41 protein-coding genes (1 of these 41 cut by a window edge) are annotated in these 44184 nt (G+C 76.3%); 24 read left to right on the top strand and 17 right to left on the bottom strand.

Going from position 1 to position 44184, the window contains the following annotated elements; all coding sequences use genetic code 11:
• The 3 genes in view from ACYVO2_RS24155 to ACYVO2_RS24165 are tightly spaced (at most 1 nt apart) and all read right to left on the bottom strand, a layout consistent with a single transcriptional unit that may run on beyond the window.
• Positions 1 to 198 carry the 5' portion of a glycosyltransferase family 2 protein gene (locus tag ACYVO2_RS24155; protein WP_461010057.1) on the bottom strand. It extends 963 nt beyond the left edge of the window, so only the first 198 of its 1161 coding nucleotides appear in the window; it begins with the start codon at positions 196 to 198; the stop codon falls past the left edge of the window.
• Positions 195 to 1274, bottom strand: a complete 1080-nt coding sequence (locus tag ACYVO2_RS24160; RefSeq protein ID WP_461010058.1) for a zinc-dependent alcohol dehydrogenase — start codon at positions 1272 to 1274, stop codon at positions 195 to 197. The genes ACYVO2_RS24155 and ACYVO2_RS24160 overlap by 4 nt, the downstream gene beginning before the upstream one ends.
• 1 nt (position 1275) lies before the next feature.
• Positions 1276 to 2460: an aspartate aminotransferase family protein gene (locus ACYVO2_RS24165; protein WP_461010059.1), complete on the bottom strand. Its 1185-nt coding sequence runs from the start codon at positions 2458 to 2460 to the stop codon at positions 1276 to 1278.
• 480 nt (positions 2461 to 2940) lie between these two features.
• On the opposite strand from ACYVO2_RS24165, the gene ACYVO2_RS24170 reads away from it, so the two are divergent.
• Together ACYVO2_RS24170 and ACYVO2_RS24175 are read left to right on the top strand one after the other, a co-directional pair.
• The gene (locus tag ACYVO2_RS24170) at positions 2941 to 3813 is read left to right on the top strand and encodes an LLM class flavin-dependent oxidoreductase (RefSeq protein WP_461010094.1); all 873 of its coding nucleotides are present in this window, start codon (positions 2941 to 2943) and stop codon (positions 3811 to 3813) included.
• A 196-nt stretch (positions 3814 to 4009) separates the two neighbouring features.
• On the top strand, positions 4010 to 4846 hold the full coding sequence (locus ACYVO2_RS24175) for a hypothetical protein (protein WP_461010060.1): 837 nt from the start codon (positions 4010 to 4012) through the stop codon (positions 4844 to 4846).
• Positions 4847 to 4973: 127 nt separating this feature from the next.
• Here the strand turns inward: ACYVO2_RS24175 and ACYVO2_RS24180 are convergent, their stop codons facing one another.
• The 4 genes from ACYVO2_RS24180 to ACYVO2_RS24195 all read right to left on the bottom strand — a co-directional run bounded on the left by ACYVO2_RS24180 (position 4974) and on the right by ACYVO2_RS24195 (position 8485).
• Entirely contained in the window at positions 4974 to 6542 is a 1569-nt protein-coding gene (locus ACYVO2_RS24180; protein ID WP_461010061.1) for a polyamine aminopropyltransferase, read from the bottom strand.
• 105 nt (positions 6543 to 6647) lie between these two features.
• Positions 6648 to 7064: a DUF4247 domain-containing protein gene (locus ACYVO2_RS24185; protein WP_461010062.1), complete on the bottom strand. Its 417-nt coding sequence runs from the start codon at positions 7062 to 7064 to the stop codon at positions 6648 to 6650.
• Complete coding sequence (locus ACYVO2_RS24190) at positions 7061 to 7552, bottom strand: DUF2617 family protein (protein ID WP_461010063.1); 492 nt, start codon at positions 7550 to 7552, stop codon at positions 7061 to 7063. Before ACYVO2_RS24190 ends, ACYVO2_RS24185 begins: the two co-directional genes overlap by 4 nt.
• 207 nt (positions 7553 to 7759) lie before the next feature.
• Complete coding sequence (locus ACYVO2_RS24195; RefSeq protein ID WP_461010064.1) at positions 7760 to 8485, bottom strand: TetR/AcrR family transcriptional regulator; 726 nt, start codon at positions 8483 to 8485, stop codon at positions 7760 to 7762.
• A gap of 156 nt (positions 8486 to 8641) precedes the next feature.
• Here ACYVO2_RS24195 and ACYVO2_RS24200 point away from each other — a divergent pair, with 156 nt between their 5' ends.
• Together ACYVO2_RS24200 and ACYVO2_RS24205 are read left to right on the top strand one after the other, a co-directional pair.
• Complete coding sequence (locus tag ACYVO2_RS24200) at positions 8642 to 9343, top strand: NAD(P)-dependent oxidoreductase (protein WP_461010065.1); 702 nt, start codon at positions 8642 to 8644, stop codon at positions 9341 to 9343.
• 185 nt (positions 9344 to 9528) lie between these two features.
• The gene (locus ACYVO2_RS24205; protein ID WP_461010066.1) at positions 9529 to 10872 is read left to right on the top strand and encodes an SGNH/GDSL hydrolase family protein; all 1344 of its coding nucleotides are present in this window, start codon (positions 9529 to 9531) and stop codon (positions 10870 to 10872) included.
• Positions 10873 to 10965: 93 nt separating this feature from the next.
• On the opposite strand, the gene ACYVO2_RS24210 is transcribed toward ACYVO2_RS24205, so the two are convergent.
• Positions 10966 to 12804, bottom strand: coding sequence for an alpha-keto acid decarboxylase family protein (locus ACYVO2_RS24210; RefSeq protein WP_461010067.1), 1839 nt, complete (start codon positions 12802 to 12804; stop codon positions 10966 to 10968).
• Positions 12805 to 13312: 508 nt separating this feature from the next.
• Between ACYVO2_RS24210 and ACYVO2_RS24215 the strand changes: the two genes are divergently transcribed.
• Positions 13313 to 13561, top strand: coding sequence for an SCO4226 family nickel-binding protein (locus ACYVO2_RS24215; protein ID WP_461010068.1), 249 nt, complete (start codon positions 13313 to 13315; stop codon positions 13559 to 13561).
• Between the two features lie 69 nt (positions 13562 to 13630).
• On the opposite strand, the gene ACYVO2_RS24220 is transcribed toward ACYVO2_RS24215, so the two are convergent.
• Positions 13631 to 14281 (bottom strand): TetR/AcrR family transcriptional regulator, encoded by a 651-nt coding sequence (locus tag ACYVO2_RS24220; protein ID WP_461010069.1) that lies wholly within the window; start codon positions 14279 to 14281, stop codon positions 13631 to 13633.
• Positions 14282 to 14374: 93 nt separating this feature from the next.
• Here ACYVO2_RS24220 and ACYVO2_RS24225 point away from each other — a divergent pair, with 93 nt between their 5' ends.
• The gene (locus ACYVO2_RS24225; protein ID WP_461010070.1) at positions 14375 to 14953 is read left to right on the top strand and encodes a dihydrofolate reductase family protein; all 579 of its coding nucleotides are present in this window, start codon (positions 14375 to 14377) and stop codon (positions 14951 to 14953) included.
• Between the two features lie 22 nt (positions 14954 to 14975).
• Here the strand turns inward: ACYVO2_RS24225 and ACYVO2_RS24230 are convergent, their stop codons facing one another.
• Together ACYVO2_RS24230 and ACYVO2_RS24235 are read right to left on the bottom strand one after the other, a co-directional pair.
• Entirely contained in the window at positions 14976 to 16508 is a 1533-nt protein-coding gene (locus ACYVO2_RS24230) for an amidohydrolase (RefSeq protein WP_461010071.1), read from the bottom strand.
• 243 nt (positions 16509 to 16751) lie between these two features.
• Complete coding sequence (locus ACYVO2_RS24235; RefSeq protein WP_461010072.1) at positions 16752 to 17219, bottom strand: hypothetical protein; 468 nt, start codon at positions 17217 to 17219, stop codon at positions 16752 to 16754.
• Positions 17220 to 17762: 543 nt separating this feature from the next.
• On the opposite strand from ACYVO2_RS24235, the gene solA reads away from it, so the two are divergent.
• The 6 genes from solA to ACYVO2_RS24265 all read left to right on the top strand — a co-directional run bounded on the left by solA (position 17763) and on the right by ACYVO2_RS24265 (position 25632).
• A complete protein-coding gene (gene solA / locus ACYVO2_RS24240; RefSeq protein ID WP_461010073.1) occupies positions 17763 to 18923 on the top strand; it encodes an N-methyl-L-tryptophan oxidase in 1161 nt (386 codons plus the stop codon).
• Between the two features lie 194 nt (positions 18924 to 19117).
• On the top strand, positions 19118 to 20587 hold the full coding sequence (locus ACYVO2_RS24245; RefSeq protein ID WP_461010074.1) for an aldehyde dehydrogenase family protein: 1470 nt from the start codon (positions 19118 to 19120) through the stop codon (positions 20585 to 20587).
• Positions 20588 to 20972: 385 nt separating this feature from the next.
• Entirely contained in the window at positions 20973 to 22559 is a 1587-nt protein-coding gene (locus tag ACYVO2_RS24250) for an APC family permease (protein ID WP_461010075.1), read from the top strand.
• A gap of 46 nt (positions 22560 to 22605) precedes the next feature.
• Positions 22606 to 24159, top strand: a complete 1554-nt coding sequence (locus ACYVO2_RS24255; RefSeq protein WP_461010076.1) for a GMC family oxidoreductase — start codon at positions 22606 to 22608, stop codon at positions 24157 to 24159.
• A gap of 123 nt (positions 24160 to 24282) precedes the next feature.
• Positions 24283 to 24855: a PadR family transcriptional regulator gene (locus ACYVO2_RS24260; protein ID WP_461010077.1), complete on the top strand. Its 573-nt coding sequence runs from the start codon at positions 24283 to 24285 to the stop codon at positions 24853 to 24855.
• 348 nt (positions 24856 to 25203) lie between these two features.
• Positions 25204 to 25632, top strand: a complete 429-nt coding sequence (locus ACYVO2_RS24265; protein WP_461010078.1) for an SSI family serine proteinase inhibitor — start codon at positions 25204 to 25206, stop codon at positions 25630 to 25632.
• A 151-nt stretch (positions 25633 to 25783) separates the two neighbouring features.
• Here ACYVO2_RS24265 and ACYVO2_RS24270 read toward each other — a convergent pair whose 3' ends face one another.
• The gene (locus tag ACYVO2_RS24270) at positions 25784 to 26440 is read right to left on the bottom strand and encodes a CGNR zinc finger domain-containing protein (RefSeq protein ID WP_461010079.1); all 657 of its coding nucleotides are present in this window, start codon (positions 26438 to 26440) and stop codon (positions 25784 to 25786) included.
• A gap of 46 nt (positions 26441 to 26486) precedes the next feature.
• Between ACYVO2_RS24270 and ACYVO2_RS24275 the strand changes: the two genes are divergently transcribed.
• Positions 26487 to 27140 (top strand): pyridoxine/pyridoxamine 5'-phosphate oxidase, encoded by a 654-nt coding sequence (locus ACYVO2_RS24275; protein ID WP_461010080.1) that lies wholly within the window; start codon positions 26487 to 26489, stop codon positions 27138 to 27140.
• Complete coding sequence (locus ACYVO2_RS24280) at positions 27131 to 27901, top strand: maleylpyruvate isomerase family mycothiol-dependent enzyme (RefSeq protein WP_461010081.1); 771 nt, start codon at positions 27131 to 27133, stop codon at positions 27899 to 27901. The genes ACYVO2_RS24275 and ACYVO2_RS24280 overlap by 10 nt, the downstream gene beginning before the upstream one ends.
• A 34-nt stretch (positions 27902 to 27935) precedes the next feature.
• Here the strand turns inward: ACYVO2_RS24280 and ACYVO2_RS24285 are convergent, their stop codons facing one another.
• The 4 genes from ACYVO2_RS24285 to ACYVO2_RS24300 all read right to left on the bottom strand — a co-directional run bounded on the left by ACYVO2_RS24285 (position 27936) and on the right by ACYVO2_RS24300 (position 31687).
• Positions 27936 to 28592, bottom strand: a complete 657-nt coding sequence (locus ACYVO2_RS24285) for a helix-turn-helix domain-containing protein (RefSeq protein ID WP_461010082.1) — start codon at positions 28590 to 28592, stop codon at positions 27936 to 27938.
• A 157-nt stretch (positions 28593 to 28749) separates the two neighbouring features.
• Positions 28750 to 30162, bottom strand: coding sequence for an NAD(P)(+) transhydrogenase (Re/Si-specific) subunit beta (locus tag ACYVO2_RS24290; RefSeq protein ID WP_461010083.1), 1413 nt, complete (start codon positions 30160 to 30162; stop codon positions 28750 to 28752).
• Positions 30159 to 30503 carry an NAD(P) transhydrogenase subunit alpha part 2 gene (locus ACYVO2_RS24295; protein ID WP_461010084.1) on the bottom strand — a complete coding sequence of 115 codons (345 nt, stop codon included), beginning with the start codon at positions 30501 to 30503 and terminating at the stop codon, positions 30159 to 30161. The genes ACYVO2_RS24290 and ACYVO2_RS24295 overlap by 4 nt, the downstream gene beginning before the upstream one ends.
• A gap of 2 nt (positions 30504 to 30505) precedes the next feature.
• The gene (locus tag ACYVO2_RS24300; protein ID WP_461010085.1) at positions 30506 to 31687 is read right to left on the bottom strand and encodes an NAD(P) transhydrogenase subunit alpha; all 1182 of its coding nucleotides are present in this window, start codon (positions 31685 to 31687) and stop codon (positions 30506 to 30508) included.
• 713 nt (positions 31688 to 32400) lie between these two features.
• On the opposite strand from ACYVO2_RS24300, the gene ACYVO2_RS24305 reads away from it, so the two are divergent.
• The gene (locus tag ACYVO2_RS24305) at positions 32401 to 33411 is read left to right on the top strand and encodes a PP2C family protein-serine/threonine phosphatase (RefSeq protein WP_461010095.1); all 1011 of its coding nucleotides are present in this window, start codon (positions 32401 to 32403) and stop codon (positions 33409 to 33411) included.
• Positions 33412 to 33424: 13 nt separating this feature from the next.
• On the opposite strand, the gene ACYVO2_RS24310 is transcribed toward ACYVO2_RS24305, so the two are convergent.
• A complete protein-coding gene (locus ACYVO2_RS24310; protein WP_461010086.1) occupies positions 33425 to 34762 on the bottom strand; it encodes a hypothetical protein in 1338 nt (445 codons plus the stop codon).
• Positions 34763 to 34861: 99 nt separating this feature from the next.
• On the opposite strand from ACYVO2_RS24310, the gene ACYVO2_RS24315 reads away from it, so the two are divergent.
• The 9 genes from ACYVO2_RS24315 to ACYVO2_RS24355 all read left to right on the top strand — a co-directional run.
• Positions 34862 to 35854 (top strand): ABC transporter substrate-binding protein, encoded by a 993-nt coding sequence (locus ACYVO2_RS24315; RefSeq protein WP_461010087.1) that lies wholly within the window; start codon positions 34862 to 34864, stop codon positions 35852 to 35854.
• Positions 35851 to 36888, top strand: a complete 1038-nt coding sequence (locus tag ACYVO2_RS24320; protein ID WP_461010088.1) for a FecCD family ABC transporter permease — start codon at positions 35851 to 35853, stop codon at positions 36886 to 36888. Before ACYVO2_RS24315 ends, ACYVO2_RS24320 begins: the two co-directional genes overlap by 4 nt.
• Complete coding sequence (locus ACYVO2_RS24325) at positions 36885 to 37961, top strand: FecCD family ABC transporter permease (protein WP_461010089.1); 1077 nt, start codon at positions 36885 to 36887, stop codon at positions 37959 to 37961. The genes ACYVO2_RS24320 and ACYVO2_RS24325 overlap by 4 nt, the downstream gene beginning before the upstream one ends.
• Positions 37962 to 38184: 223 nt before the next feature.
• Positions 38185 to 38985, top strand: coding sequence for an ABC transporter ATP-binding protein (locus tag ACYVO2_RS24330; protein WP_461010096.1), 801 nt, complete (start codon positions 38185 to 38187; stop codon positions 38983 to 38985).
• A gap of 54 nt (positions 38986 to 39039) precedes the next feature.
• The gene (amiA, locus tag ACYVO2_RS24335; protein ID WP_461010090.1) at positions 39040 to 39156 is read left to right on the top strand and encodes a streptamidine family RiPP; all 117 of its coding nucleotides are present in this window, start codon (positions 39040 to 39042) and stop codon (positions 39154 to 39156) included.
• Positions 39157 to 39283: 127 nt separating this feature from the next.
• Positions 39284 to 40189: a hypothetical protein gene (locus tag ACYVO2_RS24340; protein WP_461010091.1), complete on the top strand. Its 906-nt coding sequence runs from the start codon at positions 39284 to 39286 to the stop codon at positions 40187 to 40189.
• 80 nt (positions 40190 to 40269) lie between these two features.
• Complete coding sequence (locus ACYVO2_RS24345; RefSeq protein ID WP_461010097.1) at positions 40270 to 41781, top strand: CocE/NonD family hydrolase; 1512 nt, start codon at positions 40270 to 40272, stop codon at positions 41779 to 41781.
• Positions 41778 to 43187 carry a YcaO-like family protein gene (locus ACYVO2_RS24350; RefSeq protein ID WP_461010092.1) on the top strand — a complete coding sequence of 470 codons (1410 nt, stop codon included), beginning with the start codon at positions 41778 to 41780 and terminating at the stop codon, positions 43185 to 43187. Before ACYVO2_RS24345 ends, ACYVO2_RS24350 begins: the two co-directional genes overlap by 4 nt.
• 11 nt (positions 43188 to 43198) lie before the next feature.
• The coding region (locus ACYVO2_RS24355; protein ID WP_461010093.1) for a nitroreductase family protein at positions 43199 to 44184 on the top strand (986 nt) is incomplete at its 3' end.

Genomic DNA, 44184 nt, shown 5'->3' on the forward strand with positions numbered 1-44184 from the left:
CAGTCGGCCGGTGAACTCGCGGCACGCCTCGACGAACTCCGGCGCGTACTCCATGGCGCCGATCACGACCTCGAACTCCGCGGGGTCCATGGTCTGCTCGGCGAGGGAGGCGAGGGCGAGCCGGATGTTCTCCAGGCGCTGCCGGTAGGGGATGACGACGCTGATCCTCGGTCGCGGCACGGCGGTGGCGGCGCTCACTTCTCGTCGTCCTCGTCGGCGGGCGGGTTGGCCGCGATGAGGACCTTGCAGCTCTCGGTGCTCGCGCCCGTCGCCGTCCGGGTGGCGATGTCGCAGCCGAGGGCCGCGAAGCCGTCCCGGTGGTCCTCCAGCGGCACCACGTGGCTGACCAGGCGGCCGGCCGGGACGCGCCCGCTGGTGACGAGGTGGAACGCCTCGTCGAACGAGCCGTGCAGCGAGTCGATGGAGCCGATCACCGACAGGCTGCGGTCGGCCAGGTGCATGGCGTCGATGGTCACCTCCTTGCGCTTGAGCCCGATCGACATGAAGGTGCCGCCGCAGGCCAGCAGGGGGTACAGCTCCTCGAGCAGCCCGGAGGTGGTGTCCACGACGACGTCCAGCGGGGCCCGCGGGTCGCCGAAGTGCTCGGTGCGGGCCTCCTCCAGCGAGCCGTAGGCGCGTATCCCGTCCGGGAGGACCTTGCCCGCGAAGGCCAGCCGGGCCGGTGAGGTCTCCACGACCACCGGCGCCAGGCCCTTGAGGGTCAGCGCCCAGGCGTACAGCAGGCCGAGCGGGCCCGCGCCGAAGACGTAGGTGTGGGCGTCCAGCGACGGCGGCTGGATCTTGCGCACCCCGCTGACCACGCAACTGAGCGGTTCGGTCAGGGCGGCCGCCCGCAGCGACACCCCGTCGGGGACGCGGCGGACGAAGCCGGAGGTGGTCAGGTAGCGGTCGGCGTAGGTGCCGTCGTAGCTGACGCCGCTCTCGGTGCCCATCTTGTTCACGCAGTGGTTGATCCGCTGGGAACGGCACATGCGGCACACCCCGCAGTAGGGCGTGGGGTTGATCACGACGCGGTCCCCGACGGCGACCGAGGTGACCTCGGGGCCGACCTCGGCGACCACGCCGGTGGACTCGTGGCCAAGGGTGACGCCCGGGACGGCCACCGGGTAGGAGCCGGAGACGATGCCCAGGTCCGTGCCGCAGATGCCGGTGTAGGCGATGTCCACCACGACGTCGTCGGGTCCGGTGGCGCGCAGGTCGGCGACCTCCTCGATCGCGACGTCCCACGGACCGCGGTACTTCAGCGCCCTCATGTCACTCCCCCTTCTCGAACTCGGCCAGCGCGCAGCCCAGGCCGTGGATGATGTCGTGCGCCTCGTCCTCGGAGACGACCAGCGGCGGGCGGACCTTGACCGCGGTGCCGAAGCCGTAGCGGCTGCCCCGCAGGATCAGCCCGTGCCGTCTGGCGACGGCGATGAACCGGGCCACGTCCGCGCTGCTCGGCAGGTCGAAGGCGAGCATCAGCCCGACGCCGCGGACGTCATTGACACAGGAGAAACGTTCCTCCAGCTCGCGCAGGCCGCGCAGCAGCACCGGGGAGACCGCCCGGACGTTGCCCAGGACGTCGTGGTCCCTGATGTACTTGACCGTCTCCTCCATGGCCACCAGCGCGAGCGGGTTGGCCCCCGAGGTGGAGGAGTGCTCCCACGGTTCGAGCACGTCGAGTTCGGCGCGCATCACCACGCCGGCCACGGGAATACCCACACCGCCCGCACCCTTGGCGAAGGTGATGATGTCGGGGCGCAGTTCCCGGGCCACGCCGGTGGAGGCGAAGAACGTCCCGGTGCGGCCGAAGCCGGTCTGCACCTCGTCGGCGATGACGAGGATGCCGTGCCGGTCGCAGACCTCGCGCAGGACCGGGTAGTACTCGGCGGGCGGCACGATGTTTCCGCCGTTGCCCAGAACCGGTTCCACGATCAGCGCTGCCACCTGACCGCTCGAGGCGTACTCGAGAAAATCGTCGAGACGCCGGGCGCAGAGCATCCCGCAGGAATCCGGGGTCTGCCCGTAGAAGCAGTTCGAGCAGTTCGGGGCCGGAATCTTGAGGGAGCCCACGAACGGGAGTGAGAAATTGCGTTGCCGGAAGGCGTTTCCGGAGACTCCGGTGGCCGCCGCGCTCTGCCCGTGGTGGGACAGGAAAAGCGAGACCACTTCGCTGCGCCCGGTTGCCTTCTGGGCGATTCGGATGGCGCACTCATTGGCCGCGGAGCCGGTGATGTCGCGGAACCAGAAACGTTCGATGTGGTCGGGAAGGAACTCCCGCAGGAGCGAGAACACCTGGGCCGACTTCGGCCGGGTGAACTCGGACGAGAGGTGGGCCGTTCTCTCCAACTGGGCGTGCAGGGCGTCGATGACCTGCCGATTCGAGTAGCCGAGCGAGAGGTTGAAGGTGCCGGAGGCACAGTCGATGTACGTTCTTCCGCCGATGTCGAGATGCACCCCCCTGCCGGTGGCCTGCGCCGGTCGGGCAGTGGGCTGCGCTAACTCCAAGGCTGCCAAGCTGAATTCTCCCCTGGTCGTGCGAAGGGCACGCAGAACATGGTGGAAGCGGTGCGCGAAACACCGCTGAAACAAAGGCGCCGCCGTGGGGGGAATGCGGCGCGGCGCCCGCGGTTCGATCCTAGATCATCACCGGTAGGTCACTGCCACCCGCTGTGGGCAGCGTCACAGGGGAAGAGTCCCCGTCGCCGCCCGGGCGGACTTTCCGGCAGGAGTCCACTGTAGCTCTTCCGGGTTGCCGGGAAACGACGGCGGCGTAACGGCGCGGCCCGCCGGAGTTTTGCGGGTCATGACCGCGACAAAAAGACGGCGGCGAGAGTGTCTCGCGCCCGCGGGAAAAGCGGTTGTCGAGAACCCCGCCGAACCCCATAGGGTGACGGTGTGACGAATGAGAACTCGCCTCGCCCGCGCATCGGCGTGATGTTCGACAGGGACCAGCGGCCGGAGGACCTCACGGCCTACGCCACCGCCGTGGAGCAGGCCGGGGCCGACGACCTGTGGGTGGTGGAGGACCTCGGCTGGGCCGGCGGCGTCTCCTCGGCCGCGCTGGCGCTCGCGGCCACACAGCGGCTGCGGGTCGGCATAGGCATCACCCCGGCGCCGCTGCGGAACCCGGCGCTGCTCGGCATGGAGCTGGCCACGCTGGCCCGGGTGTTCCCCGGGCGGCTGGTCGCCGGGGTGGGCCACGGGGTGCCGGAGTGGATGGCCCAGGTGGGCGCCGCCACCCCGGCCAAGCTGGCGCTGCTGGAGGAGACCATCCAGGTGGTGCGGACCCTGCTCGCCGGGGGGACCGCGCAGGTGGACGGCCGCGTGGTGCACATCGACGGCGTGCGCCTGGTGCACCCGCCGGCGCAGCCGCCGCCGGTGGTCGCCGGGGTGGTGCGGCCGCGCTCCCTGGAGCTGTCCGGCCGGGTCGCCGACGGGACGATCCTCGCCGAGGGCCGGGGCCCGAAGTCGGTGGCCGGGGCGCTGGAGCACATCGAGCGGGGGCGCGAGGCCGCGGGGGAAGCGCGGCCGCACGAGCTGATCACGCTGGCGTACCTGTGCGTGTCGGACGACGCGGAGCGGGTGGCGCGGGCGATCGCGCCGATCGTCGAGGAGACCGCGCGCTGGCTCGGCGTCCCGCCCGACGAGGTGTTCATGGTGGCCGGTGGCGCCGCCACGGCCGCGGGCCGGGTGCGGGAGCTGTGGGAGGCGGGCGTCACCACGGTGGCGCTGCGCCCGGTGGGCGAGCAGCCGCTGGACCAGGTGCGCGCGGTGCTCGCCGAGCTGGGCACGGACCGCGGCGTCTGACGGGGTGTCAACGGGCGGGGCGGGCGGATCGCCGCGCGCCCCGCCGTCACCGCGAGCCGCTCCCCGATCGCCGCGCGTGGCGCCCCCTGCGCCGCGCCGCCGTCCCCCACTCGGCGCAGCCCGAATGGCCGAGCCTCCGGGACGGACCCAGGATCGGTCATGTCCGCGCAACGGCGCGGAGGAGCGGAGTAACCCCATGCGCATACGCGTCCTCACCACTCTTGGCCTGACCGCGGCGCTGACGGTGTCGCCGGCCACCGCGATGGCCGTCGACGCCCACCACGACCGCAACCAGCGGGACGGGCGCCACGAGAGCCGGTACCAGCAGGACGGGTCCCGGCAGGACGGGTCCCGGCAGGACCGGTCCGGGAACGACGGGTCCCGGCAGGACGGGTACCAGCGGAACCGTTCCGGGAACGACCGGAACCAGCAGGACGGACGGCGGCAGGACACGTCGGGGAACGACAGGTCCCGGCACGACGGGTACCAGCAGGACCGGTCCCGGCAGGACGGGAACCGGCAGGGCCGGTCCCACCACGACAAGTACCGGCAGGACAAGTTCCGGCACGACCGGTCCCACCAGAACCCGGCCCACAAGACCCCGTCCCACCAGAGCCCGGCCCACCGGAGCGCGCCGAACACCAAGACCTCCTTCCAGGAGAAGCTGAACGAGCTGGCGCGGGCCACGGCCAAGTACCAGCGGCTCGACCGGGCGCTGGCCGACGGCTACCGGCAGGTCTCCGGCTGCGTCCCCGGGATGGGCTACCACTACGGCAAGGCCCCGGCGCAGGGGCAGAAGGACCTGGTCGTGCTCCGCCCCAACGCGCTGGTGTACGCGCCGCAGGGGCAGGGCGGGCGCCAGTTCGTCGCGGTCGAGTACGTGTCGCGGACCCCCGCGACGCTGTTCGGCCGGGCGTTCGACCCCCCGGCGCCGGGTGTCCCCTACTACACGCTGCACGTGTGGCTGTGGAAGTACAACCCGCACGGTGTGCTCAACCCGACGAACCCGCGGGTGGTGTGCAACACCCGCTGACCGCCCGCTCGGTCACCGCGGACCGGGCCCGGACCGCGCCCCCGCGGACGGGCCCGGTCCGGCGTGGCGGCCCCGGCCGCTCGTGGGCGCGGCCGGGGCCGCCGTGACCGGTGCGGGCCGTGGTGCCTCAGTAGGCGTCCCACTCCCCCGTGCTGTACTCGAGCACGGTCGGCTTCATCAGGGTGCTCGCCCGCACGTCGCGGGCGCGGCGGTCGACGGGGAAGACGGCCGCGGCCTTCAGCACCGCGTCGTCGAGGAAGCGCAGTCGCGGCGCGTCCGGCGCCAGGCGCAGCCTCGCCTCCGCCCCGCCGCGGGTGGCCAGCACGAAGCCCCAGTTGCCGAAGCTGGGCACGTCCACCTGGTACGGCCTGGTGGTGAGGCCGCCCTCCCGTATCCCCGCCTCGATGGCCCAGTACGTCTTGGGCGCGAAGAACGGCGAGCCCGCCTGGACGACCGCGCGGGCGCCGGGGGCGAGGAGGCGGGAGAGCATGCCGTAGAACTCGACGGAGTACAGCTTGGCCGTGGCGACGCTGTCCGGGTCGGGGAAGTCGACGAGGACGGCGTCGTAGCGCTGCCGGGCCTGGCGCACCCAGGTGAAGGCGTCGGCGTGGACGACGGTGACCCGCGGGTCGGCCAGCGCGTCGCCGTTGAGGTCGCGCAGCGGGCCGTAGGAGCGGGCGAGCGCGGTGACGGCCGGGTCCAGCTCGACGAGGGTGACCCGCTCGACGTCGTCGTAGCGCAGCACCTCGCGCAGCGCCAGCGCGTCGCCGCCGCCGAGCACCAGCACCGAGGAGCGCCGCCCCGCGAGCGCGGGATGGACCAGGGCCTCGTGGTAGCGGTACTCGTCCACCGAGGAGAACTGGAGGTCGCCGTTGAGGAACAGCCGCGTGTCGTCGGTGCCGGTGAAGGCGACGGACCTGGTGACCACGATCTCCTGGTAGGGGCTGCGCTCGGCGTGCACGATCGGGTCCCGGTACAGCCGCTGGCGCGCGGTGACCTCCAGGTCGTCGGCCAGCGCGTAGGTGCCGCCGAGCAGCGCCAGCACCGCCGCCATCCCGGCCAGCAGCAGGCCCCGCACGGCGCGGCGGGTCTGCTTGCGGAAGATCCACAGCACCACGCCCACCCCGGCGGTGGCGTTCACCGCGCCCACCACCAGCGCGCCCTTCAGTTGTCCGAAGGTCGGCAGGAGCAGCAGCGGGAAGCAAAGCCCGCCGATGAGCGCGCCCACGTAGTCGGCGGCGAACAGGTCGGCGACGGCGCCGCCCGCGTCCTGCCGCTGGATGCGCTGGAGCATCGTCATCAGCAGCGGGATCTCCGCGCCGATCAGCACCCCGACGACGAAGGCGATCACCACCATCGCCGGGGTGTAGACGCCGAGCCAGGCGAACGCCATGTACAGCATGAGCACGGACAGGCCGCCGACGAGCGCGAGCAGCCCCTCCACCAGCGCGAACGCGCCGACCGCGCGGTGGCGCAGCGGTTTGGCGGCCAGCGAGCCCACGCCCATCGCGAAGACCATCACGGCCAGCACGATCGAGGTCTGGGTGACCGTGTCGCCGACCAGGTAGCTGCCGAGCGCGGTCAGCGCCAGCTCGTAGACCAGTCCGCAGGCGGCGCACAGGAACACCGTGAACAGCAGCAGGAACCGCGAGATCCGGGCCCGCACGGCGAGCCGGGGGGCGGGGCCCGGCGTCACGACGGCGCGGCGCCGGCCGGGCGCCGGGCGTGGTGGCCCGTTGGTATCACTGGGTGCCTTTCCTCCTCGGGGCCGCGCGGCGTGCCGCGGCCGGTTCCACGGCGGCTACTTGCCGGAGCCGGAGCCGCCGCCGCGGAAGCCGCCGCCGGTCGTGCCCGGGTCGGGCCAGTGGGAGCCGATGTCGCTGCGCCAGCGCCGGTAGCCCCGGGCGTAGTCGTCGATCTCGATCTTGCTGCCGGAGCCGAGCGGGGTGATGGCGACGATGTCGTCCTTGTACCGCAGATACTCCCTGCCGCCCCTGGTCACGCGGTCCTTGGCCTTGCGGTGGCCGTGGATCGCCCGGGCCACCGCGGCGGGCCTGTCGTCCGGGTCGCGGTAGCCGCCCGCGGTGGTCCGGTACTGGTCGGCGATCCACTGCTCGGGCACCTTGCCCCCTCCGCCGCCACCGCCCCCGCCGCCGCAGCCGGTCAGCAGGACCGCGACGGCCAGCAGCGGGACGAGGAACAGCCGGTAGCGCCTCACCGTGCCTCCAAGCGGGTGTGGGTGGCGACGATCTGACGGGTCCGCGGATATGTGTGCCAGGTCCGCCAGGCGACCCCGCCCTCCCGCGGCCGCACCAGCAGGGCGGTGAGCGCGTCGGGGGCGCCGGGGAAGACCCCGCACAGCGCCTCGGGCCGCCCGTGCAGCTCGCGCAGCAGCCCGGCGCGCGCCGCGAACTCCCGCGGCCCGTGCCGGTGGATGCGGGCGGTGAAGCGGTACGTCCAACCGTCGATCTCCTCGGTCACCGAGCCGGGCAGCAGTCCCGGCTCTCCGGGCAGACACGCCACGGTTTCCCGCACCGGCCCGGCGAACACCTGGTGCGAGGCGCCGAGCAGCCGCAATTCGACGGTGATCCCGCCGACGGCGACCTCGGCCACCGCGAGCGCGTCGCGCGGGGGCAGGCCGAGGGTGAAGCGGAGCTGATCGGCCGCGGTGTCCAGGTAGGGCGCGGCCAACTGCACACCGCTCACCGCGGGGCGCCCCGCCGGGCCGCGGGCCGCCGCAGCGGCGGCGTGTGAGCCGTCCCCACTCTGTCAGCCCCCCGTTGCACGCGCATTCGAGTTCACGCGCCGTCAGTATGTCACGGGCTCGGCGCTGGTCAGCGGCGGACTCGGCGTGCGGGAGCGGCCGGCGCGGGGCGGGGCGCCGGGTGGGGACGGTGCGGCGCCAGCGACGTGTCACTCCCCCGCGGGCAGGCCCAGGGAGCGCACGAGGTGGGTCAGTTCCGCCTGGAAGAGCTTGTCCGGGCTGAGGGTCTGGGCGCGCAGATGGCCGTAGATCTCCAGGGAGACCAGGCCGTGCAGGCGGGCCCACAGGCGCAGGGCCAGGGCCAGGGCAGCGGGGGGCAGGCCGGGGAAGGCGGGGCGGACCTTGTCGAGCAGGGCGGGGTCGAAGTCGGACCAGGTGAAGCAGGTGTCGGCGAGGTCCGGGTCGAGGTGCGGCCAGGCGGCGGCGGCCAGCGCGGTCAGGCCGGTGCAGACGCGGTGCGCGGCGTCGGGGGCGGGGCCGCCCTCGGGGGCCCGGTAGCCGGGGACCGGGTCGCCGTACACCAGCCGGAAGCCCTCGGGGTTGGCCAGGGCCCAGGCCCGGAAGGCGCATGCCCAGGCCCTGATGCGGCGGGCCGGGTCGTCGGCGGGGGCGGCGTGCCAGGCGGCGTCCACCGTGTCGGCCAGCGCGGTGTACACGTCGTTGACGAGCGCGGTGACCAGGTCGTCGCGGGTGGCGAAGTAACCGTAGATGGCGTTGGCGGTCATGCCCATCTCGCGGGCGATGGCCCGCAGGGTGATGGCGTCCGGCCCGCCCGAGGCCATCAGCCCGAGCGCCGTCCTCTTGATCTCGGCGGTGGTCTCGGCCCGCAGCCGCTCGCGCCGCCCCGTCGTGCCCGCCGCCCTCGCGCTTCCCACGGTGAGCACTGTACAGCGTCCCTTGAATGAGTGGCGTGCAGTTACTTCACACCGTATAGTTTGCGCACGCCGTCACTCACCGACGGTTCGTCAACCGGTGTCCCCGCGGGGGACTCCACCGCCGACGGCCGCGCCGTCACGAGCAGAGGAACAGCCATGCGCATCGGGGTCATCGGCGCCACGGGAACCATCGGCAGCCGCGTCGTCACCGAAGCCCTCGACCGGGGGCACCATGTCGTCGCGTTCAGCCGGGACGCCTCACAGGTCGCCGACGGGCGCCGCGACGTCGAATGGCGCAGCCTCGACGTGCTGGACGCCGCCGCGGTCGCCGCGGCCCTGCCCGGACTCGACGTGCTGATCAGCGCCTACCAGCCGGGCAACGCCGCCAGGGACCTGGCGGACACCCTGGAGCGGTCCATCGCCGACCCCACCGTGTACGCCACCGCGGCGCGGGCGCTGCTGAAGGCGCTGGAGAGCCACCCGAGGACCCGGCTCATCGTGATCGGCGGCGCGGGCAGCCTGGAGATCGAGCCCGGGCTCGTCCTGGCCGACTCCGAGGAGCACCTGCACGCCGCGCTGGACGGGATCGGGCTGCCCCGGGGCTACGCGGCGGCCGTGCGCGGGCACCGGGACGCCCTGAACGTCCTGCGCACCTCGAACCGGCTGTGGACCTACTTCAGCCCCGCGGAGGACATCGCGCCCGGCCCGCGCACCGGCCGGTTCCGCGTCGGCGGCGACCAGCCGGTGCGGGACGCGGACGGGCGCAGCCGCGTCTCCGCCGAGGACGCCGCCGTGGCCCTGCTCGACGAGGCGGAGTTGCCACGCTTCGTCCAGCGCCGCTTCACGGTCGGTTACTGACCGGCGCCCGGCCGCCCCGAACCTCACTCGAACGGCGCACATCGGACCGGTGTTGTCGGTTTTGGTCCGATGACTTGCGGGGGGCGGCGTGGGACGGTGCTGGCGTCGCGTGCGCGCCCGGGGCGGTGGAGCGCCGTTGCGGGCGTGGCAGGCGGAGTTCACCGTCTCGACGTTCAGGAGAACGCATGGAGCACTTGACCGCACCGTCCGGCGTCCTGCGCCGGGCGCGGGGCAGGCTGGCGGGGCTGCTCGCCGGTGTCCTCGTGCTGGCCGCGGCGCAGGCCGCACCCGCGGCGACGGCCGCGGACCACGCACCGCCGCAGGGCGGCGCGGACCGGGCCTGGGTCGGCACCTGGGCGGCGTCGCCCACCGCGGTGCCTCCGGGGAACACCACCTCCTTCCGGGACCAGACGCTGCGCCAGGTCGTGCACGCCAGCGTCGGCGGCGACGCCGTGCGGGTGCGGCTGACCAACGAGTTCGGCAGCGCCCCGCTGGTCATCGGGGAGGCCCGGGTGGCCAGGCCGGACGACCCCTCGGGGCAGAGCATCGACCCGGCGACCGACCGCGCGCTGACGTTCGGCGGCCGGACGTCGGTGACCGTGCCCCCGGGGTCGCCCGTGGTCAGCGACCCGGTGAGGCTGCGCCTGCCCGCGGGCGGCAACCTGGTGGTGAGCGTCCACCTGCCCCGGCCCACCCCGGCCTCGACCGTGCACGGCTCCGCCTTCCAGCGCAGCTTCGTCGCGGAGGGCAATGTCACCGGGGCCGCCGACATCGAGCCGACGGCCATCGTCACCCAGTGGCACTTCCTGTCCGGGGTGAGCGTGCGGGCCGCGGGCGACCCGCCGGGTGGCCCGGCCGCCGTGGTGGCGCTGGGCGACTCGATCACCGACGGGGCGATCACCGAGGAGAACGCCAACCACCGGTGGCCCGACCTCTTCGCCGAGCGGCTGCGGGCCACGCCGGGGCTGCGGGACCTGGGCGTGCTGAACGCGGGCATCGGCGGCAACCGCCTGCTGCACGACCCCAACCCCCCGGCGGGCTCCCCCGCCGAGGAGTACGCGGCCTACTTCGGCCAGAGCGCCCTGAAGCGGTTCGACCGGGACGTGGCCGCGCAGCCGGGCGCCCGCCACCTGGTGGTGCTGCTCGGCGTGAACGACCTGGGCCACCCGGGCACGGTCGCCCCCGAGTCGGAGCGGGTGAGCGCGGCCGACCTGATCGCCGGGCACCGGGAGCTGATCGCCCGCGCCCACGCGCGGGGAATGAAGGTCTACGGGGCGACGATCACCCCGTTCCGCGGTGACACACTGGGCTTCTTCAGCCCGAGCAACGAGGCGGCCCGGCAGGCGGTGAACCGCTGGATCCGCACCGGCGGGGAGTACGACGGCGTGATCGACTTCGACGCGGCCGTGCGGGACCCGCAGCGGCCCGACACGCTGCTCGCCGCCTACGACAGCGGCGACCACCTGCACCCCAACGACGCGGGGATGGCGGCGATGGCGAGGGCCGTGCCGCTGCGGCTGTTCCGCTGACGCGGCCCCGGGCCGCGGCGGGAAGCGCCCCGCCGCGGCCCGGGGAGTCCGCCGCCGCGGCCGGGGCGTGCGCGCCCCGGCCGCGGCGGCGCCTCAGGCGGTCCCCGGCACCTTGTACGCCATGGCCCGCGGGTAGTCGTGGCGGTCGAGGCGGACGCGGACCAGCAGCGGCCCGGCGTTGACCGGGTCGGTGGGGTCGGTGAGCCGCGCGAGCAGCCCCTCGAGCTGCCCGGTCAGGGCGATGCTCAGCCCGGTCGCGGGAGTCTTCTCACCGGAGAAGACGTCGGCGAGCCGGTCGTAGTGCCACGGGTGGAGGACGTTGTAGAAGTCCGCGCGGTCCGGCTCCGAGGGGCGCCGGTCCGCGTAGTAGGCCGGGTTCACGAGCATCTGCTCGATGCCGTAGAAGTTCTGGTTGTCCAGGACGAACACCACCGACGGCAACCCGAGCCTGGTGTGGGTGGAGATCTCCTGGCAGGTCTCCTGGAACGAGCCGTCGCCGACGAACACCATCGGGCGGGCGTGGCTGCGCTCGGGCGCGAGCGCGGCGCCGGTGGCCGCGCCGACCGACCAGCCGATGGACAGCCAACTGTTCTGCGCCAGGTAGCCGCCCTCGGGCAGGGTCAGGTTCATCGAGCCGATCAGGGAGAACGCGGCGTCGGAGACCACTGTCCAGGTGTGCGGCGTCTCCCGCGCCAGGAACTGGTTGATCCGGCGGAACAGGCCGTCGTAGGTGAGCCGCTCCGTGGGCGAGGACGGCGAGCCGCCCATGCGCAGCGTCGCGCGCAGCTCCCGCAGGTTGGCCGGGCGCCCGGCGGTGTCCTCCGCCAGCGCGGCGGCCTCGGCGTAGTAGTCGGCGGTCAGGCCCTCGCGCCCGTAGCGGGCGACCAGCGCGTCCCGCAGGGCGGGCAGCAGCCGGGCGAGCTGGACGTCGGGGAAGTAGGAGGTGCCGACGCTGACGCCGCCGTCGGCGGCCATCACCCAGTCCGTGCCGATGCACTGCTCGCCGCCGAGGTTCTTGGAGGTGGCCCAGGCGCCGAGGCCGATCCGGCAGGTGGCCCACCCCTTGAACATCTCGCGCACGCGCGGGTCGCTGGCGTGGCCGTTGTAGACGCCGTGGAACTGGGGCAGGTCCTCGTCGAGGACCGCCTTGGCGCCGATGGTGGTGCAGAACGGCACGCCGGTTCCGGCCACCAGCTCGGTGAGCGGCCCGCCGAGGCGGAACCGGTCGATCTCCTCGCCCGCCCACAGGATCGGCCGGGGCCTGCCGTCCGGGCCGGGGTGCGCGGCCACCAGGTCGAGGACGGCGTTGACCGCCGCGTCCAGCATGGTGCGGTTGCGGGCGGTGAACGGGCGCTCGCGCCGGACGAGCGGGACGGCGGGCCCGGGGCAGGGCTCGTCCCACAGGTCCTCCATGACCTCCAGGTAGACGGGCCTGCGCTCGGACAGGCACGCGGTGAGCGCGGCGTCGATCTGGCCGGGGGCGAGGCCGGGGTTGGTGATGGCCTGGGCGTCCACGGTGACCTGCCGGTACACCTCCAGGTTGCTCTCCCTGCGGGGGCTCATGTGGGAGGTGAGCAGGCCCAGGGCGCGCTGGTTCTGCCACTGCTCGTAGGGCGGGGAGGCGTTGACCGCGACGAGCGGGACGCGCTCGACGTACGCGCCGCCGCAGGCGTTGAGCAGGTTGAAGGCGCCGACGCCGTAGGTGCAGGCGGCGGCGCCGATGCCGTGGACGCGCGCGTAGGCGTCGGCGGCCTGGCCCGCGCCGCCCTCGGTGGGGGTGCCCACCCAGGCGATGTCGCCCTCGGAGCGCAGGGCGGTCAGGAACGGGCCGAGGTGGTTGCCGGGGACGCCGAACAGGTGGGTGATGCCCAGCTCGGCCAGGCGGCGGGCCAGGTAGCGGGCGACGGTGCACTCGGGGGTGTTCTCGCTCACGAGCGGATCTCCTCGTTGTCCGGGCCCTCGGGACCGGTCTGCCGGTGCGCACGGGTGGCGGGGTGGTCACGCCGTGTGTCCATCATGCCGACGATGGTAGATATGGAGAAACGATTCCCGGATTTGCCAACAGGTAATGTCTGGGCAAAGTACGAGATTTTCGATCTTGTTTGCGCGAGGGCCTTCCGGCCGGAATTGCTCGGCTTGGCGTTCGACGTGCCGAGGTGGCGGCGAGACCGACGGAAAGGGCTGTGACGTGCGGCGCGGCGTGCGGCGTGAGATGCGGGAAGCCGCTCGGAACGGCGTTCGAGAGGGAATTCGAATGGGGTGCGGAAAGGCGAAATTCCTTCCGGGTCCCTTTCGGTGTTCCTTCCGCCCGCGGCGGCGGGGAGGCACCCCCGCGCGCCGTCGGATCGCGCCTCCGGCGGGCCGCTGTGGCGTGCGGCCCGCGCCGGGGGGAGGCTGGGAGGAGCAGGCGGGGGCCGGCGAGTACCGGAGGTACCAGGCGATGGCCACCTACATCGACATCCACCGCGGAATGCAAGGGATCACGGCCGAGCAGCTCAGGGAGGCGCACCGCGCCGACCTCGCGATCGAGGGCGAGGAGGGCGTGCGCTTCCGGCACGCGTGGGCGGACCCGGAGTCGGGCACGGTGTACTGCCTGTCCGACGGCCCCTCCGCCGAGGCGGTCCAGCGCGTGCACCAGCGCACCGGCCACCCGGCCGACGAGATCCACCACGTGCCGCTCAGCGTCTGAGCCCCACCGCGGGCGCCCCGGGGCCCGCCGTCGCGCGTCCGGGTGCCGGGGCCGCCGCGGTGCCGCCCGTCAGGAGGCGCCGGCGACCGCCCCCGGGGCGTCCTCGCCCGCCGGAGTGCCGGGCGGCTGGGCCGCGCCGTCCGGCTGCCCGGCCAGGAGGCGGTCGACCAGCGCGGTGACCAGGTCGCGCCGCCGCTCCGGCGGGAACAGGTCGGGCAGGGTGAGGCGCTCGACTATCAGCCAGTTCAGGGCCAGGTACAGCAGCACCACCGTGGTCGCGTCGCCGGGCAGCCCGGACTTCAGGTGGTGGGCGACGTTGAAGTCCACGTCGGCGCGGATGCGCCGGGTGAGCACCTCGCGCAGCTCCGGGCGGCGGTTGGCCTCCAGGCGCAGTTCGAGCAGGGCCAGGAAGCCCGTGGGGAACGCGGCCACCCGCTCCACCACCTCGTGTATCAACTCGATGACCCGGGCGCGGTCGCGCGGGCCCGTCAGGGACGAGGCGAGGACGGCCTCGTCCGGTTCGAGGCGCTCGTAGACGCGCTCGCCCGCCTGGGTGAGGAGCTGGTCGCGGTTGGCGAAGTAGTTGGAGGCCGTGCCCGTCGGCACGCCCGCCCGCTGATCGACCGCGCGGAACGTCAGACCGCGCGCGCCCTCGTCGGCCAGCACCTCGATCGCGGCGTCCAGCAGCGCCGCCCTTCTCTCCGGATTGCGTCGCACCATGATTGACACCACTCCAAGCGTAGTACTACCTTTCCAACACTACATGGAAAGTACTACATCCGGAGTCGCTCCGGGGGAATCCGAGGTCCCAGGATGCGCAAGCTCGTGTACGTCGTCGCGCTGTCCGTCGACGGCGTCATCGCCGGCCCGGGCCACGAGGTGGACTTCTACCCGCAGTCGCCGGACATGGTGGAGCACCTGCGCGCCGAGTACCCCGAGACCATGCCGACCCACATCCGCCCGCACATCGGTCTCCAGGGGGCGCCCAACCGGCGCTTCGACACCGTGGTGATGGGGCGCGGCACCTACCAGCCCGCGCTGGACATCGGCGTCACCAGCCCCTACGCCCACCTGCGCCAGTACGTCGTCTCCCGCTCCCTCCCGGAGATCGCCGACCCGGCCGTGGAGCTGGTGCCCGGCGACCCGGTCGGCCTGGTGCGGCGGCTGAAGGCGGAGGACGCGGACCCGGACGTCTGGCTGTGCGGCGGAGGGGTGCTGGCCGGGCAGCTCCTGCCCGAGATCGACGAGCTGGTGGTCAAGCAGTACCCGGTGGTCGCGGGCGGCGGGCTGCCCGCCTTCGCCGGCGGGTTCGCCCCCCGCCCGTTCACCCCGGTGGAGCAGCTCACCTTCGGCAACGGCGGGACCGTCACCACCTACCGCCCGGCCCCGTGAGCCGGTCCGCCGGGCGGGCGGCTCACCCGGCCCGGTACGTCCAGCGGCCGCCCAGCATCGTGGCGTGGACGGGCATCCGGCGCAGGGTCGCCACGTCCGCGGTCAGCGGGTCGGTGTCGACGAGGACCAGGTCGGCCGCGTCGCCCACCCGGATCAGCCGCCTGCCCCTGGCCGCGCCGGCCAGCGCGGCGCGCAGCGGCAGGGCCTGCTCGGGGTGCCAGGAGGGGCGGTCGTCGCGGGTGCGGGAGACCGCGGAGGCGATGGTCAGCCACGGGTCGAGCGGCGCCACCGGCGCGTCGGAGCCCAGCTCCAGGCGGGCGCCCGCGGCCAGCAGGTCGGCGTAGGCGAAGGCGCGGTCGGTGCGGCCCGCCCAGTGCCGCTCGGCCACGTCGCGGTCGTCGGGGGCGTGGGTGGGCTGCACGCCGACGGTCACGTCCAGCGCGGCGAAGCGCGGCACGTCGGCGGCGGTGAGCAACTGGGCGTGCTCGATGCGCCCGCGGCAGCGCACCGCCTCGAACGCGTCCAGGGCGAGGGAGTTGGCGCGGTCGCCGATCGCGTGGACGGCGGGTTCGATGCCGTGCGCGGCGGCCCGCCGCATCAGCGGGACGAGCTCCTCCGGCGGCGTCTGGAGCAGGCCGTGCGACTCGGCGGTGTGCTCCAGGCCCGGGTACGGGTCGTGGCACAGGGCGGTGCGGGTGTTGAGGGAACCGTCCACGAACAGCTTCAGCGGCCCCGCCTCGACCGGTCCCGGGCAGCCCGGCAGCGCCTCGCCGGTGCGCAGGCCCCGGTCGATCGCCGCGTCCAGGTACTCGGGGTAGATGCCCGCGGCGACGCGGACCGCGGCCTGTCCGGCGGCCGTGCGGCGGGTCCAGTCGGTGACGTTGTCGGCGTACTCCAGGTCAAGGAAGCCGGTGACGCCGCGGGCGGCGGCGGCCCGGCACGCCTCGGCCACCCACTGGTCGAGGACGTGCGCGGGCACGGCGGGCAGGTCGGCCGCGGCCTGGAGCGCCTCGTGCTCGCGGAGCAGCCCGGTGGGGTGCTCGGGCCTGCCGAGCAGGGCGAGCCCGGCGGAGTTGGTCCACACGCAGTGCAGGTCGGCGCTGACCAGGACGGCGGGCCGGTCCGGCAGCGCGGCGTCGAGCAGGTCGCGGTGCGGGGCGTCGGGCCACAGGCCGTCGCGGAAGCCGTGGCCGGTCAGCATCTCCCCCGGCGGCAGGCCCGCGGCGTGGGCGCGGACGGCGTCGGCCGCGGCGCGGGCGGACGCCGGCCCCGACAGGTCCAGGCGGCGGCGGACGCTCGCCCACTGGGTGGCGTGCACATGGGCGTCCCACAGGCCGGGGAGCAGGGTGCGGCCCGCGCAGTCGAAGGTGTCCTCGCCTCGGTCCGCGGCACCGGCGTCCGCACCGGGGTGGATGGTGACGATCCGTCCGTGCTCGACGCGGACGCAGGCGAGCGGGCCGCCGGGGCCCAGACGCGCCCGCAGCAGGGTGAGGGGCGGGGCCGGGTCCCCGCCCGGTCCTGCGGCGGCGGGCGGCTCGTGCGGGGTGCTGGTCACGTCGGGCTCCAGGTCTGTCGCGGGGCTCGGGCGAGCCGGGGTCGGCGTGCGGCTGGTCGGATTCCAGCACACACCGGCGGCGGGCGCCCCCGCCCCGGCCCGCTCCCGCCGTGGAGCCGCGGCGCTGCGGCGCTGCGGCGGGCGCACGGCGCGGCAGCCCGCCGCTCGGGGGGAGCGGCGGGCTGCGGTCGGTCCGGGTGCCGCCGGCCCGGCGCGGGGCGCGGGGCGCGGCGGCGACGCGGGTCAGAAGACGAACGGCCCCGGGGACTGCGGGGTGGTGGCCGTGCAGTTGATGGTGATCAGGCCGAACACCACGAGCTTGAGCGACTTGGCCTCCAGCTTGTCCCCGGAGGCGACCGTGCCCTTCAGCGGGCCGGTGGAGACGGGGCCGTTGGCCGGGATGGCCGGGTTGGCGCTGCCGGTGAACGTGGTGGTGCCGGTGCCGTTCTTCGACAGGGTCAGGGTGGAGGTGATGGACCCGGCGGACACGGCGACGGGCGACTTGACGGCGGAGGACGTCAGGGTGATGGTCGCGGCCGTCCCGCTCTGGGTGGCGGTGAGGGTCGCCAGGCCGGAGCCGTAGGTGCCGCAGCTCGCCGTGAGGGTGGCGGTGGTGGGGGTGACGGCGCCGGCCGTCGGTGCCAGCACCAGCGCGCCCGTGGCCAGTGCCGCCGCGCCCAGGGCCGTACCGATGCCGAGCTTGTGCTTCATGGCGGTGCCTTCCGGTATGGGGGAGTCTGCCTGACTGCCGCACGGATGGGTCGGGTCCGGCGCGCACGGGCACGGCGGACTGCACACCGCCGGTGCGGCGTGGGCAGGGGATCCTCCGTGTGCGTGCGCACCGGGACGGTCGGTGACGGGGTCGGTGACGGTCCGTCAGTTTCCACCGCCATTGACGCGCGCATGACTAAAGAAGGCAAGAGCGATCCCGTGATTTTTCCGGCGTGGGGATAGGGGGCCGGAGGGGCCCCGGACGGGGGCGCTCGGGGGGCGGGGCGCTGGTGGGCGGATCGGGCGGAGGAGGGCCGGGGCCCCGGGCGGGGGGGACGTGGGCGGGCCGATGGAGGCGGGACACCGGTGGGAGCCGGTTGGGTGGCTGGGTGGGGGCCGTCGGTGGTGCGGGGCGCGCGTCCTTGGAAGGGGAGGGGGACCCCGGCCGCGGGGGCGGTGGGCGGGCCGGGTAGAAGGCAGTGTCCGCCGCCCGCCGGCGGACCGCGGCTCGACCGCGCAGAACCCGCTTCCCGGAGGTCAAGCGTGTCCCCCACCTACGACGTGATCGTCCTCGGCCTCGGCGGCATGGGCAGCGCCGCCGCCCACCACCTGGCCGCGCGCGGCGCGCGCGTCCTCGGCCTGGAGCGGTTCGGCCCGGTGCACAGCCGCGGCTCCAGCCACGGCGGCTCCCGCATCACCCGGCAGTCGTACTTCGAGGGGCCCGAGTACGTGCCGCTGCTGCTGCGCGCCTACGAGCTGTACGAGCGCCTGGCGCGGGACTCGGGCCGCGAGGTCGCGATCCTCTGCGGCGGCCTGATGGTGGGCCGGCCGGACAGCCGCACGGTCGCCGGCTCGCTGCGGTCCGCGCGGACGTGGGACCTGCCGCACGAGGTGCTGGACGCGGCCGGGATCCGCCGCCGCTTCCCGACGCTCGCCCCGCGCGACGACGAGGTGGCGCTGTACGAGCCCCGCGCCGGGCTGCTGCGCCCGGAGCACACCGTCGCCGCCCACCTCGCGCTCGCCGCCAGGGACGGCGCCGAGCTGCGGTTCGAGGAACCCGTCACCCGCTGGGAGGCGCTGCCGCTCGGCGCCGGGGTGCGGGTGCACACCTCGGAGGACACCTTCACCGCGGGCCACCTCGTGGTGTGCCCGGGCGCGTGGGCGCCGGAGCTGCTGGCGGACCTCGGCGTGCCGTTCACCGTGGAGCGGCAGGTCATGTACTGGTTCCAGCCACGCGGCGGGGTGGCGCCGTACCTGCCGGACCGGCACCCGATCTACATCTGGGAGGACCCCGACGGCACCCAGGTGTACGGGTTCCCGGCCATCGACGGCCCGCGCGGCGGCGCCAAGGTGGCGTTCTTCCACGGCGGCTCCGCCTGCACCCCGCGGACCGTCGACCGCACCGTGCACGACCACGAGGTGGCGGCGATGGAGCGGCACCTGTCCGCGACCCTGCCGTCCCTGCCCGGCGCCTTCCTCAAGGCGTCCACCTGCATGTACACCAACACCCCGGACGAGCACTTCGTCATCGCCCGGCACCCGGCGCACCCGGACGCCGTGACCGTGGCGTGCGGGTTCTCCGGACACGGCTTCAAGTTCACGCCGGTCGTCGGGGAGATCCTCGCCGACCTGGCGCTCACCGGCGCGACCGCCCACCCCGTCGGCCTGTTCGACCCCCGCCGCCCCGGCGCGCGACCCGCCTGAGGAGGGCCCCGGGCGGCGGGCGGACGGGCGGGCCGGCGCGGCGGCGGCGCGGGGCGGAGGCGTGTGCCGGTCGTCACACTTCCGCATGGAACCGGCCATGGCCGGAAAGGCGCGCCGCCACCGCCGTGACCTCCCCCGTGCCCCGGGCGGGGGGACGGCCCGGCCGTGCCCGGCCCGACCTGGAGGAAGACCCGATGCCCGAACTGTTCATCGGCGGCGTGTGGACCGCCGCAGGCGACGAAAGGACCCGCGAGATCCGCTGCCCCGCCGACGGCAGCCTCGTCGCGGTGGTGGACGAGGGCGGAGCCGAGGACACCGCGGAGGCGATCGCCGCCGCGCGCCGCGCCTTCGACGAGGGGCCCTGGCCGCGCACCTCCCCGGCCGAGCGCGGCGACCTGCTGCTGCGCGTCGCCGACCTGCTGGTCCGCGACCGGGCGGCGCTCGCCCGCGCCGAGTCGCTGGACACCGGCAAGCGCCTGGTGGAGAGCGAGTACGACATCGACGACGTCACCGCCTGCTTCCGGTACTTCGGCCGTCTGATCGGCACCGAGACCGGCCGGGTGGTGGACACCGGCACCCCGGACGCCGAGAGCCGGGTGGTGTACGAGCCCGTCGGCGTGTGCGGCCTGATCACGCCGTGGAACTACCCGCTGCTCCAGACCGCGTGGAAGGTCGCCCCGGCGCTGGCCGCGGGCAACACCGTGGTGCTCAAGCCCAGCGAGCTGACCCCGCACACGGCGATCCACCTGATGCGGCTGCTCCAGGAGGCCGGGCTGCCCGAAGGGGCGGCCAACCTGGTGCTGGGCGCCGGCCCCGGGGCGGGCGCGCCGCTGGCCGAGCACCCCGGGGTGGACATGGTCTCCTTCACCGGCGGCCTGGCCACCGGGCGGCGGATCATGGCGGCGGCCGCGGGCACCGTCAAGAAGATCGCCCTGGAGCTGGGCGGCAAGAACCCCAACGTGGTGTTCGCCGACGCCGACTTCGAGGCCGCCGTGGACTTCGCGCTGACCGCGGTGTTCCTGCACTCGGGGCAGGTGTGCTCGGCCGGGGCGCGGCTGCTGGTGGAGGACGCGCTGCACGACCGGTTCGTGGACGAGGTGGTGCGGCGCGCCGGGCGCATCCGGCTCGGCGGCCCCTTCGACGAGCGGGCGCAGGCCGGGCCGCTGATCTCGGCCCAGCACCGGGCGAAGGTCGAGGCGTACGTCGCCGCGGGCCTCGCCGAGGGCGCGGTGCTGCGCTGCGGCGGCGCCCGCCCCGGCGACCCGGCGCTGGAGGGCGGCTTCTACTACCTGCCGACGGTGCTGGACGAGTGCCGCTCGGGCATGTCGGTGGTCCGCGAGGAGTCGTTCGGCCCGGTGCTGACCGTGGAGCGGTTCCGCTCCGAGGAGGAGGCCGTCCGGCTCGCCAACGACACGGTGTACGGCCTGGCCGGGGCGGTGTGGACCGGCGACGAGGCCAGGGCGCGCCGGGTCGCGTCGGCGCTGCGCCTGGGCACGGTGTGGATCAACGACTACCACCCGTACCTGCCGCAGGCGGAGTGGGGCGGATTCAAGCAGTCCGGGGTCGGCCGGGAGCTGGGGCCCGCCGGGCTCGCGGAGTACCGGGAGCCCAAGCACATCTGGCGCAACACCGCGCCCAAGCCGCAGCACTGGTTCGCTTCCTAGGCGCTCGCGGGCCGCGGCGCACCGCCGGGGCGGCGGGCGGGGCCGTCAGGAGGCCGGGCGGCCGCACCCGCTGACGCGCCGCCGGGGCGCGGGGCCCGTCGGGAAGGGCCGGGGCGAGGCGGGTCGGGACCCTGCGCGGAGGCGGGCCGGGAACCCCCGGCCGTGCCCCGGGCGGGCGTCGGCCCACAGCCGTTCCGCCGCCCCGCGCCACCGTCGCCGCCACCACCGCGCCGTCGCCGTCACCCTCCCGGTCCGCGTACCCGGCGCGGCACCACCCACACCCCCCCCCGTCCGCTCCCCACCCCCCTCCCGACCGCCCCCCCGAGGCCCGCCCCGGGGCCCGCCGTCCGCCGGAGAAGTCCCCCCACCCCACAGGAGTCCGCTGATGGCCACCACCCACAAGCCCGCGCCGCCGGGCACCAGCCACGACGACGACGGCCTGGCCGAGTTCGGCTACCGCCCGGAGCTCAAACGCACCCTGGGCACCTTCCACACCTTCGCCGCGGGAATCAGCTACATCTCGATCCTCACCGGCACCTTCCAGTTGTTCTACCTCGGCTACGGCCTCGGCGGGCCCGCCTACTGGTGGTCCTGGCCGATGGTGTTCGCCGGGCAGCTCATGGTGGCGCTGTGCTTCGCCGAGCTGGCGGCCCGCCACCCCATCGCCGGATCGGTCTACAACTGGTCGAAGAAGCTCGGCAACCGGCACGTCGGCTGGCTGGCCGGGTGGATGATGCTGGTGGCCTCGATCGTGTCGCTGGCCGCCGTCGCGCTCGCCTACCAGTTGACGCTGCCGCAGATCTCGGACGTCTTCCAGGTCGTCGGCGACGGCACGGGCACCTACGACGTGGCGACCAACGCCGTCCTGCTGGCGGGCGTGCTCATCCTGTTCACCACCCTCGTCAACGCCTTCGGCGTCAAGCTGATGGCCCGCATCAACACCGCGGGCGTGTTCATCGAGCTGATCGCCGCCGTCGTGCTGATCGTGCTGCTCGCCGTGCACGTGGTGCGCGGCCCGGACGTGGTGCTGGAGACGCACGGCACCGGCGCCGGGCACGGCGCCGGTTACCTCGGCGCGTTCCTCGCCGCCTCCCTCGCGTCCGCGTACGTGATGTACGGCTTCGACACCGCCGCCTCCCTCGGCGAGGAGTCCCTCGACCCGTCGCGCAACGCGCCCCGGGCGATCCTGCGGGCGCTGCTCGCCTCCTTCCTGCTGGGCGGCCTGATCCTGCTGCTGGCGCTGATGAGCGTGCGCGACATGGGCGGCGAGGGCCTGTCCACCGACGGCCTCCAGTACGTGGTGCTGGACGTGCTCGGCGGCACGGTCGGCAAGGCCATGCTGTGGTGCGTGCTCATCGCGGTCACCGTGTGCGCGCTCGCCGTGCACACCGCCGCGATACGGCTGGCGTTCGCCATGTCCCGCGACAACAACCTGCCCGCCGCGTCGCTGATGGCCCGGGTCAGCCCGCGCTTCAGGACGCCGGTGCTGCCCGCGGTGATCATCGGCGCGCTCGCGCTCGGTGTGCTGCTGCTCAACATCCGCCAGCCGCAGATCTTCTCCGTCGTCACCAGCATCGGCATCATCATGATCTACCTGGCCTATCTGCTGGTGACCGGGCCGATGCTGGTCGCCAGGGTGCGCGGGCGGTGGGCGTGCCGCGGCGACGGCAAGTTCTCCCTCGGCCGCCTGGGCCTGCCCGTCAACGTCCTGGCCGTGCTGTGGGGCGCCGGGATGACGGTGAACCTGGCGTGGCCGCGCTCCGCCGTGTACAACGCGACCCCGCCCCACCACTGGTACCTGCGCTGGGGCGCCTTCCTGTTCGTGGGGACCGTGGCGGTCGGCGGCTTCGCCTACTACTGGTTCGTCCAGCGGCACCGCACCGGGGTGCTCGCCGAGCACGCCGCGACCGCCGGGAGGACCGGCAGGCGCGCCCCCGCCCCCGGCGCCGCGGCGGCGGCCCGCGCCGAGTGACGGCCCCGACCCGGACCACCGAGACGACAACAGGTGAGGAGACCCCATGACGGACCGGTTCGACTACGTGATCGTCGGCGGCGGCACCGCGGGCAACGTGGTGGCGGCGCGGCTGAGCGAGGACCCCTCGGTGTCCGTGTGCGTGCTGGAGGCCGGGCCCTCCGACGTCGGTGACGACGCGATCCTGCGCCTGGAGCGCTGGATGGCGCTGCTGGAGTCCGGCTACGACTGGGACTACCCGGTCGAGGCGCAGGAGAACGGCAACAGCTTCATGCGGCACGCCCGCGCCAGGGTGCTCGGCGGCTGCTCGTCGCACAACTCCTGCATCGCCTTCTGGGCCCCCGCCCAGGACCTGGACGACTGGGCGGCGGCGGGCTGCACCGGGTGGAGCGCGGCCGACTGCTTCCCGCTGTACCGGCGCCTGGAGAACAACGACGCGCCGGGCGACCACCACGGCAGGACCGGCCCGGTGAGGATCCGCGGCATCAAGTCCGCCGACCCGTGCGGCGCGGCGCTGCTGCGGGCCTGCGCCGAGGCCGGGATCCCCACCACCCCGTTCAACACGGGCGGGACGGTGCTGCGCGGCGCCAACTGGTTCCAGATCAACGCCGACGAGGACAACGTCCGCCAGTCGTCGTCCGTGGCCTATCTGCACCCGGTGCTGGGCAGCCGCCCCAACCTCCAGGTGCGCACCGGCGTGCGGGCCAAGCGCCTGGTGCTGGACTCCGGGCGGCGCTGCACGGGCGTGGAGTACCTGGACCCCGACCTGGTGCACACCCGCACGGTGGCCGCGCGGCGCGAGGTGATCGTGAGCTGCGGCGCCATCGACACGCCGAAGCTGCTGATGCTGTCCGGGATCGGACCCGCCGACCACCTGCGGGAGGTCGGCGTGGAGGTGGTGCGGGACGCGCCGGGAGTCGGCGCCAACCTCCAGGACCACCCGGAGGGCGTCGTCATGTGGGAGGCGAAGCGGCCCATGCCCACCGCCTCCACCCAGTGGTGGGAGATCGGGATCTTCTACGACACCGAGCCGGGCCTGGACCGGCCGGACCTGATGTTCCACTACGGTTCGGTGCCGTTCGACCTGAACACGCTGCGGCACGGCTACCCCACCAGCGAGAACGCGTTCTGCCTGACGCCGAACGTCACCCGCGCCCGGTCCCGCGGCACGGTGCGGCTGCGCACCCGCGACTACCGGGACAAGCCGAAGGTGGACCCGCGCTACTTCACGCACGAGCACGACGTGCGGGTGATGACGTACGGGCTGCGCCTGGCCCGCCGGATCGCGGCCCGGCCGGCGCTGGCGGAGTGGGCGGGCGCGGAGCTGGCGCCGGGCCCGGAGGCGGTGTCGGACGAGGAGCTGCTGGACTACATCCGCAAGACCCACAACACCGTCTACCACCCTTCCTCGACGGTGCGGATGGGCGCCGACGACGACCCCATGGCGCCGCTGGACGCCCGGCTGCGGGTCAAGGGCGTGGCGGGGCTGCGGGTCGCGGACGGCTCGGTGATGCCGGACCTGGTCACCGTGAACCCGTGCATCACCACCATGATGATCGGCGAGAAGTGCGCCGACATGGTGAAGCGGGACGCGGCGTAGCGGCCCCCGCCCGCAGGCCCGGCCCGCTCCGGCGGGCCGGGCCTGCGGGCGCCCGGCGAGCGGGCGCCCCGCCGCGGGCTTGTCGCCGCGGGACACCGCGGCCCGGCGTGGCAGCATGGCGCCATGCTGGAGCTCGCGATCATGGGATTCCTCGCCGACGGGCCGCTGCACGGCTACGAGCTGCGCCACCGCGTCGCCCGGCTGTCCGGCCACACCCGCCCGGTCAGCGACGGCAGCCTGTATCCCGCGATCAACCGCCTGGTGAAGCGCGGCCTGCTGGACCGGCGGGTCGAGCCGGGCGCCGCGGCCGCCCAGCGGTACGTCCTGAGCCTGACCGACGCCGGCCGCGCCGAGGTGCTGCGGCGGCTGCGCGACCCCGCGCGCCACGAGATCACCGACGCGGCCCGGTTCTGCGTCGTCCTGGCGTTCCTCTCCCTGCTCCCCGACGTCGCGGAGCAGCACGCGGTGCTGCGCCGGCGGCTGGCGTTCCTGGAGGAGCCGGTGAGCTTCTTCTACGAGGGCGACCGGCCGCTGCGCGCGGAGGAGGTGAGCGACCCCTACCGCCGCGGCATGCTCCTCACCGCCCGCACCGCCGCCCGCGCCGAGCGGGCGTGGCTGCGCGAGGTCCTGGACGGCGGCGGGGGCGCAGACGCCGCCGGTGGCGGCGACGAGGACGGGTACGGCTACGGGGCCTGAGACGGCGGCCCCGGGCGGGGCGGGGGCGCGGCGGGGCGCGCGCGGGGCGGTGCGGGCCACCCGCAGGGTTTCGGCCGTGTTCGTCCGTCTTGTCCCTGCCGTGACGGGCGGCGCGCGGTGGGTAGAAGACGGCGCGGCTCCCGCACGCGCGCGGGCGCGCACCTCCACCTGACAGCGCGTCGAGCGCGGGGAGGCGCTCCGGCTCGGCCCGGGGCGAGGTCCGGCCATCCGGCCGGAACACGGCGTGGCGTGATGTCTTTGCGGAAGATGCGATGCTTGGCCCGCTTGGGCAACACTCGCGGTCGTAAGCCCGAAATCTCCCACAACTCCCACGAAGGGGTATCCGAAATGCGCTACACAGCAGCGAGGGCCGGTCTCGGACTCGTCCTGGCCGCGAGCGCCCTGGCGGTCACGGGCGCGGGCACCGCGAGCGCGGAGCCGGCACCCGCCGACCGGGGTCCCTCGGCGCTGGTGCTGACCGTCTCCGAGGGCGAGTCCGCCGCTTCGTCCTCGGCGACCAGGGCCGCGACCCTGAGCTGCTCGCCCGCGCTCGCGGGCGACCACCCGGCCCCGGAGGCGGCCTGCGAGGAGCTCACGGCGGCGCGCGGTGACTTCACCTCGCTCAGCGGCGACTCCTCCCGGGTGTGCCCGCAGATCTACGACCCGGTCGTGGTGACCGCCGACGGCATCTGGCAGGGGAAGCGGGTGACGTACGAGCAGACGTACGCCAACACCTGCGTGCTGGAGGCCGAGACGGGCCAGGTCTTCGCGTTCTGACGGCGGCCTGACGTCCCGGCGTCCTGACCGACGTCCCGACGTCCCGACGCCGCACGGCGTCGCGCGTCTCACCCGCCCTGCGAGGGGCCCGGTGCCGAGGACGGCACCGGGCCCCTCGCCACGCCCCGGGAGCCCGACGGCCCGGAAGCGCTCAGGAGTCCTCCCGCCGGCGCCGGTGGTGGCGGGCCACTCGGGCGCGGTTGCCGCAGGACGGCTTGCACCACTCCTGCCGCGGGTGGTCCTTGACGAAGTACCGCACGCACCGCGGCGCGGGGCAGGCCCGCAGCCGGGCCCGGTCGGGGCCGGCCAGGAACGCGATGGCGTCCCGGGCCAGGGCGGCGGCCAGCACGTCCCCGTCCGCCGGGCCGGGCGCCCACCCGGCGCGGGCCACCGGCTCGCCCTCCTCCGGCCAGTGCAGGCGGGGCGAGGCCGGCACGCGGGCGGCGGCCGTGTTGAGCAGTTCGACGGCGTCCCGCGGCGGCAGCAGCCGGTGCGCGTCGGCGCGGCTCGGCGGCCCGGGGTGCACGGCGCGGGCGAACAGGGCGCGCACGGCCGCCCGCACCTGCCGCACCGCCTCGAGCGCCGCGGCGTCGGCGGTGAACTCCTCTGGCACGAACCCGTCGAGCGCCGCGCGCAGCGGCCCGGCCCGGTCGCGCACCCAGGCGGTGAGGCCCTCGGGCGCGGCCAGGTCGTCGGCGACGCCGCCGTGGCCGTCGTGCCTGACGGTGACGGCGAGCGCGAGGGCGAGACGGTGATCGGGCACCTGGCTGTCGCTCACCTGGCTAATGCTAAAGTCGCCGACATCCATTAGCCAATCCGGGTCGGAGCGACCCGGGCCGGAAGGGGATGACGGCATGGCGGAGCTGCGCGCGCTGCTGCGCGAGCTGGACGTGTTCGCGGGGGAGCTGCCCGTCTTCGACACGCGGGCCGCGCCGGACGAGCCGGTGGGACTGTTCACCGAGTGGCTGCTGCACGCCGTGGACCGCGGGGTGCCCGAGCCGCACGCGATGACGCTGTCCACGGTCGGCCCGGACGGGGCTCCTTCGGCGCGGGTGCTGCTCCTGAAGGACGTGGACGCCGCGGGCTGGCGCTTCGCGACGCACCGCGACAGCCCCAAGGGCCGGGACCTGGCGCACGAGGCGCGGGCCGCGCTCACCTTCCACTGGCCCACGCTCGCCCGGCAGGTGCGGGTGCGCGGCGCGGTCGCGGCGGAGAGCCCGGAGGCGAGCGCCGGGGACTTCCTGGCCCGCGGCGCCGGGGCGCGGGCGGAGGCGCTGCTCGGCCGGCAGAGCCGTCCCCTGCCGGACCCGGCGGTGCGCGAGGCGGAGCTGGCCGGGGCGCGGGAGCGGCTGGCCCGCGAACCCGGCCTGGTGGCGCCCGGCTGGACGCTGTACACGCTGCGCCCCGAGCGCGTGGAGTTCTGGCAGGGCGACCGGCAGCGCGCGCACACCCGGCTGAGCTACCGCCGCGCGGACGGCGGGTGGACGAAGGAGCTGCTGTGGCCGTGAACCCCGACGACCCGAGTCCCGGCGGCCTCGGAACCGGCGCCCCGCGCCCCGGCGGCCCGGACCCCGGCGCCGTCGATCCCGGAGCGGTGCGGGCCGCCGTGCTGGACGGGCACGCGCGGCTGAGCGGGCTGCTGGGCGGCCTCGGCGACGAGGCGGCGCGCGAGCCCAGCGCCCTGCCGGGCTGGAGCCGCGCCCATGTGCTGGCGCACCTCGCCGGGGTGTGCCGGGCGCTGACCCGGCAGGCGCGGTACGCGCTGCGGGGCGAGCTGGTCGAGGTGTACGACGGGGGCCGCCCGGCCCGGGACGCGGCGATCGAGGCCGGTGCGCTGCGGAGCGCGGACGAGCTGCGCGGCGACCTCGCCGAGGCGCTGACCGGCGCGGAGTCGCTCTGGGCCGCCGTCGGCGCGGACGACTGGTCGCGCCCCGTCCGCTACCGGGACGGCGATGTGCGCGCGGTGCTGCTGGCCTGGTGGCGGGAGCTGGAGATCCACACCGCCGACCTGGGCCTCGGCTCCGGTCCCGAGCAGTGGCCCCGGGAGCTGTGCGCGCACCTGCTGGTCTTCCTCGGCCCGCGGGCGCCCGAGGGCACCCGGCTGATCCTGGAGGCGGCGGACGGCCCCGAGCGGTACGCGCACGGCTCGGGCACCGAGGTGGCGGTGCGCGGCGACCTGAGGGACCTGGCGGCGTGGCTGGCCGGCCGCACCGCCCCCGGCCCGCTCGGCCCGGCTCCCCTGCCGGAGCTCGGCCCCTGGCCGTCGTAGGGCGGCCGGCGGGGCCCGGGCCCCGCCGGCCCGGTCAGGCCACCAGGATCCGGCGGCCGCTGACCCGCTGCGGCTCCACGCGCACCCACACGTCGCGCTCGCCGCCCGCCCACGGCTCGGGCGGTGGCCGCCCGCCGAGCAGCCGCCGCGCCTCGGACTCGCTGACGGGGCTCGCCGAGCCGACCACCAGCACGCTCCAGCCCTGGCTGAGCGCGTCGTCGATCCGGTCCACCTCGAAGGCGACCTGGGTGCCGGGGCCCACGGCGGGCCCGGCCCGCGGCTCGGTGCGGTACAGCACGACGTCGTGCGCGACGGCGTAGTTGACCGGGAACACCTCGGGGCCCTGCGGCGTCACCACCGCGACCCGGCCCACCCCCCGGTCCGACAGCAGGTCGCGGCACTCGTCGGGGGCGAGGGTGACCAGCTCGGGGCGGCGCGCGGCGGGCCCGCCGCCGGGCGGGGCCTGCGCGCCGCCGCCCAGCAGCTCGTCCACGGGCATCCGCAGCGCTCCCGCGAGCCGCATCAGGGTGCCCGTGCCCGCCTCCGCGGGCCGCTCCTCCACATACCGCAGGAAGTGCGGCGACATCCCGGCGCGCTCGGCGACCTGCTCCCGGGTGAGTCCCAGCCGCTCACGCCGCAGCGCCACCCGCCGACCCAGGTCACCGGGCCGGGCCCCGGTGTTCTCCGACACGACGCTCCCCTTTCCTGCCCGCCCCCTCTTCCGCCCGCCCCCTCTTCCGCCCGGCGGCTGTCCGCTCCCGGTGGTCCCCCGCGCCCCGGAGGCGGTCGTCCCCGCCTCCTCCCAGCACACCACCGGGCGGGGCGGCCCGCCATCGGAGCGGGGGGCGTCAGCCGACGAAGGTCCGCACCGCCGCCTTCAGGTCCGCCAGGCCCCGCTTGGCGTCGGTGAAGAGCATGCCGGTGCCGGGGGCCGTGTACAGCTCGTTGTCGATGCCCGCGTAGCCGTGGCCCATGGACCGCTTGACGACGACCACGCTCCTGGCCCGGTCCACGTCCAGGATCGGCATGCCGGAGATCGCGTTGCCGGGGCGCCGCGCGGCCGGGTTGGTGACGTCGTTGGCGCCGATCACCAGGGCGACGTCGGCCTGCGGGAACTCGGCGTTGGCCTCCTCCATCTCCCTGAGCTGCGGATACGGCACGTTGGCCTCGGCGAGCAGCACGTTCATGTGACCGGGCATGCGCCCGGCGACGGGGTGGATGGCGTAGGTGACCTCCACGCCGTGCGCCTCGAGCAGTTGCGCGAGGTCGCCGAGCTCGTGCTGCGCCTGCGCGGCGGCCAGGCCGTAGCCGGGCACGACGACGACCTTGCCCGCGTAGGCGAGCTGGACGGCCACGTCGTCCACGGACACCGCGCGCACCTGGTCGGAGCCGGAGCCGGCGGCCGCCGCCGCGTCGTCGCCGGTGCCGAAGCCGCCCAGGACGATGTTGCCGATGGAGCGGTTCATCGCGTCGGCCATCAGCTTGGTGAGGATGGTGCCGGACGCGCCGACGAGCGCGCCCGCGATGATCAGGACCGGCTCGTCCAGGACGAAGCCCGCCATGGCCACGGCGGTGCCGGTGAACGCGTTGAGCAGCGAGATCACCACCGGCATGTCGGCCCCGCCGATCGGCAGCACCATGGTGGTGCCGAACACCAGGCCGGCGCCGAGGACGACCAGCAGCGCGGCGGTGCTGCCCGGGTCGGCGACCAGCCACACCGCGCCGCCCGCCATGACCAGGCCGAGCACGGCGTTGGCCGCCCGCGCGCCGGGGAAGACGACCGGCCGCCCCGGCACCACGCCCTGGAGCTTGCCCGCGGCGACCAGCGAGCCGGAGAAGGTGACCCCGCCGATGAGCATGTCCAGGGCCGCGGCGACGGTGACGCGGGCGCCGAGCCCGTCCGGGTCGGCCGCCTCGACGATGTCGGTGACCGCGACCAGCGCCGCCGCCCCGCCGCCGACCGCGTTGAACAGGCTCACCAACTGCGGCATCGCCGTCATCCGCACGGTGCGCGCCGCGTACAGGCCGGCGGCGGACCCGGTGGCGGCGCCGAGGACCAGCACCAGCCAGCCGGTGGCGGTGATCTCGCCCTCGTCGGCGAGCAGCACGGCGGTGGCGGCGACGGCCACGGCCATCGCGGCGGCGGACAGGGTGTTGCCGCGCCGCGCGGTGCGCGGGGAGTTCATCAGGCGCAGGCCCAGCACGAAGCAGGCGGCCGAGCCCAGCAGGACGTAGCGGACGGTGGTCTCCAGGGTGCTCACTTCCCGCCCTCCTTCCCGGCGCCCGCCGCCCGCTCCCGGCCGCCCGGCGCGTCGCCGCGCGCGTCCGGGCGGGCCCGGAACATGTGCAGCATGCGGTCGGTGACGGCGTAGCCGCCGACCACGTTCATCGCGCCGAACGCCGCGGCGAGGAACGCCAGCGCGTAACCGGCCGCGTGGTCCGCCTCCGCGGCGATGATCATGGCGCCGATGACCACGACGCCGTGGATGGAGTTGGCGCCGGACATCAGCGGGGTGTGCAGGGTCGCCGGGACCTTGCTGATGACCTCGAAGCCGACGAGCACGGCGAGCACGAAGATCGTGACCGCGGTGAGCAGGTCCATGTTCACCGGGCACCTCCGGCGGGGGTTCCCGCGGGCTCGGCGTCCGCGCCGCCGAGCAGTTCCGCGACGGCCCGGTTGACGACCCGGCCGCCGTGGGTGACGACCACGCCGGCCTGTATCTCGTCGGCCGGGTCGATGGCCAGCTCGCCGTCGCGGACCAGGTGCGCCAGCAGCGCGCCGACGTTGCGCGCGTACGCGGTGGACGCGGCGGTCGCCATGGCCGAGGGCAGGTTCCCCGCGCCGATCACGGTGACGCCGCCCTCCAGCACGACCGTGCGGTCCGGCTCGGACAGCGCGACGTTGCCGCCGAGCGGGCTCGCCGCCAGGTCCACCACGACCGAGCCGGGCCGCATCCGGCGCAGCGCCTGAGCGGTCACCAGCAGCGGCGGGCGCCGCCCGGGCACCTGGGCGGTGGTGATGACGATGTCGGAGCGCGAGACGGGGTCGGCCAGCGCGTCGAGCTGGGCCTGCCGCTCGGCCTCGGTCAGTTGCCTGGCGTAGCCGCCCGCGCCGGCGCCCGAGGCGACGGCGGGCAGGTCGAGGAAGCGGGCGCCGAGCGACTCGATCTCCCCCTTGGCCTCGGGGCGCACGTCGTAGCCGGTGACGACGGCGCCCAGGCGGCGGGCGGTGGCGATGGCCTGGAGCCCGGCGACGCCCGCGCCGAGGACCAGGACGGCCGCGGGCTTGGAGGTGCCCGCGGCGGTGGTGAGCATGGGCAGGTACCGGTCGAAGGAGCCGGCCGCGAGCAGCACGGCCTTGTACCCGGCGACGTTGGCCTGGGAGGTGAGGGCGTCCATGGACTGGGCGCGGCTGAGCCTGCGGGGCAGCAGGTCGAGGGAGACCGCGGTGACCCCGGCCCGGGCCCAGTGGCGCACCCGGTCGGGGTCGCGCAGCGCGCCGAGCAGCCCGATCAGCGTCCGGCCGGGACGCAGGTCCGCCTCCTCGGGCGGGTTCACGCACAGCAGGACGTCGGCGCGGGCGTACAGCTCGTCGGCGGGGACGACGGCGGCCCCGGCCGCGGTGTAGTCGGCGTCGGAGAACCAGGCGCCGTCCCCGGCGCCCCGCTCCACCAGGACACCGGCCACCGCCGGGCCCAGGCGGCTCACGGCCTCGGGGACCAGGGCGACCCGGCGCTCCCCCGGCGCCCGCTCCCGCACGACTCCCACGGTGATGCTTCCCGTCATCTGCGGCCTCATCTCTGCCTCGGGACTGCGACTGTGCCTGGAGGTGTGGACCTCGGGTCCGCGGTCCGCGGGACCGCGGAGCGGGCTGACGTCCCCCGGCCCGCGCCGGGGGCGGCGGCGCGCACGGCCGCGTGGGATGCCCGGCGTCCGGCCCGGTCCGGCTCGCCACGGGCACCACGGGCCTGTCCGGGGAGCCCGGCCGGGGCCGAGGCACCGGCCGGTACCTGATGGCTGCATTCTCCGCGCCCGGCTCACCGCGCGCCAGACGGCCGGACCCCGCGTCCGCCGGGTCGCGCGGGGGCGCGCGGATCAGCACGCGGGGGCGGGCGGGCGCCGGCGGGGGTGGTGTGCGCGGGACCGCCGGGCACGGGCGGGCCCGGCGTCGGCACGTCCCGCGGACGGGTGGGCGCACCGGGGGGCGGCGGTGGTGCGGACGGCGCACGCGCGCCCCGGGCGGGGCCCCTCCGGGCCCTCCGGGCAGGCCCCGGGAGTCCCGTCGCGGGCCTGAGGGGGCTCCTGTCCCGTGTGCCGGGTTCCTCCCGGGACGGCTGGGGGGCCGGGGACGGGCGGACCCACGGCTTTTGTGCCCGGCCCCGCGCCCTGGGAAGCTATTGCCGCGAAGCGTCCGAATTCCCCCGACCGCTCCGGAGACCACCTTGGCCGCACCGTGGCGAGACCGCACCAGGCTGCTGTCCGCGTTGCCGTTCGTCGTGATGGCGCTCGTGGCCGGCCTCGACATGGGCGTGGGGCCCGGGTTCGGCTTCCTGCCGCTGCTCTCGCTCGGTCCGGCCTTCGCCAGCCTGGTCGGCGGGGTGCGCCGCACCGCCGCGATCGGCGTGCTGGCGCTGCTGCTGTGCGCCGCGGTGGGCGAGTACGGCGGGCTGCTGGGGACGCGCCGGGGCTACACGGCGCTGGTCTCGGTGGCCGGGGTGGCCCTGGCCGCGCTGGCGGCGACATCGGTGCGGCAGCGCCGCGAGGCGGAGCTGGCCGGGGTGCGGGCGATCGCGGAGGTCGCCCAGCGGGTGCTGCTGCGCGCGGTGCCGCGGGAGGCGGGGCCGCTGCGCCTCGCGGTGTCGTACACCTCGGCGGTGGCCGAGGCGCGCATCGGCGGCGACCTGTACGAGGTGGTGGCCGGGCCGACCGGCACCCGGGTGATCGTCGGGGACGTGCAGGGCAAGGGCCTGGAGGCGGTGGAGACAGCGGCGGCGGTGCTGGGCGCGTTCCGGGAGGCCGCGCACGACGAGCACGACCTGCTGTCGGTGAGCGGCCGGCTGGAGCGCGCGCTGAACCGGCAGCTCTCCGGCGAGAAGTTCGTCACCGCGGTGCTCGCCGAGGTCGGCTTCGACGGCACGGTCTCGCTGCTGAACTACGGGCACCCGGCGCCGCTGCTGGTGCGGGCGGACGGCACCGGCCGGTTCGCTGAGCCGCCGGAGTACGCGCCGCCGCTCGGCCTGGCCATCCTCAAGCCGGAGGGCCCGTCCGCGTACGAGGTGGCGCTGGAGCCCGGCGACCAGATGCTGCTGTACACCGACGGGGTGACCGAGGCCAGGGACCGGGCGGGCCGCTTCTACCCGCTCGGCGAGCGCGCCGTGCTGCTGCACGGCGCCGACCTGGACGGCGCCCTGGAGGCGCTGCGCCAGGACCTGGAGAACCACACCGGCGGCCCCCTGCACGACGACGCGGCCATGCTGCTGATCCGCCGGGAGGAGAAGGCGGAGGGCTGACCCGCCCCTCCTCTCAGCGGCCCACCGTGTCCCCCTCCGCCCCGTCGCCGCGGGCGACCAGCGCCAGGTGCCCTCCCTCGTCCAGCGGGGTGGGCACGGTGACGGTGCGCGGCGGGCCGCCCGCGGTGTCCACCAGGTGGATCTCGCCGTGGCCGCCGCGGGTCGCCGCGACCAGCCCGCAGGCGGGCGAGGCGGCCACCGAGCGCCGCTGCACCCCGTCCCAGGGAGTGCCGCCGCGGCGGGGTGCGCCGTCCATGGGCGGCAGCGGGATCCGGTCGGTGACGGCGGGCTCCCCCGGGCCCGCGGTGTCCGCGCCGACCAGGACGAGTTCGTCGCCGTCGGGGTGGACGCGGGTGAACGCGGCGTGTTCCGCGGCGAGCGCGAGCCGGAAGACGAGCCCCGGGCCGAGCCCGACCCGGCCGGTGCGCCCGCTGTCCAGGTGGTGCCACCAGGCGTCGTTGGTCCACTCCGGCCACCGCCCCGGCTCGGCGGGGCCGCCGCGCACCGTGCTCCACAGGGCGCGGCGGGCCGGGTCGAGCCTGAGGTAGTAGCCCCGGCCGCCGCGCCGCCCGGGGGTGTCCCAGGGCAGGACGGGTCCGGCGACGAGCCCCCGCGCGCCGCGAGCGGCCCGGTGGACGCCCGCGCCGGTGGCGGCGTGGACGTGGCCGCGGGCGGGGTCGGCGGCGTCGCCGTGGCCGTCGTCGGGCAGCGCCAGCGCGCCGCACGGCTCGGCGGGCGGGCAGCCGGGGGCGGCGGCCAGCAGGTCGGCGAGCCGGTGGGCGGTCCACTCGCCCGGCATGCGGTGGCGCAGCATCACCCACGGGTCGCCGGGGCGGTCGGCGTCGTCGAGGAAGGTGACGCCGGGTTCGCCGACGCGGGCGCGCACCCGCACCGAGCGCGGCCGGGACGCCGGGGCGCCGGGCGGGAGCGCCGTCCCGCCGGGCGCCAGGTCCACCACGGTGAGCAGGTCACTCCACGGGTCCCAGGAGCGGCCGCAGCCGGTGGTGACGGCCAGGTGGCGGCCCGAGGCGTCGGCGGCCAGGTGCTCGGCGGGCACGGCCACCGGCGCGGTCGCCGCCACCAGCGGGGCGGCGGTGCCCGCGGCGAACGGGTCCAGCACGACGAGCTCGCCGGCCAGGTCGTCCACGAAGGCCAGTCGCCCGCCGGGCAGGGCCAGGAACCCGGCGTGCTCGGCGAGGTGCCGCCCGTCGAGCCGGGCCAGTGAGCGGCCGGTGTGCGGGTCGAGCACGTACAGGGCGCCGGCGACGTGGTCGGCGACGACGAGGCGCGCGGTTGTCAAGAGGGGCTCCCCCGGGCTGCGTGAGGCGGCTAGCCTGACCGTCAGTGCCATGAAAATGATTATCATGATTCAACTGCGCTGTCAGGGGAGTCATGCCCGGGACGCGTGCCCTCGCGCGCCCGTCCGACCAGGAAGCGAGTAACCGTCACCATGCTGCGTTCCCACCGCCGCGCCTCCGTGCAGGCCGCCGCCCTGCTCCTCGCCGGCGCCCTGCTGGCCGCGTGCGGCGAGTCCTCGTCCGGCGAAGGGGATCCGGGCGAGCCCCGGCCCCGCGCGGACTCGTCCGCCACGAGCGTGCCCGAGGTCGAGCCCGTCGCCGACGCCGACGCCGTCACCGACGTCCGCGGCAAGAAGGTCGCCCCGAAGCGGAGTCCGCAGCGGATCGTCTGCCTGGTCGCCCTGTGCGACGACATGCTGACCGAGCTCGGCCTGGTCCCCACCGCCACCAACTCCGCCCTGCTGAAGCACCCGCGGTTCCTCGGCGAGGAGCGGGCGGCGAAGGTGCCCGTCGTCCCCGGCGGCTTCCTCAGCCCCGAGGTGGAGGCGATCCTGTCCCACAAGCCGGACCTGGTCATCGGCCTGGAGGACACCCACGGCAAGCTCGCGCCCGCGCTGGAGGGCGCCACCACCTTCTGGCCGGTGCAGCCCAGGTCCTGGGAGGACAGCGTCGCCTATCTGCGCGACCTGGCGGCCCTCACCGGCCGCGGCGAGCAGGCGGTCGCGGCGGAGAAGCGGTTCCGGGAGAAGCTGGCCGCGGCGGCGGCGAAGCCGAGCGGGGACACCGCGCTGATCATCTTCGGCAGCGACGAGAACTTCGGCGTGGCCACCCCCGGCCGGGACGTCGCCGCGGGGCTGTTCCCCGAGATCGCCGACTACCCGTGGAAGGACCGGGGCGTGGAGGGCACCTACAGCCTGGAGGAGATCCTCGCCAAGGACGTGGACGTGCTGTTCGTGGAGACCATCGCGTTCGGCGCGCCGGACGGGAAGCTGTCCGAGAAGATGGCGGACAACCCGCTGTGGTCGCAGATCCCGGCCGTGAAGAACGACAAGGTGATCGAGGTCGACCCCGAGGTGTGGGCCAAGGGCCGCGGCACCCGCTCCCTCGGCATCGTCCTCGACGAGGCCGCGGCAGCCCTGCGGTGAGGCGGCTCGTCGCGCTCGCCGCCGTCCTGCTGGCCGCGGCCGCGCTCAGCGCGCTCTGCCTCGGCACGCCGAACATCCCGCCGTCCCGCCTGCCCGCCGCCCTGTTCGGCGGCGACGGGACGGGCACGGCCGTGCTGGAGCGGGTGGTGGTGCGGGAGCTGCGGCTGCCGCGGCTGCTGCTCGCCCTCGTCGCCGGGGCCTGCCTCGGCGCGGCCGGCCTGGTGCTCCAGGAGGCGCTGCGCAACCCGCTGGCCGTCCCCGAGATGCTGGGCGTCTCCTCGGGCGCCGCGCTCGGCGTGGCCGCCCCGCTGGTGCTCGCCCTCGCCCTGCCCGCGTGGGCGCACCCGCTGCTCGCGCTCGCGGGCGCCGCCCTGGGCGGGCTGCTCACGCTGGCCGCCGCCGGGTTCGGGCGCAGCCCGGCCGCCGTGCTGCTGACCGGCGCGGCCGTGGCCGCCGCGCTCCAGGCCGGGCTGCTGGTGCTGATGGTGATGGCCGACCAGCTCGACCTCCAGCTCATCTACCGCTACCTGCTGGGCAGCTTCTCCGGGCGCACCTGGCAGTCGTGGGAGGGCATGTGGCCGTGGCTGGTGGCGGCGGCGCCGCTGCTGGTGCTGTGCGCGCCGGTCCTGGCGGTGCTGCGGCTCGGCGACGAGGACGCGGGCGCGCTCGGGGTGCGGGTGCGCCGGGCCCGGCTGGCCGCGCTCGCGGTGGCCGTGCTGCTGATCGCCCCCGTGGTCGCGGTGTGCGGCCCGGTGGCCTGGGTGGGGTTCCTCGCCCCGCACCTGGCGCGGCGCACCCTGCCGCGCGCCGGCGTGGTGGCGTGGCTGCCGTGGACGGTGGTGTGGGGCGCGCTGGTCACCGTGTGGGCCGACCAGGCGGCGCGGCTCGCGCTGCGGCCGGTGGAGACGCCGGTGGGCGCCTGGACCGCGCTGGTGGGAGTGCCCGCGGGGGTGGCGCTGCTGCGGGCGGGCCGCGGCGGTTCGGCCGGGCGGCGGGCGCCGGTCCCCGCGCCGGAGCGGGAGGTGGCCCGATGAGCCTCGCGCAGCGGTCCGCGCCGCCGTCCGCCGTCGCCGCGGCGCCGCGGCGCGGCCGGCGCCCAGGGCCCGGCGCCCTGCTCTGGCTGCTCGCGCTGGCCGTGCTGGTCGCGGCCGTCGCCGACCTGCTGGCCGGGCGCGCCCTGGCGCCCGGCGAGGTGTGGCGGGCGCTGACCGGGGGGCCGGTGGACGACACCGCCCACCACCTGGTGTGGCGGGTCCGCCTGCCCAGGACCCTGGTGGCCCTGGTGGCCGGCGCCTGCCTGGGCCTGGCGGGCCTGGTGCTCCAGGCGGCGCTGCGCAACCCGCTGGCCGGCCCCGAGGTCACCGGCGTCACCCCGGGCGCGGTGCTCGGGGCGGTGGCCGCCACCGGGGCGGGCCTGGCCGACTGGGCGTCACCGCTCGCCGTGGTGGTGGCGGCGCTCACCGGGGGGTGCGCCGGGGCGGGCCTGCTGTGGCTGCTGACCGGGCGGGAGCGCTCCGACCCGGAGTCGGTGGCGGTGCACGGGGTGCTGGTGTCCGCGGTGCTGGGCGGGCTCACCGCCGTGGTGCTGCTCGTCGCCCCGGGCGAGATCGGCAGCGTGGTGCAGTGGATGGTCGGCACCACGGAGGCGCGGACCTGGGAGCACTGGGCGCTGCTGTGGCCGTGGGCCCTGGTGTGGGGCGCGGCCGCGTGCGCGGCGGCCGGGCCGCTGATGCTGCTGCGGTGCGGCGACCAGGTGGCCGAGGCCGCGGGCCTGGCTCCGTCCAAGGCCCGCGGGGTCGCGCTGGCCTGCGCGGTGGCGCTGACGGCGGGCGCGGTCGCGGCCGTGGGGGCGCTGGGCTTCGTGGGCCTGGTGGTGCCGCACGCCGCGCTGGCCCTGCTCGGCGCCGACCTGCGGGTGACGCTGCCCGGGGCGGCCCTCGCCGGGGCCGCGGCCGTGTGCGGGGCGGACGCGGTCGCGCAGTTCGCCTCCCGCGCCGCCACCGCCTGGGGCGCCGAGAGCCTGAGCGTCCCCGTCGGCGCGGTCACCACGCTGGGGGGCGCCGCCGTGCTGCTGGCCGTGGCCCGCCGCCACGGCACCGAGCCGTGACCGCCCTGTCCCCGTCGATACATCGATACGTCCTTGAGGAAACGCCGTGCCGGAACCCAGCGCCTCACCACCCGTCAGCCCCGGGCCCGCCGCCCCCGAGTCCACCGCCCCCGAGTCCACCGGCCCCGAGTCCACCGGCCCCGAGTCCACCGCCGTCCCGCCGCCGCGCGCGGAACCGGCCGCGGCCGGTCCACCCGCCCCAGCGGGGGACGCCCCGGCCGCCCTGGAGCTGGACCGGGTGGCGTTCGGCTATCCGGGGCGGCTGGTGCTGGACGAGGTGTCGCTGCGGGTACGGCCCGGCGAGCTGCTGGCCCTGGTCGGGCTGAACGGCTGCGGCAAGAGCACGCTGCTGCGCCTGGCGGCGGGGGTGCTGCGGCCGGCGTCCGGGCGGGTGCGGGTGGACGGCGCCGACATGGCGGGCCTGTCCCGCAGGGCGGCGGCCAGGAAGGTGGCGCTGCTGCACCAGTCGGCGCCGCCCGTGCCCGGCCTGACCGTGCGCCAACTGGTGCGGCAGGGCCGCTACGCCGCCAGGGGCCCGCTGGGCATGCTGCGCGACGGCGACGACGCGGTCAGCCGCCGGGCGATGGAGGACGTGGGGGTGGCCGGGTGGGCGGACCGGCCCGTGGACGCGCTGTCCGGCGGCGAGCGGCAGCGGGTGCGGCTGGCGCTGGCGCTGGCGCAGGACACGCCGGTGCTGCTGCTGGACGAGCCGACGACGTACCTGGACCTGCGGCACCAACTGGAGGTGCTGCGCCTGGTGGCGCGGTTGCGCGCGGAGCGGGACCTGACGGTGCTGATGGTCCTGCACGACCTGGGTCTGGCGGCCAGGTTCGCCGAGCGGCTGGTGGCGCTGCGGGACGGCCGGGTGGCCGCGGACGGGCCGCCCGGGGAGGTCGTGACGCCGGGGCTGCTGCGCGAGGTGTTCGGGATCGAGGGGCGGGTGGGCCGCGATCCGGAGGGCGGATGGCCGGTTTGTTATCCCGATCATCCGATCCCCTTGTCAAACGATAATCATTTTCATTAGCCTTCTCCCGGGCGTTCGGAACGGCGCCCGTCATCGAGTGAAACGGAGGCTCCCATGGAGCAGCAGCAGCCCGTCTTCAGCCCCATCGCCGAGCAGGGCCAGCTCGCCCACCTGTCCGCCACCCACTCCAACGCCCTGGTCGAGAACCCGTTCGACGACGACCAGGAGTAATCCGCTCCGCAGGGCCCGTCCGGAGAGCCGCTCCGGGCGGGCCCGCCGCGTCCCGCCCCGGCTCCGGGGGTGCCGGGGCGGGACGCCCGCCGAAGACCCCCGAGCCGCCGCACACCTGGAGGGAACGTTGACCCGGCCCCAGCTCGCGCCCGGCGTCGCGATCGTCGCCGCCCCCGGCGCGCACCCGGCGGTGCGCACCCCCGACGGCGAGTTCCTGCGGATCAACGCCTCCCCGGAGGGGCTGGCCCGGCTGCTGCGGCGGCTGGACGGCGCCCCGGACACCGCCGACGCCGCGCGGGCCGCGGGCGCCACGGACACCATGGACGCCGTCGCCGCCGACGCCGCCGACGAAGAGGCGGACCGCCTGCTCGCGGCGTTCCGGGACGCCGGCTACCTGAGCGCCCCCGCGCCGTGGCCGCCCGCCCGCGCCGAGGTGCTGGTCCTGGGCGACCCCCGGCTGACCGAGCCGCTCACCCGGCACCTGGCCGCCGCCGGCGCCCGCCCGCGGGCCACGGCGCCCGAAGAGGTCGCCGCGCTCGCCGAGGGGGCCGCCGCTCCCCCGGCCGCCGTGGCCTGGTGCCTGGACCGCCCGGTGCCGCCCGGCCTGTGGGACGCCGCCGACCGGCTCCCGTCCCGCGGCATCGCCTGGGCGCGCTGCCACCGGGAGGGCCCGCAGGCGTGGATCGAGCCGGTCGCCGCGCGGGAGGGCGACGTCCTGGCCGCCCATGTGCGCGCCCGCCGCCTCGCCGCCACCCCGGCCCACCGGGAACTGGCCGCCTACTGGGAGGGGCCCGCCGCGTCCGGACCGCACCCGCAGCCCTTCCCTGCGGGCGCCGCCGTGGTGGCCGCGCTGCTCGCCGCGGGCCTCGCCGCCTGGGCGCAGGACCGGCCCGCCGCCCCCGTACCCGGCGGCGCGGACCCGCTGCCCGCCGCGCGGAAGCTGCGCCGGGTGGACCTGCGCGACCTCACCGTCACCGAGCACCCGGTGCTGCCCGTCCCCGCCGTCGCCCCGCTGCCCTCCCCCGCGCCGTGACCCCCGCCGCCGACACGCCGACCACCGCCCCGGCCACCGGGACCCCGGCCACCGGGGCACCCGCCGTCCGCACCGGCGCCGTGCCCGCCCCGGACGGGGCCGCGCTGGCCACCGACTGGTGCCTGCCCGAGGGCGCGGGCCCGTTCCCCACCGTGCTGCTGCGCACCCCGTACGACCGGCGGTCGCACCACGCCGAGCTGCGCGGCTGGGCCCGCCGGGGGTTCGCCGCCGTCGTCCAGGACGTGCGGGGCCGCCACGGGTCGGGCGGGGGGCGGGCGTGGTCGCCCTACCGCCGGGAGGCCGACGACGGCGCCGCCGCCGTGCGCTGGTGCCGGGAGCGGCCGTGGAGCGACGGCGCCGTGGTGGCCTGCGGCGCCTCGTACGCCGCCCACTGCGCGCTGGTCCTGGCCCTGCACCCCGACCCGGCGGCCAGGGCGGACGCGGTGATCGCGGCCGTGCCCGCGCTCGGGCTCGCCGAGACCGCGCGGGAGGACAGCGGCGTGGAGCGGCTGTACGGCCGCGCCGGGTGGTGGGCCGCCCACGGGGACCGCGCCGACAGCGACCCGGACTTCCTGGAGCGGGCGCTGCGGGCCGACCCGGGACTGCTCGCCCACCTGCCCGTCACCGACCTGCCGCGCCGCCTGGGCCGGGCGCTGCCGTCCTGGACCCGGCTGTGGGACGCGGCGCCAGCCGACGTCGCGGGCGCCGCCCGGGACGGCGCGGTGCCCCTGCTGGCCGTCGGCGGCACCCACGACGTGTTCGCCTCCGCCACCGTGGCGCTGTGGCGGGCCTGGGGCGGGCGCGGCGGCGGCCCGGCCCGGCTGCTGCTCGGCCCGTGGGGGCACGGCCTGACCGCGCAGCCCGGGCCCGACGCGCACGGCGGCCACCGGGTGCGGCTCGGCGTGCTGTACGCCTCCTTCGCCCGCGCCGCCCTCGCCGGGGCGCTGCGCGGGCGCGGCGGCGCGGCGGCGCTCGGCGGCACCGGAAGCTGGCTGCCCGCGGCGGCGCTGGACTCCGGGGTGCGCGAGGTGCCGCTGGAGGGCGGCCCGTGGTCGATGCGGGTGGCGCGCGGCGCCGCGTTCACCGCCGACCCGGCGCGCCCGGTGCGCTCGGACCGGCTGGACGTCCCCGCGGACGGGGAGCCCGACCGGTGCCTGGCCGTCGGCGCGCCGCTGCCCGCCGACTGCGACCTGGCCGGGCACGTGGAGGCGCGCCTGGCCGCGACCTGGGACACGCCGTCGGCCGACTGGGCGGTGCGGCTCGTCGCCCTCACCCCGCGCGGCACCGCGGAGCCGCTGGGCACGGGCATCGCCCGCGTCGCCGGACCGGCCGCCGGGCCGCGCGAGGTCCGGGTGCGGCTGGGCCCGCTGGTGCGGCGCCTGCCCGCGGGCACCCGGCTGCGGGTGGAGGTCGCCGGGCACCACTTCCCCGCGCACGCCCGCAACCCGCACACCGGCGAGGACCCCGTCCGCGCCACGGCCGCGCGCCCGTCCCGGCGCACCGTCGCCGCCCGGCACAGCCGCCTGCTGCTGCCCGTGCCCGGCCCGGCCGCCGCCCGCACCGTCCGCCCCGAGGAGGAGACACTCCGGTGACCGCACTCGCCCCCGCCGCGACCGCGACCGCCCCGCCGCTGCCCCTGCGCGCGCTGGTCGACCCGGTGTGCGGCCTGGTCCGCTCCGTCGCCCCCGTCGAGCACCCGGAGGGCACCCCGGCCCGCTACGTCGCCATGACCGCCGACGTCGCCGACGCGCGCCGCCTCGGGGCCTGGCCCGCCGACCGGGTCGCCCTGGGCACCACCTTCGGCGACCCGGACGGGGCGTGGACCGCCGCCGTCGCCGAGGCCGTGGAGCGCTACTGCGGCAACCGGCTGCCCCCGCCCGGCACCCCCGGCGCCCCGCTGCGCACCACCGCGGACCGCCTGGCCGCCGAGGGCCGCGGCCTGCTCACCCCCGGCGAGCTGCCCGCCTACGCCGACTGGCAGTACGACCGGCCCCGCTTCCCGTACCGCAGGCTCACCGGCGGCACCGAGGCGCTGTGGACCCGCGGCACCGAGCAACTGCCGAACGGGGAGCGGCGCGAGTGCTGGGCGCCCGTGGCGCTGACCCACCTCAACTGGCGGCAGGGGGAGCTGAAGGCGCTGCCGCGCACCCACCACCTGAACTACGCCGGGATCGCCACCGGCCAGGGCTTCGCCGACGCCGTGGAGCGGGCGCTGCTCGAGGTGGTGGAGCGGGACGCGCTGGAGCTGTGGTGGCACCTGGGCGGGCCCGCCGTCGGCATCGACCCGGCGAGCGTGCCGGGGCTCGCCGCGGACCTGGCCGGGTCGCCGCTGAAGGTGTGGGTGGTCCGGATGCCGAGCGAGTTCGCGCCCGCCATGGCGGCACTGGTGCACGACGAGTCGCGGGACCTGTACGCGGCCGGGTTCGCCTGCCGTCACGACCCGGCCGAGGCCGCCCGCAAGGCCGTGCTGGAGGCCGTGCACACGTGGGTGTTCACCCAGGGGCTCACCGAGCCCGGCGGCTGGGTGTTCCGGGCGATCGAGGCCGGGATGCTGGCGCGCGGCCTGTACCTGGACCACCGCGCCGACCGGCGGTACCTGGACGACGCCGGGGAGGACTTCGCGCGGGTGCGCGACCTCGGCGCCCATGTGCAGGTGTGGCTGGACCCGCGGCTCGCCCCGCTGGCGCGGCGCTTCACCCACCCGGAGCGGACCGTGCCGGTGGACGTGGTGCCCGCGGGCTCGCCGCGGCGCCTGCGCGAGAAGCTGGCCGCGGGCGGGCACCGCGTCGCCGTCTTCGACCTGACCACGCCGGACGTGGCGGAGACCGCGCTGCGGGTGGCGCGGGTGCTGGTGACCGGCCTGGTGCCCAACGCGCCCGCGGCGTTCGGCTACTACGGCTGCCCGAGGTTCGGCCGGGCGGCCGTGGACCGCGGCTGGCGCACCACTCCTCCGACGGCGCCGGGCGACTTCACGCTCGCTCCCGCGCCGCACATGTGAGGGGGTGGGCCATGAGCGGCTGGAGTGTGCGGGACGCCCGCGGCGCGCGGGTGCGGCCGGCGGGTGCGGGTGCCGGGAGCGCCGCGGACGGGACGGGTCCGGGCGCGGCGGGGCGGGCTCCCGGCGCGGGCGGGCCGGGGGCCGTCCCGCGCCCGCGGGGGCGGGGTCCGGACGCCCGCCTCGTCGCGGAAGCGCTCGCCGAGGCGCGCTCCGGCCTGCCCGTGGGCCCCGACACCCCGCCGGGGCCCGTCCGCGCGCGGTGGCCCGGGGACGGCGTGGTGCCGCCCGAGGCGCGCGCGGGGCAGCTCGACCTGGCCGGGGTGCTGCGCCTCTCCGTCCGGGCGGGGGTGCCCGGCGCGGACGGCGGACCGCGGACCCGTCCCGCGGCCTCGGCCGGGGCGCGGTACCCGGTGCGCGTCCACCTGCTGGCGGGCCCCGGCTGCCCGGTGCCGCCGGGCCGCTACGCCTACGACCCGCTGGACCACCGCCTGCACCCCCGCGGCCCGGCCCCGCCCGGCGCCGCGCCCGGAGCCGTGGCCGTGCTCACTGTGGCCGCCCGGCGCACCGTCTCCCACTACGGGCACCGGGCCTGGCCGCTGCTGCTCCTCGACGCCGGGCACACCGCGGCGGCGCTGGCCCTGGCCGCCCTGGCCCGCGGTCACGCCGCCGCCGTCACCTGGGACGCGGGCGCGGACGCGCTGGCCGCGGCGGCGGGGCTGCCCGCGCCCCGGCACTGGTCCGCCCTCTGGCCGGGCACCTCGGTCGAGCACCCGCTGGCCGCCGTCCACCTCCGGCCGCGGGAGGGGGCGCAGGACAACTGCCCGCTCGCGCCGTGGACGGCGCTGCCGCCGGGCGGGCCGCCGCTGCCCGCCGCCGCCGTGCCGCCCGATCCGCGCACGGACCGCGCCGAGGCCGTGCTGCGGGCGCTCACCGGGGACGGGAACGGCCCCGCCCCGCGCTCGCGGCCCGCCGCGGTGCCGCCCGCCGTGCCGTTCGC

Source organism: Streptomyces capparidis, assembly GCF_054782095.1.

What these genes read in the sequence shown, in the direction of transcription:
- ACYVO2_RS24300 (WP_461010085.1), bottom strand. Translation starts at nt 31,687, where the DNA reads ATGACGGGAAGCATCACCGTGGGAGTCGTGCGGGAGCGGGCGCCGGGG.
- ACYVO2_RS24205 (WP_461010066.1), top strand. Translation starts at nt 9,529, where the DNA reads ATGGAGCACTTGACCGCACCGTCCGGCGTCCTGCGCCGGGCGCGGGGC.
- amiA (WP_461010090.1), top strand. Translation starts at nt 39,040, where the DNA reads ATGGAGCAGCAGCAGCCCGTCTTCAGCCCCATCGCCGAGCAGGGCCAG.
- ACYVO2_RS24255 (WP_461010076.1), top strand. Translation starts at nt 22,606, where the DNA reads ATGACGGACCGGTTCGACTACGTGATCGTCGGCGGCGGCACCGCGGGC.
- ACYVO2_RS24310 (WP_461010086.1), bottom strand. Translation starts at nt 34,762, where the DNA reads ATGGCACTGACGGTCAGGCTAGCCGCCTCACGCAGCCCGGGGGAGCCC.
- ACYVO2_RS24175 (WP_461010060.1), top strand. Translation starts at nt 4,010, where the DNA reads ATGCGCATACGCGTCCTCACCACTCTTGGCCTGACCGCGGCGCTGACG.
- ACYVO2_RS24295 (WP_461010084.1), bottom strand. Translation starts at nt 30,503, where the DNA reads ATGGACCTGCTCACCGCGGTCACGATCTTCGTGCTCGCCGTGCTCGTC.
- ACYVO2_RS24245 (WP_461010074.1), top strand. Translation starts at nt 19,118, where the DNA reads ATGCCCGAACTGTTCATCGGCGGCGTGTGGACCGCCGCAGGCGACGAA.
- ACYVO2_RS24235 (WP_461010072.1), bottom strand. Translation starts at nt 17,219, where the DNA reads ATGAAGCACAAGCTCGGCATCGGTACGGCCCTGGGCGCGGCGGCACTG.
- ACYVO2_RS24200 (WP_461010065.1), top strand. Translation starts at nt 8,642, where the DNA reads ATGCGCATCGGGGTCATCGGCGCCACGGGAACCATCGGCAGCCGCGTC.
- ACYVO2_RS24275 (WP_461010080.1), top strand. Translation starts at nt 26,487, where the DNA reads ATGGCGGAGCTGCGCGCGCTGCTGCGCGAGCTGGACGTGTTCGCGGGG.
- ACYVO2_RS24260 (WP_461010077.1), top strand. Translation starts at nt 24,283, where the DNA reads ATGCTGGAGCTCGCGATCATGGGATTCCTCGCCGACGGGCCGCTGCAC.
- ACYVO2_RS24325 (WP_461010089.1), top strand. Translation starts at nt 36,885, where the DNA reads ATGAGCCTCGCGCAGCGGTCCGCGCCGCCGTCCGCCGTCGCCGCGGCG.
- ACYVO2_RS24215 (WP_461010068.1), top strand. Translation starts at nt 13,313, where the DNA reads ATGGCCACCTACATCGACATCCACCGCGGAATGCAAGGGATCACGGCC.
- ACYVO2_RS24315 (WP_461010087.1), top strand. Translation starts at nt 34,862, where the DNA reads ATGCTGCGTTCCCACCGCCGCGCCTCCGTGCAGGCCGCCGCCCTGCTC.
- ACYVO2_RS24250 (WP_461010075.1), top strand. Translation starts at nt 20,973, where the DNA reads ATGGCCACCACCCACAAGCCCGCGCCGCCGGGCACCAGCCACGACGAC.
- ACYVO2_RS24170 (WP_461010094.1), top strand. Translation starts at nt 2,941, where the DNA reads ATGTTCGACAGGGACCAGCGGCCGGAGGACCTCACGGCCTACGCCACC.
- ACYVO2_RS24225 (WP_461010070.1), top strand. Translation starts at nt 14,375, where the DNA reads ATGCGCAAGCTCGTGTACGTCGTCGCGCTGTCCGTCGACGGCGTCATC.
- ACYVO2_RS24160 (WP_461010058.1), bottom strand. Translation starts at nt 1,274, where the DNA reads ATGAGGGCGCTGAAGTACCGCGGTCCGTGGGACGTCGCGATCGAGGAG.
- ACYVO2_RS24265 (WP_461010078.1), top strand. Translation starts at nt 25,204, where the DNA reads ATGCGCTACACAGCAGCGAGGGCCGGTCTCGGACTCGTCCTGGCCGCG.
- ACYVO2_RS24270 (WP_461010079.1), bottom strand. Translation starts at nt 26,440, where the DNA reads ATGGATGTCGGCGACTTTAGCATTAGCCAGGTGAGCGACAGCCAGGTG.
- ACYVO2_RS24305 (WP_461010095.1), top strand. Translation starts at nt 32,401, where the DNA reads ATGGCGCTCGTGGCCGGCCTCGACATGGGCGTGGGGCCCGGGTTCGGC.
- ACYVO2_RS24220 (WP_461010069.1), bottom strand. Translation starts at nt 14,281, where the DNA reads ATGGTGCGACGCAATCCGGAGAGAAGGGCGGCGCTGCTGGACGCCGCG.